Consider the following 57,671-nt stretch of genomic DNA (forward strand, 5'->3'; position numbering starts at 1 on the left):
CGTTTCCGATGTCGCCGGCAACCCGGCGACGCAGGCGACGCATTCGCTCGCCGTCGACGAGACCGCGCCGACCATCACGATCAGCCAGATCGCCGGCGACGATATCCTCAACGCGCTGGAAGCCCAGTCGCCGCTCGCGATCAGCGGCACCACCTCCGGCGTCGACGACGGCCAGCACGTCACCGTCAGCCTCAACGGCCACAGCTACGACGCCGTCGTCACCAGCAACGCCTGGACCGCGACCGTTCCGGCCGCCGCTCTCACCCACATCGCGCTGGCCGACGGCAGCTACCAGGTGACCGCCGACGTTTCCGATGTCGCCGGCAACCCGGCGACGCAGGCGACGCATTCGCTCGCCGTCGACGAGACCGCGCCGACCATCACCAGCGAAGCGATCACCAGCGCGACGGGGATCCAGAACAGCTATCTGAACGCCGGCGACGTGGTGAGCGTGACGGTGGCGCTCAGCGAGAGCGTGACGGTCACGGGTACGCCGCAGCTGGCGCTCAACATCGGTGGTACCACGGTGCAGGCCAACTACTCGTCGGGCAGCGGCAGCAGCTCGCTGGTGTTCACCTACACCACCCAGTCGGGCCAGACCGATACCAACGGCATCAGCATAGACGCCAACGCGCTCAGCCTGAACGGCGGCACGATCAAGGATGCGGCCGGCAACAGCGCGACCTTGACGGCCACCTCGGTGACCGACAACGCCAGCTACAAGGTGGATACAATTGCGCCGACGATTGCGATCACGAGCCCGATCGCGGGCGACAACACCGTCAATAAGACTGAGGCGGCGACGGGCTTGACGATCAACGGCACGGCCTCGGATGGCGGTTCCGGCGTGAACGGCCAGATTGCAACGATCACGATCGTCGACGGCTCGAACAACGTGAAGGACACCTATACGGCGACGGTGTCGAGCGGGGTCTGGTCGGTCAACGTCAGCGCGACCGATGCGCAGGCTTTGGCTGACGGCAGCTACACGGTCAAGGCCAATGTCGCGGACGCAGCAGGCAACGCCGCGACGACGGCGACCCAGGCGATCTCGGTCGATGAGACCGCGCCGACCGCGGCTGCGGCGGTGACGGCGCTGAGCGCCGACACCGGCAGCTCGGCGACCGACTTCATCACCAGCATGGCATCGCAGACGGTGAGCGGCACCTACTCCGGCACGCTCGGTGCGGGCGAGACGATCCAGGTCAGCGCCGACGGCGGTGCCACCTGGGTAACGGCGAGCGCCAGCGGCGGGGCCTTCTCGGCGTCCGGCGTGACGCTGTCGTCTGGTCCCAACATCTTGTCGGTGCGCACGATCGACCAGGCGGGCAACACGACCGCCGGCACCGGCCACGGCTACACGCTGGACCAGACCGCGCCGGGCGCGGCTGCGGCGGTGGCGGCGCTGAGCGCCGATACCGGCAGCTCGGGGACCGACTTCATCACCAGCACGGCATCGCAGACGGTGAGCGGCACCTACACCGGCACGCTCAGTGCGGGCGAGACGATCCAGGTCAGCGCCAACGGCGGCGCCACCTGGGTGACGGCGAGCGCCAGTGCCGGGACCTTCTCGGCGTCCGGCGTGACGCTGTCGTCTGGCACCAACACCCTGTCGGTGCGCACGATCGACCAGGCGGGCAACACGACCGCCGGCACCGGCCACGGCTATACGCTGGACCAGACGGCATCTGCGCCGTCTGCGCCCGACATGACGGCGGCAACGGACACCGGTTCGTCGAGCATTGACAACCTCACCAATGTGACCACGCCGACCCTCACCGGCATTGGGGCGGAGGTGGGTGCAACGGTGACGTTGTTCGATACCAACGGTACCACTGTCCTTGGTACGGGGACAGCGGACGCCAGCGGCAACTGGTCGATCACCAGCTCGATCTTGTCAAGTGGCAGTCACACGCTGACGGCCAAGCAGACCGATGTCGCCGGCAACACCAGCGTGGCTTCGGCCGGCCTGGCGGTCACGATCGATGCTACGCCACCTGCGACGCTTAGCTGGAGCTACAACAACGGGAAAAGCAAGCTCACTGCCACTACGGACAATGCTGACGTTTGGAAGGTTACGGTTCATGACAACGATACTAATACTGATTACAATGCATCGTTCCAAAGCGCCGGAACCTGGACACTATCGCAGGCGGGTTTAAATGGGCATAGCTTGGTCGTTACAGAGTACGACAATGCCGGGAATACGAGGGTAAGTACGAGTACTGCCCCCGCGGGAATATCGGGAACGTCTACGAATCTGGGCATGTTCTCTTTTGCTGGACAGTCAGGTTCTGCAACCGAAGTGACTGTGACGGGCCTTCCAACCAATTGGACCTTGAATGCTGGAGTCCAAAACGCTGATGGATCGTGGTCAATCGTAACCAACGACGTCGGATCATTGAGCGTCACGTCCGCTGCTGGGTACGTCGGCGCTGTTGTGCTCAAGGTGACAGAGACATGGGTTAATGCAGACGGGACCCAAACTTCGGCCAACGTTGCCGACAATTTTGAATCGTTTGCTCCTGGAGGCCCCATCTTCGCCTGGTCCGGTGACGACGTGCTGACCGGCTCGAACGGCAACGATCTTTTCGTCTTCTCGCAGCCGATCGGCAACGACATGGTGCATAGCTTCGACACCGCCGCGGACAAGATCGACCTGATCGGCTATTCCGGCTTCCAGAGCTTCGCCGACGTCCAGGCCCACATGGCCGACGACGGCAACGGCAATGCGGTGATCACGCTCGGCGACGGACAGTCGATCACGCTGGACGGCATCCACTCGAGTGCGCTCACGGACGGCAATTTCGTCTTCGACCAGACGCCGGTGGTCAATAACGCCGGCACCATGACGATCGGCGACGGCGCCATGCTGCCGCTGAGCGGCACGATCAACAACAGCGGGCTCATCTCGCTCGACTCTGCAGGCAGCGACACGCTGCTGCAGCTCATTCAGCACGGCATCACCCTGCAGGGCGGGGGCCAGATCGTCCTGTCCGACAGCGACTCGAACATTATCTCCGGCACTGGCGCGGACGTCACCCTGACCAATGTCGACAATACCATCTCCGGCGCGGGCCAACTGGGCGGCGGCCTGTTGTCCCTGAACAACCAGGGGACGATCATCGCCACCGGCACCCACGCGCTGGTCATCGACACGGGCGCCAACACCACCGTCAACTCGGGAACGCTGGAAGCGACGGGTTCCGGCGGCCTGACGATCACCGGCACGCTCGCCAATTCCGGGCTGCTCTGGGCCAATGGCGGCAACATCACGATCGAGGGCCAGGTCACGGGCACCGGCGAAGCCACGATTGGCAACCTGTCGAAGCTGGAATTCGGCGCAGCCTCATCGACGGATGTGACCTTCGCGCAGAATGCCGCTGGCACGCTGCAGCTCGATGATTCCTTCGACTTCAGCGGCAGGATTGGCGGCATCACCAACGACGACAAGATCGACCTCGGCGACATCCTGTTCGGCGCTGGAACGTCCGCGGCCTATCAGGCGGACTCGAACGGCAGTGGAGGGACGTTGACCGTGACTGACGGTGCTCACAATGCCACGCTTCACCTCCTCGGCATCTTCGATGCGCATAACTTCACGCTTGTCGACGACGGGGCCGGCAGGACGGTGGTTCAGTATGGCCTGACGGCGAGCGGTGTCGTAGCGTGAACCTGAAGGTGAGCCGCAAACACACGCGGCTCACCTCCGGTCGGAGGGTCGCAGATTCAGCTTACGAATTAAGGTTTACGGCAGGAAAAAGAACCGACTGGGTGGCCGTTTGAAGGATCTGGAGTAGCATCGGTTCTGCGCGTGCAATTGGACAGGGGGCGGTTCTCCGCTGGGTCATTGAGTCTGAACAGCAAAAGCAAGATCGTAAAGGACGCGCTGCTGGCGTGCCGCCACTATTTCCTGGTCGCGGCAGGGTTCAGCCTAGCGATCAACCTGCTCTACCTGGCCTCGCCGCTCTATATGCTGCAGGTCTATGATCGGGTGGTCACCAGCGGCAGCGAAACGACGCTGCTGATGCTCACGATCGTGCTGCTGGCGGCCTTCCTTGCGCTAGCCGGCCTCGATCTGGTGCGCGCCAGGATCCTGACCCGCGCCAGCGCACGCCTCGATCGGTTGCTTTCTGCGAAGGTCGTCGCCAACTCGCTCGAAGCCTCCTCGCCGGGCTCATCGCAGAGCCAGCCGATCCGCGACTTCGATACGTTCCGGCAGGTCATTACCGGCAGCGGTGTCCATGCGCTGCTCGACCTGCCCTGGTCGCCCATCTACATCGCCATCATCTTCTTGCTGCACCCCTGGCTGGGATTCTTCGCGCTCGGCTCATCGCTGCTGCTTGTTGCAATGGCGGTAAGCAACGAATATCTGGTGCGCGGGCCGCTGAAGCAGGCCAACGACCTGGCAACCGCCAACTACGCCTTCACCGAAATGAGCCTCAGGAACGCGGAAGTCGTCCGCGCCATGGGCATGCTCGACGGCCTCATCCGCCGCTGGGAACGCGATCGACACCTGGCGCTTCGGCGTCAGGCGGACGCTAGCGACCGCGCCGCCTTGATGTCCGGACTGATCAGGTTTCTTCGGCTGACCATGCAGTCGCTCATCCTCGGCCTTGGCGCCTATCTGGTCATCGAACGGCAAACCAGCGGCGGTTCCATTTTCGCGGCAAGCCTTCTTCTGGGCCGGGGTCTCCAGCCCGTCGAGCAGATCGTCGGCGTGTGGCGCAGCCTTGTCCTGGCGCGCGGTGCGCTGGCGAGGGTTCGCAAGCTGGTCGATAGCGATACGCGCAACGACCGTTCGTTCAATCTGCCGAAGCCAACAGGCAAGATCTCGGTTGAGCAGGTGAGCTACGCGCTGCCCAGCCTGCAGAAGATTCTGCTGCGGGACATCTCGTTCCGGCTCGAGGCCGGCGAGGCGCTCGGAATCATCGGCCCCTCGGGCGCGGGCAAATCCACCCTCGCACGACACCTGGCTGGCATCATGCAGCCCAGTCGTGGAACCGTCAGACTGGACGGCGCCGACATGACGCACTGGGGTCGCGACGCGCTCGGCGACCATATCGGCTACCTGCCGCAGGACATCGAGCTCTTCTCCGACACGGTCGCCGCCAATATCGGGCGCTTCAAGACCAATGTCGACCAGGAGGTGATCGAGGCCGCCCGCTTGGCCGGGGTGCATGACATGATCATCCGCCTCCCGCAGGGTTACGAGACGCAGATCGGCGAGGGCGGCGCCGTTCTGTCGGGCGGCTACCGGCAGCGTATTGCGCTTGCGCGGGCGGTGTTTGGAACGCCGAACCTGATCATTCTCGACGAGCCGAGCTCCAATCTCGACGCGGACGGCGACCGCGCGCTGAGCGAATGCGCGATTGAGCTCAAGCGCCGCGGCAGCACAGTGATCATCGTGTCGCACCGGCCCTCGACGATCGCGAATGTCGACAAAATCCTTCTGTTACGTGACGGCGCCGTCGAAGCCTTCGGCATGCGGAACGAGATCGTGGCGCTGCTCAACCAGCGCGCGGCTCCGATCGGAGTGGCAACGCAATGAGCCGGGTCAGGAGAGATCGTTGAGCGATGGCGCCTTCATATATCGCAGCCTGCCTGGCGAAACCGGCCCCACCGCCTCGGATTCGATTAAGGCGCCGACTCTCGTAGGCGTTTTGATCATAGTTGCCTTTTTCGGCATTTTCGGCGGCTGGGCCGCCATTGCGCCGCTGAACGGCGCGGTGCTCGCGGACGCGGTCGTCAAGGTGGAGGGGAACCGCAAGAGCGTCCAGCACTTCGATGGCGGCACGGTGAAGGAGATACACGTCAAGGACGGCGACATCGTCAAGACCGGCGACATATTGCTGGTGCTGGACGACACGAAGAACCGGTCCGAGTTCAACCTCTATTCCCAGCAATATGCTTTGTTGCGCGCGACGGATGCCCGCATCCGCGCGGAGCTGGACGGCAAGGAGGCGGTCGCTTTCCCGAAGGACGTCACGGTCGAGCATCAGGTGTTTCTGCAGGACGCGATGGCCAGCCAGATCGCCGATCTCGAAAACCAGCGCGCCTCGATGGCAGGCGCCCGACAGATTCTGCAGAAGCGGATCGCAGAACTCGATGAGCAGATCGACGGCAAGCAGGGGCGCGTCGAATCCTATCGCGCGCAGCTCAAATCAACCGCCGACGAGAAGGTGGACCTCAATAAGCTGCTGAAGGCCGGGCTGACGACGCGCACGCGCATCCTTGAGCTCGACCGCTCCGCGTCCGAACTGCAGGGCCTGATCGACCAGGCTCTCGGCGAGATCGCGGGGAATCGCCAGAACAAGGCCGAGCTCGAGAGCCAGATCGCACAGCTTACCAACGAACGGCGCGCCAAGCTCTCGGCAATGCTGATCGACACGCAATCGCAATTGACAGATCTTGTGCCCAAAATGTTTGCGAGTCATGCCGCCGTGGATCGCGCCGTGGTCCGCGCGCCCTATGACGGCCAGGTGATGAACCTCAGCGTCTTTTCAACTGGCGCAGTCGTTGCCCCCGGGCAGACGATCCTCGACATCGTGCCGACGCGGAACTCGCTGGTCGTCCAGGCGCAGGTTCGCGTCGAGGACATATCAAGCCTGCGATCCGACATGATGGCGGAAGTGCGATTTACATCTTACAAGCAGCGTTCCATACCGGTCATCCACGGACGCGTCACCCGTATTTCGGCGGATCGCGTCACCGACAGCAAAACCGGATTCCCCTACTACGTTGCCGATGTTGTGGTCGATCCGGCCGAACTGGCCGCAGCCCCGCAGATCGCGCTCTATCCGGGGATGCCGGCCTCAGTGATGATAGTTACCGAGGAGCGCACCGCTCTCGACTATATCCTGAGCCCGCTTCTTGCGTCGGTTCATTCCTCCTTCCGCCAGAAGTAAAGTGTGCTGCGCCAAGTCTTGTCGTGCGCTCTCACAATCCCAATCCCCGCTCCATCACGAGCGATCCCGGTTAAGTGCTGTCCAATGCGCCTGTCGAGGGTCGGCTGCCAAGGCACTAGCTGGAAGCCCACTCCGCCGTCGATCATGGCAAAGCGGCCGGAGGCGGGGTCGGCGCCGGCAAGCCGGCCGCCGACATATTCCCCGGGGCTTGGCTTGAATGAAGCTCAACCCGCGCTCGGCCGCCATCCTACGGCCGACGCGGGCGATCTCGGCCTGTTCAAGGCGTGAAGCAGGTCGCGCGGGGCGCGGACGCCGCCCTCGGCCGATCGGGTGACGTAGCCCATATCGATGAGGTTTTGCAGGCGTCCGTCGAGGCATGCGGCCACCTCCCGGCCGAAGCCTGCCTGTGCCAGCGAGGTCCGGTTTGGCGAGGCCAGTTCCGGGTCGAGCCAAGTCGCGCCGTCGCTTGTCACCTGGCTGTCGAGGTCGAGGAAGGAAAGCGTACGGACAATGAAGTCCTTGCCGTGGCTGCGGGTGTCGTAGGTAGCACCGCGATCGGCGATGTCATTCGGGATCTTCCAATGGTCGGCATCGAGGCGCTCGACAATGCTGGCGCGCCGCAACGCTTCGAGCCGCGCACGTGCGCGGATGGACCAATTCGCCTGTTGAGCAGAAACGAATGCACTTCTTATCATGCTCGATCGCCAGTACGCCAATCGCCGTGGCGGAGCAAACGCGGGTGAGAACAGGAGCGCGCAGCCGTTCCCGTCGCCGATGTCAGATTTTAGCGCGACGTGCATCTGTGATCGAGGAGGCGCTCGCCCGCCTTTTCCCAATTCGCCAAAATGTAGAAGCCCGGCCTCGCATCAGCGAGCGTTGCACCGGCGACGATGACATTTAAGTGAGACATGGCGCGTTGCCCGTGAGGCAATCCAGCAACAACAAGACCGATTACGTTGGCAGTTCGCAGATCAGGCTCGTCGAGCGCCATTATCCAATAGGGACGCCGCTTCAATATCACAGGAAACGGTTGCCAAGGCGCGCCTGTCTTCGGACCGTTCAGAGCGAGCGTCGTTTCTACCGATTTCGACAAGCAATCGACGTGGATGTGCAACTGGTCCTGAGACCGCTCGTTCCGAGAATTGACTGCCAGGCCTATGGCCGATCGTGGCAGGCGACGTCCAAGTTGCGCTTCAACTTTCCGTCGCGCCTCCCATGCCGCGCTCCAAAGCTGGGCGCCGGCAATGGATTGGGCAAGTGGGCTCTCCAAGCCCGCAACCGCCGAAATTGGGGTCAGCACAAACTCGGTTCGGTGCAGCGGTGATTTGATGAGGGCCGATCCAAACGTCCCATCCTTGGGCAGGGTCACCTCCTCGCAGGGAAAGGCTGTCCCGAGACGTACAGTTGTGAGGGCGCAGGTCTGCACCGTCTCCCACAATACCTTTCGTTTGAAGGAAGCGAAGGCGGCGGTAGCCGACACTGCGACCAGCAATGTCACCACTAGCCGAAGCCCCCTATTTCCGCCGAAGGCCGCCATTGCTTATCAAACCTGTGCCGATCAGGCGAGCATCTCTGAACCGTGGCCCAGGTCATCATACGATCGCAGGGCGCGTGGGGTGAATTTGATGCTGGCCCGGCTTTGCTGACTTGGCCGCACCAGGGGCACCTTGCGCACGATGAAGCGGTCTTGATCTCGCGCGGATCATTAGGGTCGTCGCGTGGCTCGATCGAAATGTGCGGCACTTCATGATCGAGATGGATGACGCCTAAGTGGAGGTTGGCGAGTTCGCTTGGCCTGGCACCCGTTTCCGCAAAGGCAAGCACGATACCTCGTGCCTCATCATTGAGCGTCGCCAGCGCGCCAGGTGCAAATATCTTGTCGCGAATCCAGTCGGTTGGAAATGGAGGCCGAGAGCGGTCAGGGTCTTGCTCTTCGCGGCGTCTTCCCATGTCTTGAACGTACCATTTGTAGCACAATAGGTAGCGGAAAAGTTCAAAATGGGGCAATGCCCTCGTCAAAATCGGAGGATTTATCCAACGAAATCAGTTACTTAGATGCGCCGATGGTACCGTTGGCTGGGATCGAACCAGCGACCTCCGGATCCACAATCCGGCGCTCTAACCAGCTGAGCTACAACGGCACACTTGCCTGAGCAAATCCCTGCAGGAATCCCGTCCCACTTGATCCGCTCTGTCGTTCGGCGATGCGTCCTTACGGGCTTATGGATTTTAATTCAAGGCTTTTGCAAAGCAAAGACCACTTCCCCACAGCGGCACTACGTGCACAAGGCAAAGAAAAAGGCCGGCGGGAGGAGGTGCCGGCCTTTTCCTGTTACGAGCCAGCGGGAGGAGGTGCTGGCTGGTCACCCGGAGGTGGAGGGAGGAGGTTCCACCCGCCGGGTATTCGTTGATGGCTGCCATCATACGCTTGATCATATCCGGGGAAATGCGTCCTTTCGTTGCATTTTCCGATCACGCGCAACTATCAGGCAGCCTTAATGTCCTTCACGGCCTTCTCGAAGGCGGTCTTGATCGGCTTGGAGACGTCCTCGGCCGCCTTGGAGGCGACGGCCTGGAAGTCCTTGGTCTGCTCGACGGTCATCTCGACGCGCTTGCGCAGGAAGGCGGTCTGCAGCTCGACGACTTCCGACAGCGACTTGGCGCCAATCAGGGCTTCGAGGTGCGAAAAGCCGGCTTCGGCGTTGGCGCGCAGCGCGGCGATTGTCTTGAGCGACAGGTCGCTCGAAACGGTCTTGGCGGTCTCGTAAGTCGACTCCAGGGCCTTCTGGGTCTCCTCGGCGCCGGTCTTAAGCTTGGCATAGGCCTCTTTCGACTGCTCAACGCCCTTTTCGGCGAAAGCGCGCATCTGGTCGGTGGCCTTGGAAGCATCGAAGCTCGGGAATTCAACGTTTTCGATCGTCTCGGCGGTCTTGGTCCTGGACATTTTCCATCCTTTTTCAGCGGCAGCGGCTTTGACAGAAAGCCGTCTCGTTCATCTATGGTGGCAATATAAAGGCATTTTTTGTGCGTTGCAATATCTTTGTTGCACTGCACAAAAAGATTCTTTCGGCCGTTAACCAAAAGCCCAAATTCCAGCCTTTGCACGTTCTGGCTTGTGGACCTTCGCGCCTGCGGCTTTTATTAACAAAGCGTTAACTGCAAATTCGCCGCTCCGTGAGGGTCCGCCAAGCGCATGCCGTCCGAATACTCCTTCCTCGACGTCGCCGTGCTCGACGCGGTCCGCGAGCGGTTTGCCGCCGGGGACGCGATCACTATTCTGTCGGTCGACCTGGAGCAGGTGATCTGGGCCAATGGCCCGGGCGCAGCCGTGTTCGGCTACCCCGAAATCGAGGCGATCATCGGCGCCTCGGCGCGGCTGCCGCTGATCGCCCGCCGCCAGGTGATGGCGACCAGCGGCTTTCCTGAGATCGGCAGCGATCGCGCCATCATTGTGCGGCTGGCAACCGGCATGACCAGCCGCGCCGTCGGCTTTCTTGCAAGTGCCGTGACGCTGCCCGATGACGAAAAGGCGATCATGCTGGTGGTGCCGGCGGGACAGACAGGCTCGCGAAGTGTTGCCGAGATCGCCAGCCGGGCGATCAGTGGCTTCACCGAAGACGGTCATTTCATCGCCTTCGTCGATGCCAAGGGCGATGTCGAGGCGGCCTCGGAAGGGTTTTCCGCGCTTGGCATCCAGCCCGCGACGCTGGCGGCCCTGGTGGCCGATGTGGCTGCCGAGGGCGACCGCATCGTCAAGCGCCTGGTTCCGGGCAGCAAGACCTCCTACCCGGCCGGCCTCGCCCGGCTGACGCCGGAGCGGCATCTGCTGGTAGTGATCGACGAGGATCGGCTCGAGGACGCCGACGTCGCAGACGGAACGCCGGCGCACGAGCCTTCCGACGCGGCGGGTGCCCCCGCCGTGCAACCCCGGCCAGATCCGGACAAGGAGCCCGCGGCGGATCCACAGGCAGAAACGGCCAGGCAGGAACCCACCTCTTCTGAAGCCGTCACCGAGAGCGCCCCGAAGCCGACCGACGTTGCGGGCCCAGCCGGACCGGTGGCGGCAAACGGCGACCAGCCGGCGACCGGCGGCACGTCTCCACAGCACGATCATTGGTACTTCCATGCGGGCGAGGACGATCATCGGCCCGAGTCCGCCACGCCGGCCCCGGAGACCGGGACCAGACAGGCCGTCGCCGGAGCTTCGGGGGAAAGGAACGGGCCGGACGGCATCCTGGCCACCTTCCCTTCCGCCTCGACCGCAACCCCGGCCGCCCGCACGATAGGCCGTTCGGCGGCGCCGATGCGCTTCGTCTGGCGCACCGACGCCGAGGGCAGGTTCAGCGCGCTGTCGCCGGAATTCGCAGACATTGTCGGCAAGCCCGCCGCCGATGTGATCGGCCGGCGCTTCAGGGATGTCGCGGCGGCCTTCGGCCTCGACGCGTCGGGCGAGATCGCCGGCCTCCTGGAGCGGCGCGATACGTGGTCGGGCCGTTCCGTGCTGTGGCCAGTCGTCGGCACCGACATGAAGATCCCCGTCGATCTGGCGGCTTTGCCGGTCTATGGCCGCAGCCGCGCCTTCGAAGGCTTCCGCGGCTTCGGCGTTGCCCGTAGTGGCGACGCGGTCGTCGATCCGGAAGCGATCGGCATGGCGCTGGTGCCCAATGGCGAGACGCAGGCTGCGCCAGAACCGCCAGCCGCCGAACCTGCCGCCGAGGAACCGAAGGCCGAGGAGCCCAACGCGGCGGATCCGTTCAAGGGCGAGCTGCCGGCGCTGACCATCGTGCCAAAACCGGAGCGGCGCTTCGCCGACAAGGTCATCCGGCTGGCCGAACACCGGCAGCCAGCCAACGACAAGGGATTGTCGACGCTGGAGCGAAGCGCCTTCCGCGAGATCGGCGAACGGCTGAGGAAGGACAGTTCGCCGGCCGAGCCTCCGCAAGCGGAAAAGCCCGGCACGGATGAAGCGGCGGCCAAGGCGCCCGCTGACCCCCCGGCCGAAATAGCTAAGGTCCCGAAGCCGGAGGCCGAAGCGCCGGCCATGGCGGCAGGCGAGGTTGCGTCGACCCCCGATACAGAACCGGCCGAGCCATCGGAGACCGATGCCGGGGATCAAGAGGACTTGACACGGCTTGACGGTGCGCGGCCAGACGAAGCGACGGATCGGAAGCCCGCCAGCAGCTTGCCCGATCAAGCAGGCTCGCTGCTTGACTATGCCGGCCGGGGTCACGAAGCCGGCCCTGTCGCGGACAATAACGACCAGCCGCGGGTTTCCGACCCAGCGGCGGAACCAAGGACCGCCGAGCTTCTCGCGACCGGCGGCGAACCGATCATTGCCAAAGCCGATGCTGTCGACGATGACAGCATGACGGCGGCCGATTTTCGCGATGCCGAAGACAATGAGGATTGGGCCGACGGCGAGGAAGCCGCCTCGGCCGATGAGCGGGCCGTTGCGCCCGCCGATGCAACCGAAGGCGCAAGCGGCGCCGCCGAGAGCCCGGCTGAACGGCCACGCCTGCAGGTGCCGCCGCTCAAAGCCAGTGGGTTCTTGCCGTCCGCCTTTTCCGTCGGAGACGAAAGCAAGGCTCCGGATACCTTGTTGCTCGGCAAGCTGCCGGTGCCCCTGCTCATCCATTCGGGCGACCAGTTGCACTATGCCAACGAGGAATTCCTGAACCTGACCGGTTACGCCGCGCTCGAGGACCTTGAGGGTGCCGGCGGGCTGGGCGCGCTGTTTGCCGATCCCTATGCGGATGACGGCGCCTCGGACGGCAGCGACCATGCGCTGCGGCTTAGGACGCGCGACGGACACGAATTCCCGATCGACGCCATCCTGCGCTCGGTTCCCTGGTGCGACGGCAAGGCACTGATGCTGGTCGTACGCCGTTCCGGCGAGGACGAGGCGCCGGCGGCCCTGCACGTGGTCGGCGAGCAACAGACGCAGCCCGACATTTCCGAGCTCAAGGCACGCATCGCCGAGATGCGCACCATCATCGACACCGCCACCGACGGCGTCGTGCTGATCGGCAGCGACGGCACCATCCGCTCGATCAGCCGCCCGGCCGAGGCGCTGTTCGGCTTCGATAGCGACGAGGTGACCGGCAAGCCGTTCGCCTCGCTGTTTGCCATCGAAAGCCAGCGCGCGGCGCGCGACTATCTCAGCGGACTGTCCGAGCCCGGCGTGGCGAGCGTCCTGAACGACGGCCGCGAGGTGATCGGACGCGAAGCGCAGGGCCGCTTCATCCCGCTGTTCATGACCATCGGCCGGCTGCCCAACGACAGCGGCTTCTGTGCCGTCGTGCGCGACATCACGCAGTGGAAGCGGGCCGAAGAGGATCTCACCCAAGCGCGTGCGGTGGCCGAGCGCGCCTCCTCGCAAAAGACCGACTTCCTCGCCCGCATCAGCCACGAGATTCGCACGCCGCTCAACGCCATCATCGGCTTTTCAGAACTGATGGTCGACGAGAAGTTCGGGCCGGTCGCCAATGACCGCTACCGCGACTATCTGCGCGACATCAACCGCTCGGGCAACCATGTGCTTGATCTGGTCAACGACCTCCTGGATATCTCCAAGATCGAGGCCGGCCAGCAGGAGATGGCTTACGAGGCCGTTTCGCTCAACGACACGCTGGCCGAGACGGTGGCTATGATGCAGCCGCAGGCCAACCGCGAACGCGTCATCATCCGCTCCAGCTTCGCCTCGCGGCTGCCGGAAGTGGTGGCGGACCTGCGCAGCGTGCGCCAGATCGCGCTCAACATCCTGTCGAACGCCATCCGCTACACTCAGGCTGGCGGCCAGGTGATCGTCTCGACCGCCTACGAGACCTCGGGCGACGTCGTGATGCGGGTGCGCGACACCGGCATCGGCATGAGCCCGGCCGAGATCGAGCAGGCGCTGAAACCGTTCAAGCAGATCAATGCCCTGAAGCGTGGCCGCGGCGACGGCACCGGCCTTGGCCTGCCGCTGACCAAGGCGATGGTGGAAGCGAACCGCGCCCGCTTCACCATCAATTCGACGCCTGGCGAAGGCACGCTGGTGGAGGTCGCTTTCCCGTCGACCCGGGTGCTCGCGGAATAGCAACTCCAAAAGAAAAGGCGCCCTGGAGGACGCCTTAAGGATTGGATTGCTGTCACAACGGGGGCTTGAGCGAATTCAGATCCTCTGGGGCCGAGGAACGGGATTTCTCCCTCAAGTTAGGTGCGACTATCGGCGTCGGGCCTTAACAAGTCCTTACCGGCGCCGCGGAAAATTTACGAATGTGTACCACTCGTGAAATCTAGGTAAATTCGCGCGCCATATTTCATTAACCATGCCGGTTGGGCTCATTCGGCAAGCTGTGGCAGGTTCCTGAACAGTTCCAGCGCTTCCGGGTTGGCGAGCGCTTCCTTGTTCTTGATGGCGCGGCCATGCACCACGTCGCGCACGGCAAGTTCGGTGATCTTGCCCGACTTGGTGCGCGGAATGTCTGTGACGGCGACAATCCTGGCCGGGACATGGCGAGGGCTCGCGCCGCCGCGGATCTTGGCGCGGATGCGTTTTTCCAGGTCCTCGTCCAGCTGGACGCCGGCGGCCAGCCGCACGAACAGCACGACGCGCACGTCATTGTCGAAATCCTGGCCGATGCACAGCGCTTCCAGGATCTCCGGCATCTGCTCGACCTGGTTGTAGATCTCGGCCGTGCCGATGCGCACGCCGCCCGGATTGAGCGTGGCGTCGGAGCGGCCATGGATGATCATGCCACCATGAACAGTCCATTCGGCGAAATCGCCATGGCACCAGACATTGTCGAAGCGCTCGAAATAGGCCGCCTGGTACTTCTTGCCGTCGGGATCGTTCCAGAAGCCGATCGGCATGGACGGGAACGCCTTGGTGCAGACCAGTTCGCCCTTCTCCTGCCTGACCGGCTTGCCATCATCATTCCAGACGTCGACGGCAAGGCCAAGGCCGGGGCCCTGGATCTCGCCGGTCCAGACCGGCTGGGTCGGCACGCCGAGCACGAAGCAGGAGACGATGTCGGTGCCGCCGGAAACCGAAGCCAGATGCACGTCCTTCTTGATGCCGTCGTAGACGAAGCGGAAATCCTCGGGCGACAGCGGCGAACCGGTGGAGGAGATGCTGCGCGCGCTCGACAGGTCGTGGCTGCGGATCGGCTTGAGGCCGGCCTTGCGCACGGAATCGATGAATTTGGCCGAGGTGCCGAAAAAGGTCATCTTCTCGGCATCGGCGAAGTCGAACAGAACGTTGCCGTCGGGATAGAAGGGCGAACCGTCGTAAAGCAGCAGTGCGGCACCGGAGGCCAGCCCCGACACCAGCCAGTTCCACATCATCCAGCCGCAGGTGGTGAAATAGAAGAAGCGGTCGCTATCCAAGAGACCGGCATGCAGGCGGTGTTCCTTGACATGCTGGATCAGCGTGCCGCCGGCCGAATGGACGATGCATTTGGGAATGCCGGTGGTTCCCGATGAAAACAGGATGTAGAGCGGATGCGCGAATGGCAGCCGCTCGAAGGTGACGGCATTCGCGGCGAAGGGCGACAGCGCCTCTTCCATCGCCACGGCCTTGTCGATTGTATCAGCCACATCGGCCGAGGTGCCGAGATAGTCGACGAGCAGAACCTTGCGGACACTGCCAAGCTTGGCCGCGACCGCCGCGACCTTGTCGGCAACCTCGATCGCCTTGCCATTGTACCAGTAGCCGTCGGGCGCGATGAAGATCACAGGTTCGATCTGGCCGAAGCGGTCGAGCACGCCCTGCTCGCCAAAATCGGGGGAGCAGGATGACCACACCGCGCCGATCGAGGCCGCGGCCAGCATGGCGGCGACAGTTTCAGGCATGTTGGGCATCATCGCGGCGATGCGGTCGCCCTTCTTGACCTTGAGCGAGACGAAAAGCTGCTGCAGGCGCGAGACCAGGCCATGCAGTTCGTTCCATGACAGCCGCCGCTCGACCTTGTCCTCGCCGCGAAAGACGATCGCCTCGGCCGCGCCGGTCTTCTTCAAAAGGTTCTCGGCGAAATTCAGCGACGCATCGGGGAAGAAGGCGGCGCCGGGCATCCTGTCGCCATCGACGAGCACGCGCTCGCCCCCACCGGCGCCCTTGTCGCCTGTGACGTCGCAGAAGTCCCAGACCAGGCTCCAGAATGCCTCGCGATGCTCGATCGACCAGGCATGAAGGTCGGCATAGGAGGCGAATGCAGTGCCGGCTTTCGCCTCCGCGGCCTTCATGAAAGCAGTCAACGGCGAAGCGTCAATCTGGTCTTGCGTCGGGGTCCAGAGTGGTACTTCGGCAGCCATGATCGATCCTCCCAGGGTCGTCATCGCTTATGCATATCGCAGCGCAGCAGAGCAAGATTTTGTTCGGCTGATACCGCCAGGGTGTGCGCAAATGCCATCGCCGGGCCATAAAGACTTGAAATGCGTCAGCCCTAAGTCGTAGTGACGACTGGAAGTCGTAGTGCCGACAGCGAGTCGTAGTGCCGACAGCGAGTCGTGGTAGCGACAGAGAGTCGTGGTAACGACAGCGGTTATACCCGTCGGATGATTTTATCGGAATGGAAGCATACGGGGCGATATGCCATCATCCTTGATCCGCCGCGGAGTATGGGCGATCGGCGCTGCCGTGATCGTCATCGCTCTGGTGGTCGCCGCCCTGCCCCTGATCGCCTCGACGCGCATCGTGCGCGACCGCATCGCCTGGGAGATGAGCGCCTGGAGTGGATTCCGGGTTGCCATTGACGGCTCACCACGCATCGAGGTCTGGCCGAAATTCCGCGCGATCCTGACCGATGTGACGCTGTCAAAGTGGACGGACACCGACGCGCCGCCGGTCGTCGAGGCCGAACGGGTCGAGGTCGACCTCTCGGCCATGGCGGCGTTGCAGGGCGATGTGGCGTTCTCCACGGCGCGGCTGGTGCGGCCGACGATCCGGGTCCAGCGCACGGAAAACGGCCTGTTCCTGCCCACAGCACCGACCGGCGGCCGCATCGCACGCTCCATCGACACCGCCCGCGGCGTCGTCAATGCCAACCCCGCCAAGCCTGACCTCGATAAGCTGCCGGCCGATGCCTTCGGCACGGTCGAGTTCAGGGATGGGCGTATGGTGGCTTCGGTCAACGGCAAGGACGTGGAAATCCTGAGCAGCCTTAATGGCCAGGCCAGTTGGGCGGCGATGAACAGCAATGCGACACTGTCGGCAACCGGGATCTGGCGCGGCGAAAGCGTGACCGTGGATGCCGCTTCCCCGAAGCCGCTGGTGCTGTTTGCCGGCGGCACGGCGCCGCTCACCTTGTCTTTCAAGGCCGCGCCCGCCACCTTCTCCTTCGACGGCATGGCCAGCATGTCAGAGAATGGCTATTTCGACGGCCAGGTGAAGTTCGCAGCACCCTCGCTCCGCCGCGTACTGGAATGGTCGCAGACCGGCATCGCGCCAAGCGCGGCGATCGGCTCCGTCAGCATTTCGAGCAAGGTCACGGCGTCGGCCGGACGCGTCAAATTCGAAAACACCGCGCTGGCGCTGGACAACAACCCCGGTATGGGCGCGCTGGACCTGTCACTTGGCGATGCACAGCCGGTGATCTCCGGCACGCTCGCCTTCGACACGCTCGATCTCAGATCATTCCTGTCCGCCTTCACGCCGCTGGGGCCGGCGAGCGGAGCTGGACCTAGTGATGCCGACACAAGTTTTGCCGACCGGGTCAACCTCGATCTCAGGCTGTCGGCGGCGCATGCCACGGCGGGCGGCATCCAGCTTGCCGATGTGGCCGCCACCGCCCAGGTCAAGGATGGTCTTTCCGTCTTCGACATCTCCGATGCCTCGGCCTTTGGCGGCAACATCCAGAGCAGCCTTCGTTTCGACCGCAAGCCCGAAGGCACCCAGGTCGAGATCCGGCTGCTTGCTTCCGATGTCGATGGCGGCGCGTTCGGCACGGCGGCCGGGATGACCCGGCTGGTGCCGGTCGGCACGGGCACCGTTTCGGTCATCCTCAAGGGACCGGGCAGGACCTGGGATTCCATCTTCGAAAACGCCGACGGCTCGGTGACGGCGACCTTCGGCCCCGGCGCGCTCAGCAAATTCAACCTACCGGCCTTTCTCAAGCATACCGAACAGGGCGGCTTCTTCGCGCTGGACGACGTCTCGGACGGAACGCTGCCGATCGACGGCGCCGAAGTGAAGGCAACCATTTCGAGAGGCGTGGCGAGGCTGGACAAGGCCGAGGCCAATTCGGCGAAATACAAGATCTGGCTTTCCGGAATCGCCTCCTATGCGGGACGCGGGCTGGCGCTGTCCGGCGGCGTCATCCAGCCTGACCAGGCAGCGCAGAAGAACGGCCAGCAGGGGCCGAACCAGTCGTCCTTCTTCGTCGGCGGAACGTGGAGCACGCCGTTCATTTCACCGATAAGCCGTGGCGTCTCTGGCGAATAGGGCAATTCCAGGAAAAGTGCGAAGCGGGTTTCCTGGAATTGCGTCAAAACAAAACAAAAAGTCGGAGCGGTTCGCTTGTTTCCATGAAACGGTGAACGGCTCCAGCCTCGGCTTCCGTCTCCCTCACCCGCGCTGCGCGGCCCGCTCGTCGAGCTGGCGCTGCACTTCACGCCGCTTGTTGGCGATCGAAGCGACGATGACGCCGACCGCGACAACCGCGATCAGGATGGTGCAGGCGGCATTGATCTCCGGCGTCACGCCGAGGCGGACCTGGCTGTAGATCTTCATCGGCAGCGTGGTGGCGCCCGGCCCGGAGGTGAAGCTGGCGATAACCAGATCGTCGAGCGACAGCGTGAAGGCCAGCATCCAGCCGGAGACGATCGCCGGCATGATGACCGGCAGCGTGATCTGGAAGAAGGTCTTCGCCGGCGTGGCGCCGAGATCCATCGCCGCCTCCTCCAGCGAACGGTCGAAAGAAACCAGGCGCGATTGCACAACGACCGCCACGAAGCACATTGTGAGCGTGATGTGAGCCAGCGTCACGGTGAAGAAGCCACGGTCGAGGCCGATAGCAACGAAGAGCAGCAGCAGAGACAGGCCGGTGATCACCTCCGGCATGACGAGCGGCGCAAAGACCATTCCGGAAAACAGCACCCTGCCCCTGAACCGCGTGTAGCGCGTCAGGGTAAGTGCCGCCAGCGTGCCGAGCACGGTCGCCACCGTCGCCGAAATGACACCGACGCGCGCCGTCACCCAAGTGGCGTCCATCAGGCCCTGATTGTGGAACAGCGACACGTACCATTTGGTCGAGAAGCCGCCCCAGACGGTGACGAGCTTGGATTCGTTGAAGGAGAAGACGATGAGCAGCACGATCGGCAGGTACAGGAAAGCAAAACCAAGCACGATCGAGCTGACGTTGAAGCGGCTCCAGGTGGCGTTCATTTATCCTGCTCCTGGGCACGCGCCTGCGCTCGTTGAAAAAGCATGATCGGCACGGTCAGCAGCAACAGCAGGATGACGGCCACGGCCGAAGATACCGGCCAGTCACGGTTGGCGAAGAACTCGCTCCACAAGGTCTTGCCGATCATCAGCGTTTGCGACCCGCCGAGCAGATCGGGGATGACGAACTCGCCGACGGCCGGGATAAAGACCAGCAGGCAGCCGGCAATGACGCCGGGAAGCGACAGCGGGAAGGTTATCTTCCAGAAGGCTGATGTCGGCGGGCAGCCGAGATCCTTGGCCGCCTCGATCAGCGAATAGTCCATCTTTTCCAGCGACGAATAGAGCGGCAGCACCATGAACGGCAGATAGGAATAGACGATGCCGATGAAGATCGCCGTATAGGTGTTGAGGATCACCAGCGGCTGGTTGATGATGTGCAGCGACAAGAGCAGCTGGTTGAGCAGGCCTTCGGGTTTCAGGATGCCGATCCAGGCATAAACGCGGATCAGGAACGACGTCCAGAACGGCAGGATGACCAGCATCAGCAATGTCGGGCGGATGGTAGCCGGCGCACGCGCCATGCCGTAGGCGATGGGGTAGCCGACCAGCAGTGTCAGCACGGTCGAAATGGCGGCGATGATCAGGCTGGTGACATAGGCCTTGAAATAGAGCGCGTCCTGCGTCAGCCAGACATAATTGTCGAAATTCAAGTCACGGAACCCGGCGAAGAAGCCGGAAACGCCGTCGCGGAAGTCGAGCACCGGCGTGTAGGGCGGCATGGCGATCGCGGTCTGCGACAGCGAAATCTTGAAAACGATGACGAAGGGGACGAGGAAGAAGAACAGCAGCCACAAATAGGGGACGATGATAACGAGCCGGTTGACGAAACCGGAGGCCAGCCGTGCCCCGAACGGCTGGCCGGCGGTTGATGGCGCTGCGGCATCGGTGACAGCGATGTTGGACATATCAGCCCCCTACCGTGCCAGGACGACGCCGGCGTCGGGCCGGAAGGACACCCAGGCGCGGTCGTTCCAGGTCAGCGGATCCTCGCTCACGCGCGCCGCGTTCAAGGCACTTGCCCGCACGAGCTGCCCGTCATCCAGCCTGACGTGATAGACGGTCATGTCGCCGAGATAGGCGATGTCGTAGACTTCGCCCTCCAGTGCGTTGACGGCATCGGCCGGCCTCTTCGAAGACACCCTGATCTTCTCCGGCCTGATGGCGAAGATGATGTCGGCGCCTGTCGCGGCGGCGGCGCCATTCTCGACGACGATCTGGGCTCCGGTCGCGCCGGTGATGCGTGTTGTCTTGTCGGTCCGCTCGGCAACCTTGCCTTCGAACATGTTCACGTTGCCAACGAAATGCGCCACGAAGCGCGATGTCGGGGCTTCGTAAACCTCGGCCGGCGTCGCGACCTGCATCACTTCGCCCTTGTCCATGATGGCGATGCGGTCGGCCATGGTCATCGCTTCTTCCTGGTCGTGGGTGACGACGACGAAGGTCAGGCCAAGCTCCTGCTGCAGGTCCATCAGTTCGAACTGGGTTTCCTCGCGCAGCTTCTTGTCGAGCGCGCCGAGCGGCTCGTCGAGCAGCAGCACCTTCGGCCGCTTGGCGACCGAGCGGGCAAGCGCGACGCGCTGGCGCTGGCCACCGGAGAGCTGGTGCGGCTTGCGCTTGGCGAATTGCTCGAGCTTGACCAGCTTCAGCATCTCGGCGACGCGCTTTTCGATATCGGGCTTCGGCATGCCCTCCTGCTTCAGGCCAAAGGCAATGTTGTTCTCCACTGTCATATGCGGGAACAGGGCATAGGACTGGAACATCATGTTGACCGGCCGGCGATAGGGCGGAATGCCGCGCAGATCCTGGCCATCGAGCAGGATGCGCCCGGCCGACGGTTCCTCGAAACCGGCAAGCATCCTGAGCAGCGTCGACTTTCCGCAACCCGACGCGCCGAGCAGTGCAAAGAATTCGCGCTCGAAAATGGTCAGCGACAAATTGTTGACGGCGGTGAAATCACCGAACTTCTTGGTGACGTTGTCGAACTGGATGTATGGCTTGGCGTTCGGGTCGTTCCATGGCGCGAAATCCCTGCGGATGCTGCCAAGCGATTTCATTTCCAACTCCGTGCTTCAAAATTCCCCAAGGAAAGGCGGCCCCAGCAGTTGGCTGCCGGGGCCGTATCCCATGACTTACTGGCCGGTGACGATCTTGGTCCAGGTGCGCGTGATGACGCGCTGGGTCTTGGGATCGTACGGTTTAACAGTGTAGAGCTTCTGCATGGTCGCGGCGTCCGGATAGATCGCAGGGTCGTCCAGGATCGCCTTGTCGATGAACTGCTGCGAAGCCTTGTTGCCGTTGGCATACAGCACAAAGTTCGACGACTTGGCGATGACTTCGGGCTTCATCATGTAGTTGATGAATTCATGCGCCTCGGCGACATGCGGCGCATCGGCCGGTATCGCCATCTGGTCGAACCAAATCTGGGCCCCCTCCTTCGGCACCGAATAGCCGATTTCGACGCCCTGCTTGGCTTCTTGCGCGCGGCTGCGGGCCTGGAACACGTCACCCGAGAAACCAATGGCCATGCAGATATCGCCATTGGCCAAGGCATTGATGTATTCGGAAGAATGGAACTTGCGGATATACGGCCGCACCTTCAGCAGCGCTTCTTCGGCCTTGGCGATGTCGTCGGGCGAAGTGCTGTTCGGATCGAGCCCGAGATATTCCAACGCCGCCGGTATCATGTCGGCTGGCGAGTCCAGCACATAGACGCCGCAATCCTTCAACTTGGCCAGACTCTCGGGGCTGAAGAACGTGTCCCAGCTCTCGATCTTGTCGGTGCCGAGCGCTGCCTGCACCTTCTTGACGTTGTAGCCGATGCCGACCGTGCCCCACATATAGTTGATAGAATACTCGTTGCCGGGATCGTACTTCGCAGTCCGCTCCGTGACGACGTCCCACATGTTGGATAGGTTCGGCAGCTTCGACTTGTCGAGCTTCTGGAAAACGCCCGCCTGGATCTGGCGCGCGAGGAAATTGCCGCTGGGAACGACGACGTCGTAGCCGCTGCCGCCGGCCAGCAGCTTGGTTTCCACGATCTCGTTGGAATCGAAGGTGTCGTAGACGACCTTGATGCCGGTCTGCTTGGTGAAGTCGTCGATGATCGAGCTGTCGATATAGTCCGACCAGTTGAAGACGTTGACGACGCGGTCCTCGGCATGGCTGCCGAGAGTGAAGAGCGTCAGAAATGCCGAGGTCGCCGAAAGCCAGAGCGCTTTGCGGATCATGCCATTCTCCTTTGGTGAGTGTTCCATCGCCGGCTCCTCGCAATATCCGCGCGGCCGGGCATTTGCTTCAGATTATTGAGCTTTCCAGGGGACAACAAGCGCCAATCGGCGCGCCCGACGCGGCCCGGCAATCGTCTCGGACTGGAGGGAATGACGGTGCCGTCAGAAGCTTTCGCCGCCGCGCGGACAGAAATACAGAAATGTGGTCCGGTCTCGATCGGGTTGCCGGGGAGACTTGGCAAGATAGGCCTGTCTTGTTGTTGCCGTGTTCACAGCCTGCCCGGGCGGCAGCAACGTTGTCAATGGCAAAGCATCGGTGGCGGCATCAATTAGGCGACGGCACCCCGGTAACCCCTGCCCGCCGCGGCCGTGCCTGGCGCTTGAATTCAAGCCCGATATGGACAAGCAGTGCCGTGACCACCACCGCGCCGCCAATGATGGTACGCCCGGACGGCACTTCGGAATGGATGAGCCAGACCCATATCGGCCCAAGAATAGGCTCGAATGTGCCGAGCAGCGCCGCGATTGCCGCCGGGATCAGGCGCGCGCCGGTGGCGAAGAAGGCGAGGCCGATGCCGAGATTGACCACGCCGAAAAGGAAGAGAAAACCCATATCGCCGGCCGAGACCGAGAAGGTCGAGGCCTGTGACGCGGCAAAGCCCGCGGCCAGGATCGTGCCGAGACAGGTCGCCGGCGTCATGCGCACGCTGGCGAAGCGCCGGGTGATCACGGTGGCGATCGAGAACATGAATGCGATCAGCAACGCCAGCCCGTCGCCTATGGGCGACACGGCGCCATCGAGCGATTCCGACACCATGATGGCGACGCCGGCGATGACGGCGGCGATCGCCACCCAGGTCACGACACCAACCCGTTCGCGAAACAAAGCCCAGGCAAACAGCGCCGCCAGAAGCGGCACGCCGGCCTGCATCAAAAGGATGTTGGCGACGGTGGTGTAGGCGAGAGCCACGACGAAGGCGGTCGACGCGATGGCGAAGCAGAACCCGACCGCAAGACCGGGCAGGCCCATGTCGCGGAATGATTTCAGCATGCCGCGCCGACCGTCACGCCAGACCATGAAGCAGAGCAGGAAGGCGGCGGCCCACATGGAGCGCCAGAACACCACCGTCCAGCTGTCGCCGGCAGTGATGAAGCGGGCGATTGTGCCGCCGAAACTCCACATCAGCGCCGACAGGAACACCAGCAGGAAGCCGATGCGCTCCTCCCGCTGCGAGGCGGTCGATGCAACAAGGCTCCGTGATGATGCTGCGTCTGTCATGGGCGCGACTGTCGAGCTTTTGTGGACGGGACGATGCGCAAGGGCCAACAAAATATACTCCGTTCGCGTAACGCAAACGCGTGGGCCGGGCGTGATCCAGAGCCCGGCGACGATTGTGGCACCTCACGACCGCTCTATCGGAATCCACCGCGTTACTGGAAGTCGAAGGCACTCAGGCCGGTCACCATCTCGTCGAGGCCGAGCGGACGTGTCACCGGCGGTTCGGCACGCGCCAGACAGCCGACGCGTTCGCAGAGCCGGCAGGCGGGCCCGACAGGCGTCGCCACGACAGTGCCTGGTCCCGACTTCCCGGCAGTCGCGCCGGGCAGTGCCGCGCCATAGACGATGTCGTCGCGAAAGCCGATGTCGCAACCGAGCAGCAGAGCGGTGCGGCGCGGACGCTCGGAGAACGCACCCTGCGGGCCTTCCAGCGTGCGGGCAATGCACAGAAACTCGGCGCCGTCGGGCATTTCCACCGCCTCGACAAAGACCTGGCCGGGTTGGGTGAAGGCGGCATGCACGGGCAGCTTGGGGCAGCCGCCGCCGAAGCGGCTGTGCGGAAAGCCCTGGCTGCCGGCTCTGCGAAAGCGGTTCCCGGCATTGTCGACCTCAAGCATGAAGAACGGCACGCCCGGCGCACCTGGCCGCTGCAGCATGGTGAGCCGGTTCGCCGCCTGCTCGAAGGAGACGCCAAAACGGGAGCGCAGGACGTCGATGTCATAGCGAGCGCGAATGGCGGCAGCGTGAAAGGCCTGATAGGGCATCATCAGTGCATGCGCGGCATAACGGCCGAGCTCGAAACGGGCGAGCCTGCGGGCTTCGTCCGTGCTCAGTTTGAGCGCCTGGATCTCGCCGGCGACCGCGACCGTCATGCGGATCAGGCAGGCCTCCATCGCCACTTCGCGCAACTGGTCGAACGGCGACAGCCGCTCGGACAGGAACAGGCGCTGCGAATGGCGATCATAGCGGCGGCGCCAATTGGGCATGGTGGCGACCGGCAGCACCTTGACCACGATGCCGTATTCGCGCTTCAGCCAGGCCTTGAGCGCACCGAACAGATCGTCACCGGGATCGAGCACCGCAGTGAACGCCTCGGCCTCCTCCTCGAGCGCGGCGAAATGGTTCGGCCGCCGCTCGAAGGTCTCGTGCACCTCGTCGATCGGCAGGCGAGCGCCGGAAAGCGCCGTCGCCCGCCCCTCCCGCGCCAGAAGCTCGTTGAGGTCGGAGAGCCGCTCGGCCTGCTCGCGATAGGCGCGGAACAGTTTTATGACCGCAGCCGAGGCATTGGGCGCCGCCTCCGCAAGCTCGATCAGCTCCTGGTCTCCAGGCAATTCGCCGACCAGCAGCGGATCGGTGAACACCTCCTTCAAGGCTGCGACCGACCCCCTAGCCTCGCCCTGCAGCTCATGCGGGTCGACCTTGTAGACGGATGCCAGCTTAAGGATAAGCTGCACCGTCAGCGGCCGCTGGTTGCGCTCGATCAGGTTGAGATAGGAGGGCGAGATGCCGAGCCCCTCGGCCATCGCCGTCTGGGTCAGGCTCTTGGCATTGCGGATGCGGCGGATGCGCGGTCCGGCGAAAATCTTCTGGTCAGCCATCATCCGTCCTTGACAGGATTTTACACGATACTCGCAACGATCTCACCTTCCTGTTTTTACAATATTGACAAATTTACAGTGCCTTTCTGTCAAACGCAATACAGATTTTCCCTTATGTTTGGCTGAACTTCCTGATTTTTCTGGCTCATTTTGCGCTGCAATGTAAATTCAGTCACATAGCAGCGCCCCAGAAAATGGCGTTCCGACATCGTGCAGCAATCCTCCGGAGTGATCCATGACTGATTTTTACAACCTCGTTCCATCGGCGCCGGAAGGTCGCTTCGACGGCATCGAACGTCCCTATTCGCCGGAGGACGTGAAGCGGCTGCGCGGTTCGGTGCAGATCCGCCAGAGCCTCGCCGAAATGGGGGCCAACCGGCTGTGGAAGCTCATCCACGAGGAAGACTTCGTCAACGCCCTCGGCGCCATGTCGGGCAACCAGGCCATGCAGCAGGTGCGCGCCGGGCTGAAGGCAATCTACCTGTCAGGTTGGCAGGTCGCGGCCGACGCCAACACCGCCTCGGCGATGTATCCCGACCAGTCGCTTTATCCGGCCAACGCCGCGCCGGAACTCGTCAAGCGCATCAACCGCACGCTGCAGCGCGCCGACCAGATCGAAACCTCCGAAGGCAATGGGCTTTCGGTCGAGACCTGGTTCGCGCCTATCGTCGCCGACGCGGAAGCCGGCTTCGGCGGGCCGCTCAACGCCTTCGAGATCATGAAGGCGTTCATCGAGGCGGGTGCCGCCGGCGTCCACTATGAGGACCAGCTGGCATCGGAAAAGAAGTGCGGCCATCTCGGCGGCAAGGTGCTGATCCCGACGGCAGCGCATATCCGCAACCTCAACGCCGCGCGGCTGGCAGCCGACGTGATGGGCACGCCGACGCTGGTCGTGGCGCGCACCGATGCGGAAGCCGCGAAGCTTCTGACTTCCGACATCGACGAGCGCGACCAGCCCTTCGTCGACTACGACGCCGGGCGCACCGTCGAAGGTTTCTACCAGGTCAGGAACGGCATCGAACCTTGTATCGCGCGGGCCGTCGCCTATGCGCCCCATGCGGACCTGATCTGGTGCGAGACCTCGAAGCCCGACCTGGCACAGGCCAAAAAGTTCGCCGAGGGCGTGCGCAAGCACCATCCGGGCAAGTTGCTGGCCTATAATTGCTCGCCATCGTTCAACTGGAAGAAGAATCTCGACGACACCACGATCGCCAAGTTCCAGAGGGAACTCGGCGCCATGGGCTACAAGTTCCAGTTCATCACGCTGGCCGGCTTCCACCAGCTCAACTACGGCATGTTCGAACTGGCGCGCGGCTACAAGGCGAGGCAGATGGCAGCCTATTCCGAGCTGCAGGAAGCCGAGTTCGCCGCGGAGGCCAATGGCTACACCGCGACCAAGCACCAGCGCGAGGTCGGCACCGGTTATTTCGATGCCGTGTCGATGGCGATCACCGGCGGCAAGTCGTCGACCACCGCCATGCATGAATCGACCGAGCACGCACAGTTCAAACCGGCCGCGGAATAGCGGATCAGAAAACACCGAGGAAACGCCCTACAGGGCTTCAAGGACAGGAGAAGACCAATGGCATCGATAAGCCGCGTCAAGGAACGGGCGGAAGAGCAATCGACGACGATGAGCGTCGACCAGCAGGCGACGATCCGCATGCTCGCCAACGATCTGCACAGGCTCAACCAGTCGGTGATGAAGGCGGTCGAGGCAGGCGTCTCGGTGGAGCTGGTGCGCTCGGCAAGGCACCATGGCGGCGACGGCAATTGGGGCGATCTGCTGATCCCGGTGATCGTCACACAGCAGAGCCATGACTGATCGGAAATCGTTCGAACCGACCCTTCACCTGCGCAAGGTGTGCGCAGGTGAATTTTTATTTTTACGCGATCAGAGTCTGGACAGTTCAGTACAGTACTGTTGCTTGAATCCATTGTTTTCAGGGGCAAACCAGAGGCCTTTTATTTCAACTTGACATGAGCCACGATCTCACGCCAATTGTCCTCAGATTTCAACTCTGCATTGAAATGGGGGCGAACTTGGCCGACTTGGGTGCCCAGTGAATCGTGAGGGCGAGACCACAAAACATCCGAATCAGATTAGCCGGCATTCCAGCGCCGAGACGATCCGCGATCGCTCGCAAGTGCTCGTCGTCGGGAAATCGCCTATCAACCGTGTGGTGGTATCGAAGATCGTCGAGCGTTCCGGGCTCAGACCAATCTCGGAATCACCCGATACGGCGGCGAGGATCTTGCGGTCGCTCGTACCCGGCGTGATTGTGCTGGACGGCGGCTCCGACAACAAGGACTGCGACAATCTGATGTCCGGCATCGAAACGTTGCGGCGGACTTCGGGGAACTCGCTTCCTCCCGTGATCCTGCTTTCAACCAAGAATGGCACGCCCGAGAGCCTGGGCCTGTCGAGCATCGTCGACGTCGTGGTCGCCAAGCCGATCACGCCTGAGCGGCTGCAGCCGGTGATCGATCGCCTGATCAGCCGGTAGAGCAATTCCAGGGAAAAGTGCAACGTTTTTCCGTACGGAATTGCGCAAAAACAAAGAGTTGAGGCGGCGATCAGCCCGATTTCCCGATGCTTTCGACCAGTGCGGGCAACAGCCCAAGATCGGCTATCTGACGGAACCGCGGCTCGGCGACCGGCGCCTCGACATGCTCGAGCACCCAGGTCAGTTCGTGCGGCACATGGACACCCCAGCCGCCGGCCTCGATCGCCGGCACCACGTCCGACTTCAGCGAATTGCCGACCATCATGCTCTTTGCGGGACCGTCACCGTGGCGGCTGAAGAGGCGCGCATAGGTCGCGGCACTCTTGTCGCTGACGATCTCGACCGCGTCGAACAGATCGCCAAGGCCGGACCCGGCCAGCTTGCGCTCCTGGTCGAAAAGGTCGCCCTTGGTGATCAGCACGAGGCGGAATGTGCCGGCAAGCTTCTCCACCGTCTCACGCGCGTGCGGCAAAGGCTCGATCGGATGGTTCAGCATCTCACGGCCGGCATCGAGAATTTCAGATATGACCGCAGCCGGCACGCGCCCATCGGTGACCTCGATCGCCGTCTCGATCATCGACAGAGTAAATCCCTTGATGCCGAAACCATAAACGACAAGGTTGCGCCGTTCGGCCTCGAGCAATCGGGCTGAAATCTGCTTCTCCTCGCCATGATCGGCAAGCATGGCCGCGAAGCGCTTTTCCGTCATGCGGAAGAATTGCTCGTTCTGCCAAAGCGTATCATCGGCATCGAAGCCTATCGTCGTCAAGGACTGCATGATCGTGACGGTTCCAGCGTGATGAAGGTGGCGATATGGACGTCGTTATCAGGCGCTGCTAGCAAGAGGAACATAAAGCGTGTGGCACATGCAGAAATTCAAGTCCTGGAAGGTTGACCTCGAGCGGCTTTTGCAGAGCTTGTGGGACCGCACGCCCACCGAAGTGATCAACAGCATTCGCGACCTCGGCGTCGCCATGGGCCCCGATGCGAGCGAGGCGCTGCTCGACAGCCATCCGGAATTCTTCGCCTACCGACCGGCCCTGACCCAGATTTTCGCCGACATGGTCCATGCGCAGGACGTCGCAGAAATCGCGCAGATGTTGCAGCAGGACCTGCAGAGCGGAGAGTCTTTCGGACAGATCGCGGCAGAGAAGACCGACATTGGCGTGCTGTCTTCGAAAGATGCCTACAAACGCCTCGATGAAGTGTTCGATCATGCCAATTTCGATGACTGCCATCGCGCTATCATGGTCGGCTGCGGCGGACGGCCATTTACCATGTTCCGCATTCACGACCAGACAACGGTTCCTGAAATTGTCGGTCTCGACATTGTCCCCGAGGCGGTGGAGACCGCGAACAGGCTCGCGGCGAAGCTGAACTATACGCGCTTGCGTGCGGAGCTTTGCAACGGTTGCCACTATGATTATGGCGCGGCTCAGATCGTCTATGTCGCCAGCATGGTTTCACCAAAGGCCGCCGTTGTGTCGCGCATTGCGGACACCGCGCCGGATGGTGTGCAAATCATTCTGTGGGAGCCCTGTTCCCTCGCTCGGCTCTGGTCGGAAAGCGCCGAACGAGAGCTCGACCCCCGCCTCGAAGTCATCGGTCGCACCAGTATCTCGCGCAACATGACCAGGGACGTGTTCGTGAGACGACGCGCAGCGGTCACGCACGAACCTCAGAGGTAAGCATGCCATCGTTGCGGATGAGCGACCGAGCGATATTGCACCTGGCGAGAGCATGGTGCTTTCTGCGCCATCCAGCGATCTGCATGCGCACATTCAACCATAGCGGCATGTTGCCCCATCCGGCGAGGCCGTCTACCTACGTCGACAAATTCCTGTGGCGCAAGATCTTCGACCACAATCCCTTCTTCGCCACGGCGTGCGACAAGCTCGCTTCGAAGGCATATGCCCTGTCCACATGCCCTGAACTTCGCAGCGCCAAGGTCCTGTGGTCCGGGCGCAATGCGAGAGAGATTCCGGCTGAGCTGCTGGCCGGTGACGTGGTCGTCAAGGCCAATCACGGCTGCCGCTGGAACATCATGATCCGCAACGGTCGCGTGGACAAAGCCAAGCTGACGCGAAGAACATCGCGCTGGATGCGCCGCCGCTATGGCAGGAAGTTCGGCGAGTGGGGCTACAAAGGCGCCGAGCGAAAAGTGTTCGTAGAGGAAATGCTGCTGGAGGACGGCCAGCCGATCCGTCTGGAATACAAATTCCATGTTTCGAACGGCACGACGGCATATGTCTATGCCGCGCGCCGGGATGAACATGGCAACGAACAGAAGTGTCATTTCGATCGTGATGGCATCTATGCTCCACCACCTGACGGCAGCGGCAAGCAGTGGGTGCTTATCGACCTGCCGGCCTCGTTTGTGCGCATGCGCGCGATCGCCGAAACGCTGACCGCGATATTCGATCATATGCGCTGTGATTTCTATGAGAAGAACGGCGACATCTTCTTTTCCGAATTCTCCGTCTATCCGCTGTCCGGCAAGGGCATCATCAATACCAGGCTCAGAGACTTATGCGGCGAAAACTGGGATCTGCGTCAATCCTGGTTTCTAACCACGCCGCAGCGCGGCTGGCGCAGGCTCTACGCAGCGGCCTTGCGCCGCTGGCTGGAGACCCTGCCCGGCAAGCCCGCATGACGGCGCCTTCCACACCCAGGTCCTTTCACCGGCTCCCCTTCCCTTCCGTCGTGCCGCACGGCTATACTCCAAAATCCGCAACTCAATCTGGTGAATGATGCCGCCTGCAAAAAAGGAAGTCCGTCCGTCGAGCCGCGGAGGACGTGTCCGCACGCCTGCCTTCGTGAAGAGCCAACGTGGCGTCAAGAACTGGAAGGAAGTCAGCGCCTGGCTTGAATGGCGCGGCATCGAGGACATCGAATGCATCACGCCTGACCAGGCTGGGGTCGCACGCGGCAAGATGATGCCGTCGAAGAAATTCACCTCCAACACCTCGCTGGCCCTGCCTTCTGCCGTTTTCATGACGACGATTTCCGGCGGTTATCCCGAGGACGGCAACGGCTTCCACTATCCCGAGGATGACGGCGACCTCAAACTGATGCCGGACCTGTCGACGCTGACGGTGGTGCCTTGGGAGGAGGATCCGACGGCCGCCGTCATCTGTGACCTCGTGCATCAGGATGGCCGCTCGGTGGAGTTCACGCCGCGCAACGTGCTGAAGCGTGTCATTGCCGCCTATGACAAGCTCGGGCTGAAGCCAGTGGTAGCGCCCGAGATCGAATTCTATCTCGTGCGCAAGAATCCGGATCCGGATTATCCGCTGACCCCGCCTGTCGGCCGTTCGGGGCGCGCGATCGGCGGCGGCGCCGGCTATTCGATCGCCGGCGTCAACGAATTCGACGAACTGATCGACGACATCTACCATTTCTCCGAAGGACAAGGCCTGGAGATCGATACGCTCATCCATGAAGAGGGTGCGGGCCAACTCGAGATCAACCTGCGCCACGGCGATCCCGTCGAGCTTGCCGACCAGGTGTTCATGTTCAAGCGCACCATTCGCGAGGCGGCGCTGAAACATGAGATCTATGCGACCTTCATGGCCAAGCCGATCCAGGGCCAGCCGGGCTCGGCCATGCATATCCACCAGTCGATCATCGACAAGAAGACGGGCCGGAACATCTTTTCGGCCGAGGACGGCTCGGAAACCGAGGACTTCTTCCATTTCATCGGCGGCATGCAGAAGCATGTGCCGAACGCGCTGGTGATGTTCGCGCCCTATGTCAATTCCTATCGCCGGCTGACACAGGCGGCCTCGGCTCCGGTCAACAACAAATGGGGCTATGACAACCGCACCACGGCGTTCCGCGTACCGCGTTCCGACCCGGCGGCGCGACGCGTCGAAAACCGCATCCCGTCCTCCGACGCCAACCCCTACCTGGCCCTGGCGGCTTCGCTTGCCTGCGGGCTGATCGGCATCACCAGGAAGATCAAGGCCGAACCGCCGGTGCTGACCACCGCCAATGCCGACGAGATCGACCTGCCGCGCAGCCTGCTCGAAGCCGTCGACCTGTTCGAAAGCGACGAAGAACTCGGCGCGATCCTGGGTAAGTCCTTCGCCGCTACCTACGCCGCGATCAAGCGGGCGGAATTCGAGACCTTCATGGAGGTGATCAGTCCGTGGGAGAGGGAATATCTGCTGCTGAATGTTTAGGGAAATAGGGAGTAAGGCAGTAGGGCAGTAGGGGAAGACTATGGCGAAGATCGAATCTTACAGAGATTTGGTCGTCTGGCAGCAAGCCATGGATCTTGTCGTCTCAATCTACGAAACGACAAAAGCCTGGCCGAAAGAAGAGCTCTATGGATTGACAGCTCAGCTGCGCAGGGCAGCCACTTCCGTGCCTGCCAATATCGCCGGGGGTTATGGGCGAGAAAGCCGAGCTTCCTATCAGCAATTTCTCAGGATTGCGCAGGGATCGCTCAAAGAATTGGAGACCCATTTGCTGATCGCACAGCGCGTCGGAATCACCTCCCATAAGGCAACCGAACCGTTGATGACTCGGAGTGAGAGCGTGGGAACGCTCTTGCGGCTTCTGATCCGCAAATTGTCGCCAGAATAGCTCTACCTACTGCCCTACTGCCCTACTGCCCTACTGACCTACCGTGAGCATCATGCCTTACCAATCCCCGATTTCTCCCGGCCGTTCCTGGTATGAGGATACGGCCGGGCCACGGCCTGAATATCCGGCGCTGGACGGTGACCGGAGCTGTGACGTCGTCATCATCGGCGGCGGTTTCACTGGTCTGTCGGCGGCGACGCATCTGGCCAAGGCAGGGACCAATGTCGTCCTGATCGAAGCGTACCGCTTCGGCGACGGCGCGTCCGGACGCAATGGCGGCCAGCTTGGCACCGGACAGCGCGCCTGGGCCGAGGATCTCGAGGCCGAATACGGCTTGTCCCGCGCCAAGGCGCTGTTCGATCTTGCCGAGGAGGCGAAGGCGCATCTGCTTGAATTCGCCGCCGCCAACCAGATCGAGATCGACTACGTGCCGGGCCAGCTTTCGGTGGCGCACAAGCCGCGCTATGTCGACGACTACAAGGCGCATGCCGAGATCATGGCCAAACGTTTCTCCTACCCGCACATCTCGTTCATGGATGCCAAGGAAACGGCGGAGCGGCTGGGCTCGACCGCCTATTTCGGCGGCACGCGCGATACCGGCACCGGCCATATCCATCCCATGAAGCTGGTGATCGGCACGGCCAGGGTGGCGGCAAAGGCCGGCGCGCGGCTCTTCGAAAGGACACCTTCGACCGGCATCATTTCCGCTGGTGGCAAGGTCAAGGTTTCGACGCCGAGAGGTACGGTGAGCGCTCAGAAATGCCTGATCGCCGTTAACGCCTATGGTGGTACGCTCGAGCCGGTAAGCGCCGCACACATCATGCCGATCGGGTCGTTCATCGGCGCGACCGTGCCCTTGGGAGCGGATTCAGAAGTTCTGCCGGGCGGCGAGTCGGTCGATGATTCGCGCTTCGTCGTGCGCTATTTCCGCAAGTCGGCGGACGGCCGGCTGCTGTTCGGCGGACGCGAGATTTATGGCGTCAACGACCCAAAGGATATCCACATCCATATCCGCCGTCAGATCGCCGAACTCTATCCGGCGCTGAGCGATGTCGAGATTACCCATGGCTGGGGCGGCTATGTCGGCATCACGATGCCGAGAAAACCATTCGTGCGCGAAGTGATGCCGAATGTGATCTCGGCTGGCGGCTATTCCGGCCATGGCGTCATGCTGTCGAACTTCTTCGGCAAGCTCTACGCCGAGACCGTCGCCGGCAATCGCGACCGGCTGAAACTGATCGAGGACCTGAAAATTCCGCCATTTCCCGGCGGCCGCCGTCTGCGCGCGCCGCTGCTTTTCCTGGCGCTCAACTGGTTTGCGCTGCGCGACAGGATCTGATGCAAATCGCCTGAACGCGGCCCGCTTTGGGAGGAACGACACTCACGAAAATAGGGGCCAAGGGGCGTCGACTGGACCCGTTTCGACGCTGTGCGCTTGGGATCGCCACGGCCCCATGCGATCACGATCCCGTATAATATTGTAATATCCATGTAATATTTGTTGCCCGGGCGGGACATTGCGGAATTCCCGGCAAAAGCGCAGAATCTCTCACAATGGCGCACTGATGCCACAATCGCGGGCGAAAGGTCCGCATCTGGGCGAATGTTCGGGGATTGTTGCGGGCCTTCCCGCGTTTTTGGGACCGATGCTGATCAAACGCATGATTTGCGGGATTTGATCGAAAGAACACCGGCCCGCTTATGGAGGTGGCAAGAGTGAAAGAGCCCTTCAGTTTCGGTGCTCCGGAACGTCGGCGCTTCGCCATGCAGTTCGGCTACGACATGCGTCCGTCCTTCTGGCAGGAAGTCCGTTCGAATTCGCATCTGGTGATTGCCGCGATCGGCACCGCCGCGCTGCTAGGCGTGGCTGCGGTCGCGCTCTGGCTGGCATTGCCGGCCAGCGAGCGGCAAGCGGTCGCTAGCACTGAACAGACGATTCCGGCCAACCCGGTGAAAATGACGAAGATCGCCCCGTCGGGAACGACGGTGGCCGCGGCAGCGGTGCCGCAGGTGACGCACAAGGCCGATCAGGTTTCGCGGGCCGTGGCTGTCGCCGAGGCCGCCATTCCCGCGCTCGCGGCCAATGACCCTCGCTGGACCGGCTCGCAGGCAAAAACCGTATCGGCTCCCGCCCCGGCTTCCACCGGTCCGACCGCAGGCAAGACCGAACAGCCGACGGACAAAACCGCCGCCGTGGCGGCGTTTGCTCAACCGTCGGCCGATAAGGATGCCGCCACCGAGCTGGCCAGGGTTGCCGCGCCGGCACCGGCAGCAGCCAGTAATCCCGATGGCGCACAGACTGCCGCCATTCCGGAGGTTCAGCCGCAAATACCGGAACAGCAGCCGGCGGCCGCCGAGGATAATGGCGGCAAGGACAAGGTCAAGCCGCACAAGGCAGCTGCGGCCGGCACCGGACGAATTCTCCGGCCGGTGACCATGCGCAGCAGTCCGAAGAAGAATGCAGCCGCTATCGTCACGGTGCCCGCCAAGACCTCGGTGCAGGTGATGAGCTGCAAGAAGTGGTGCCAGATCGTCTATGACGGCAAGACCGGCTGGGTCTACAAGAGCTATATCAAAACTGGCGCCTGACGTGCCTGAACGTCCGGTGAGCACGGCCGGCCCGCTACCGGGATAGGCCCTATCGTGCCCTGCCGCCGAACACGCGTCGCAAGCGCTGCCATCTTTTGGCGCGCCTGCGTTGCCTGACATAGTCGCCATGCTGCTCGAAAGGAACTTCGTACAGGCCGCAAGTGTCGCAGCTCTCCCGCTTGCCGCAGACGGGAATCCAGCATTTGACATCATGCGTCCAGGCGAGCGCCACGCGCTCCAGGTGAAGGTTTGAAGAGCTTTTGAGGAGTATAAGCTCACCCGGCACCGCCGTGCGCTTGATGTGGTCAGAGACTTCCTTCGCCGTGCGAAGCTCGACAAATCGGCCGCTGTCGCGGTCAGCCTGCCCCGCCCCGGAGCGATGGGCATTATCACCGCTATAGATCACCTGATCGGCGATTTCCCGCGCGGTTTGGTAGGCGTAGGCGTATTTCTTGGTCGAGCCGGAGTAATCCGAAATCTGGCCAAGCACGATGCGTTTTCGGCTAGCACTCGCCTTGGCCATCAAATCCAAGGCAAGATTGATCGAGTGCCAGGGTGCCTTGGCGGCATCGACAACGAATTGCGGACCGCCTTCGGTGACAAGCACGGCACAGCGATTTGCCAATGGCTGGAAAGTCGCCACCTGGGGGGCAACCTTGTCCGGCGGAACGCCGAGTTCGAGCGCCGTCGCCACGGCAGCAGCGGTCGGCAACCAGAAGTGTTCGGCTGGAAATGGCGTTTGAAGTTCAAGCATGCCTCCCCGCCAATGGATCGAAAGCGTCAGCCGATCCGGGTAGGCGGCGTGGATATCTGTCACACGATAATCGGCCAGTTGCGACGTGCCGAAGGTGACGACGCGGCATCTGGCGCCTTCAGCCATGCCGGCCACCAGGGGGTCGTCGGCATTGAGGACGGCAAGGCCGTCCGGCCGCAACGCCTCGACCAATGCACGTTTTTCGACGGCAATGTTTTCCACGGTCCTGAAACTGGCAAAATGCTCAAGGCGAACCATGGTGACGATAGCCACATGCGGCTGCAGCATTTCCGCCATTGGCCGGATCGTATCAATGCCAAAGGCCCCGGCTTCGAAAACGACATAGTCGACCTCGCCCGCTCGCTTCATGCGTTTGTAGAGCGTGCTGACCAGCGACTTGATGGTGTTGGCGAGAACTCGCGCATAGGTCGGTCCATGGGCGGCCAATATATGCCCAAGCAGCGCCGTGACGGTCGATTTTCCCGAACTGCCGGTGACGCCGATGAAGGTCGCCTTGCTTTTCGCGCGCGCGCGCCTTGCCCTGTAGGTCCTGACGCGCTGCCGCAGGTTTTCGCGAACTTTCCGCAATCTCGCGTTCATCGCATCGGCCCCTAGCCTCCGAAAGAACTCTAAGCGGTGGGAACCTCAAGTCAAATCGAAGCCGGTTGCGGTCGAATCGACGATGCCATTGCCTGGCTTGTCGAAGATGCGCTTCAGATGCAGCGGCCGCCATCGACCTCCAGCGCCACGCCGGTGATGAAAGCGGCTTCGTCCGATGCCAACCACAGTGCCGCATTGGCGATATCGAGCGGCGTCGACAGCCGGCCGAGCGGAATCGAGGCGCGGAATGTCTCGCGGATTTCGGGCGTATCGACGCCCATGAACTTCTCCAGCATGCCCGTCTCGCCGGCGACCGGGCAGAGGCAGTTGACGCGGATGTTCTTCGGCGCCAGTTCCACCGCCATAGACTTGGTGGCGGTGATCGCCCAGCCCTTCGAGGCATTGTACCAGGTGAGACCAGGCCGTGGCCGCAGCCCCGCGGTGGAGGCCGTGGTCAGGATGACGCCGCCACCTTGCCGTTCCATGATCGGCACGACCGCAAGGGCGGCATGGTAGATCGCCTTCATGTTGACGGCCGTGATCAGGTCGAAGGTTTCCTCGTCGACCTTGAGCATGTCGCCGTTGCGATGCGTGAATCCGGCATTGTTGACCATGATGTCGATGCGGCCGAAGGCGCTTCTGGCGGCATAGACCATCTCGTCGAATTCAGAGCGCAGCGAAACGTCGGTCTGCGTCCAGATCGCCGCCTCGCCGATCTCGCCGGCGACGCGCTCCGCGCCCTTGGCGTTGAGATCGGCGACAACGACCCTGGCGCCCTCCTCGGCAAAGCGCCTGGCCATGCCTTCGCCAAAGCCCGAGGCCGCGCCGGTGATGACGGCAACCTTGTTTTCCAGACGCATGCTTTTCCCGCTCATTGATGTCCTCGATATCATTCCCCAGCTTGCACAATAGGCTGACGGCCGATGCGGTCCACACCGCGAGATTTCTCCCTTAGCTTTCGTCACATTCACGTTCTATGCTGCAACTGCGAAAGCTTCTGGAGTCTTCGTTCACCGACAAGACTCCGGCTGTCGCCAGTGTCAAGCGCACATGTGGACCCACGCATTATCCTGCGATTGGTCCTGATGTGACACCATGGCACTGGAAAATTTAAATCGATTAGAATATACCAGCCGCGTACTCGCGAGCGGCGTCAAAGCGGACAGACCATGACCAGCCAGATCATCCCCGTCGATCCTTTCGACTTCATCATCTTCGGCGGTACCGGCGACCTGTCGGAGCGCAAGCTTCTGCCGTCGCTCTACTATCGCCAGCGCGACCATCAATTCTCGGAGCCGACGCGCATCATCGGCACGTCGCGCTCGAAGATGAGCGACGAGGAATTCCGGGCCTTTGCCAAGCAGGCGATCTCGGACCATGTGAAGCCAGCAGACATCGACCCGAAGGAACTGGCAACATTCCTGGCCAGGCTAACCTACGTCGCGGCGGACGCGACCAACGGCGCCGGCTTCGACAAGTTGAAAAAGGCGATCGGCGACAGCGATCGCATCCGGGCCTTCTATCTGGCGGTGGCGCCGGCGCTGTTCGGCGATATCTCGCACCAGCTCCAGGAGCACAAGCTGATCACGCCGAACTCGCGCATCGTGCTGGAGAAGCCGATCGGCCGCGACCTTGCCTCGGCGCGCGCGCTCAACGACGCCGTGGGCGACGATTTCCACGAAAGCCAGATCTTCCGCATCGATCACTATCTCGGCAAGGAGACGGTGCAGAACCTGATGGCGCTGCGCTTTGCCAATGCTCTGTACGAGCCTTTGTGGAATTCCGCTCAGATCGACCATGTGCAGATCACCGTCGCCGAGACCGTGGGACTGGAGGACCGCGTCACCTACTACGACAAGGCCGGCGCGCTGCGCGACATGGTGCAGAACCACATGCTGCAGCTCCTGTGCCTGGTTGCCATGGAAACGCCGTCCTCGATGGACGCGGACGCCGTGCGCGACGAGAAGCTGAAGGTGCTGAGGGCGCTCAAACGCATCAACGGCAACGAAGCGCCGAAGCACACGGTACGCGGCCAGTATCGCGCCGGTGCGTCCGCCGGCGGTCCGGTCAAGGGATATGTCGAGGAACTCGGCAAGGACAGCACCACAGAGACCTTCGTCGCCATCAGGGCCGAAATCGGCAACTGGCGATGGGCCGGCGTTCCCTTCTATCTCAGGACCGGCAAGCGGCTGGCGACCCGCGTCTCGGAAATCGTCATCGAATTCAAGCCGATCCCCTATTCGATCTTCGGCGACAGTGCCGGCCCCATCTTCGCCAACCAGCTGGTCATCCGGCTGCAGCCGGACGAAGGCGTCAAGCAGTTCATCATGATCAAGGATCCGGGTCCGGGCGGCATGCGGCTGCGCCAGATCTCGCTCGACATGAGCTTTGCGCAATCCTTCGACGGCCGCGCGCCCGACGCCTATGAGCGGCTGATCATGGATGTCATCCGTGGCAACCAGACGCTGTTCATGCGCCGCGACGAAGTGGAGGCCGCCTGGAAGTGGATCGACCCGATCCAGAATGCCTGGGAAAGCGCCAGGCAGGAGGCGCAAGGCTATACGGCAGGCACCTGGGGCCCGTCGGCCTCGATAGCGCTGATCGAACGTGACGGGCGGACATGGCACGAGAGCAATTGAACAGCACCAGCTACAACTGGAATGCCTTTCCCGATCGCCCGGCGCTGGCGGCGGCACTGGCTGGGCGCGTTGCCGACCGCCTGATCAAGGCGATCGCCGAGCGCGGCGCTGCGTTGCTGGCTGTCTCCGGCGGCACGACGCCGGCAAAATTCTTTGCCGCGCTCTCGGCGGCGCCGATCGCCTGGGACAAGGTGATCGTGACGCTGGTCGACGAGCGTTTCGTGCCGGCCTCCTCGCCCCGCTCCAATGCCGGGCTGGTGGCCGCCAATCTGTTGCAGAACGCGGCCAAAGCGGCGCGTTTCGTGCCGCTCTATCATGAGGCCGCCGGCATCGAGGCTGCGGCGGCATCCGACGATGCGGCATTGCGGTCCCTGCCCTGGCCGCTCGATGTCGTGGTGCTTGGCATGGGGCCGGACGGCCACACCGCCTCGTTCTTTCCCGATGCCGACGATCTGCCGAAGTTGCTCGACCCGGCTACCGACAGGATCATCCTGCCGGTTCACGCGGCAAGTGCCGGCGAGCCACGGCTGACGCTCTCGCTGGCACGCATCATCGATGCCGGCTTCATCGCGCTGCATATAGAGGGCGAGGACAAGCGCACCGCTTTCGACGACGCAGTCGCGACCGAGCCGCGCAAGCCGATACGCGCCGTACTCGATGCCGCTCCCAGACCCGTAGAGGTTTTCTGGACGCCCTGATTTCACGTTTGAAGTGGTCCCGGCAAACGGCGGGAGGATGTTTCCGGGACCTCGCCTGAAAGGACCTGATGCCATGACCGCAAGACGCGACATCGAAGCCATCACCGAGCGCATCCGCCAACGTTCGAAAGCAGGCCGCGAGGCCTATCTCGGCCGCATCGCCGGCGCATCGAACCAGACCGCCAACCGGTCGGTGCTATCCTGCGGCAATCTTGCCCATGGCTTTGCGGTCTGCAGCCCTTCGGAAAAGCTGGCGCTCGGCGCCGACAAGGTGCCTAATCTCGGTATCATTACCTCCTACAACGACATGCTGTCGGCGCATCAGCCGTTCGAGACCTACCCTGCCCTGATCAAGGAGGCCGCGCGCGAGGCCGGCGGCATCGCCCAAGTGGCCGGCGGCGTGCCGGCAATGTGCGATGGTGTCACACAAGGCCAGCCCGGCATGGAGTTGTCGCTGTTTTCGCGCGACGTGATTGCCATGGCCGCCGCGATCGGCCTGTCGCACAACATGTTCGATGCCGCCGTCTATCTCGGGGTCTGCGACAAGATCGTGCCGGGACTTGTTATCGCGGCACTGACCTTCGGCCATCTGCCGGCGGTTTTCATTCCGGCGGGGCCGATGACGACCGGGTTGCCCAATGACGAGAAAGCCAAGGTCCGCCAACTCTATGCCGAAGGCAAGGTCGGACGGCCCGAACTGCTTGAGGCGGAGTCCAAATCCTATCATGGGCCGGGCACCTGCACTTTCTATGGCACGGCGAATTCCAACCAGATGCTGATGGAGATCATGGGCCTGCACACGCCCGGCGCCTCCTTCGTCAATCCCGGCACGCCGCTGCGCGAGGCGTTGACCCGTGAGGCGACGAAGCGGGCGCTGGCGATCACCGCGCTCGGCAATGCCTATACGCCGGTCGGGCGCATGATCGACGAGCGTTCTGTCGTCAACGGCGTCGTCGGCCTGCACGCCACCGGCGGCTCGACCAATCACACGATCCACCTGATCGCGATGGCGGCTGCAGCCGGCATCGCGCTGACCTGGCAGGATATTTCAGACCTCTCGGAAGCAGTGCCGCTCCTGGCACGCGTCTATCCGAATGGCCTTGCCGACGTGAATCATTTCCAGGCCGCCGGCGGGCTCGGCTTCCTGATCCGCGAACTGCTCGACGAAGGCGTCCTGCATGAGGATGTGCAGACCGTGTGGGGCGAAGGCTTGCGGCCCTATGCGGTCGAGGCGAAGCTCGGCGCCGACGGCAGCGTTGTGCGTGAACCCGCGCCGCGCGCCAGCGGCGATGAAAAGGTGCTGGCGCCGTTCAAGAAGGCATTCCAGCCGACGGGCGGCCTGAAGGTGCTTTCGGGCAATCTCGGCCACGCCGTGATCAAGACCTCCGCGGTCAAGCCGGAACGGCGCATCATCGAGGCGCCGGCCAAGGTGTTCGACAGCCAGCAGGGCCTGAACGAAGCGTTCAAGGCGGGCACGCTGACCGGCGACTTTATTGCCGTCATCCGCTTCCAGGGGCCGAAGGCCAACGGCATGCCGGAACTGCACAAGCTGACCACCGTGCTCGGCATCCTGCAGGATCGCGGCCAGCGCGTCGCGCTGGTGACCGACGGGCGGATGTCAGGCGCTTCCGGCAAGGTGCCGGCGGCGATCCATGTGACGCCGGAAGCGGTCGAGGACGGGCCGATCGCCAGGATCCATGAGGGCGACATCATCCGCCTCGACGCCGATGCCGGAACGCTGGAGGTGCTGATACCGGGGACGGAATTCGCGCTGCGCCGCACCGCCGAAGCCGACCTCATCGGCAACGAGTTCGGCTTCGGGCGCGAGCTTTTCGCCGGCTTGCGGCAGCTGGTGGGCCGCGCCGATCACGGCGCCAGCGCGTTCGGGACCGCCTGAGTTCTCTCCAAGCCATACGCAAAAGGGCGGCTTCAAGCCGCCCCTCTTACGACCAGCGGAAAACGGCATCACGGCTGGACCGTGATCTCGGCGCGTTCGCCGGCTTTCACTGCCACCGGCATTTCCTTGTCGTGGCCTTCGTCAGACAGGTGACGGACAACCACATAGTCGCCGGCCGGCATGGTCTGCTGCCAGGTGTCGCCATAACTCAGGCCGAGTGACTTGCGCTTGCCCTCGATATCCTTTTTCGACGACAGCACCTCGATCGAATAGGCACCGGGGGCGGACATGGCCAGAACGCCCGCATCGAGCGTCACCTTCACGTCCTGATTGTCGCCGGCCTTAATGCTGAAGGGCTGCTCGACGACGGTAAGATCAAGCGTGGCGACCGCCACATAGTCATCGGGCGGCAGCCAGAACTTGCTGTCGGGGCCATAGGAATGTTCGACGCTGTCTCGGCTGCCATCGATCTTCTTCTTCGCCTTGACGATCTCGAAGCCGACGCCTGAATTGTCGGCCTTGTCACCGCCTGAGGTGTAGTAGGCATTGAGGAGGGCATGGCCGACGCCGACCACGACATCCTTTTCAATTGTCTGTCCGGCGGTCAACTGAATGGTGTCCGTAACCGAGCCGCTGCCGATCTGAACCGTGAGCTTCTGTTCACCCGCCGGGACAACGACCTTTGAGTCGCCATAGTGGGTGGTGCTGCCGCCCGGATAGGCAAAATCCAGACGGGCTTCGCTGCTGATATCGGCGCCTTGATAGGCCTTGGGATGAATGAGCACGGTGCCCGCGTTCAAGGTGAAGAGCGGCTTGTAGACCTGGCCGGCCTCGATCTTGATCTTCTGCTCCACCTTGGCTTCGTCATCACGCGCCACGACAACATAGTCACCGGGGTCGAGATTGCCGTTGTAGGCGCCATATTCGGTGGTGACGGAATCGCCGCGTGAACCGTCCGACTTCGCCTTGTAGATCTCCCAGGCATTGCCGTCGGTGATCGGCTCGCCACCTTCGGCCATCACCACGCTCGGCTGAAAATTGAACTCGGATTTCGCGGATGCCGGCGCGGGTGCCGGGGCGGGAGCTGGCTCAGGCGCGGGTGCGGCGACGGTTTGGACCAAGGCCTCCTGCAGCGCTTTCTCGTCGGAGGCCTGGATGTACTTGCCGCCGGTATTGTCGGCGAGGCAAGCGATCTGCTTGCCTTCGTCGACGGTCAGGCCGAAGCCGACGACGTCGGCGGTGAAATCGACACCGGATGCCTTCAGCTCCTTGCCGAGCGCGCAGGGATCGCCGCCGCAAGTCTCGAGCCCATCGGTGATGAGGACGACGGTCGCCTTGTCCTCGGTGTATTTCAGCGCTTCGGCCGCCTGCTTGACGGCTGCCGTCAACGGCGTCTTGCCGAGAAATTTCAGACTGTCGGCAGCGTCGGTGATGGCGCTTGCCGAGCCTGCCTGAGGCGGCACGATCAGCTGGATGTCCTCGCAGCTGCCCTTCTCGCGATGGCCATAGGCCATGAAGCCGATTTCTTCGTCGGCGGGAACCGATTGAAGCACGGTCCTCAGCGATTCACGAGCGATTTCGAGCTTGGGCTTGCCGCCGATCTGCGCCCACATCGAGCCGGAAGCATCGAGGATGATGATGACGCGGTTGGCGGTGAAGCCGGCCGCCGTCATGACAAACAGGAGGATCGCCGCAGCGACGCCTCGCGCAAATACCGCCATCGAAATCTCCTGCGTTAGCCCCCTCGTCCGCACCGGGAAGCTATTGGACGCCGCGTCCGGACACAAGCCCGGCATGCGCCAAGTCGCTCATGCGCCCGGCGCCGGATGGGGCATCGCCCCGAAGCGGCTCAGTAGGTGGTGCGGCGCTCTTCGGAAGGCGGCCGGCCAAACTGCAGCCGGTAGCTCTGGGCAAAATAGGAATGCGAGGTGAAGCCGGTCGCGATCGCCACATCAAGGATCGGCATGTTGGTCTGGCGCAGCAATTCGCGTGCCCGCTCCAGCCGCAACCGCATGTAGTAGCGGCCGGGGGTGACGTTGAGGTGACGCAGGAACAGGCGCTCCACCTGGCGCACCGAAAGGCCGGCCGACTTGGCGAGTTGCACCGCCGAGAGCGGCTCGTCGAGGTGATCGGCCATCAGTTCGACGATGCGCCGCAGCTTCTCGGACTTGCCGGTCAGATCGCGCTCGGGTCCCACGCGCTGACGGTCGCCGGCCGAGCGGATGCGCTCATGCTGGAATTGGTTGGCGACGCCATTGGCGAGGTTCGAGCCGAAATCGCCGCGCACGATCTCGAGCATCAGGTCGATCGAGGTGGTGCCGCCGGCGCAGGTGTAGCGCTTGCGGTCGATCTCGAAGACGTTGCCGGTGCAGTTGATATCGGGAAAGCGCTCCATGAAGCCGGCGCGGTTTTCCCAATGGATGGTGCAGCGGTAACCGTCGAGCTGGCCGGCCTCGGCCAGCAGGTAGGATCCGACCGACAGCGCGCCAAGCGCATTGCCGCGCCGGCCCCAACTGCGCAACGCCGCCAGAACCTTGCTCTTGCCGGGGAATTCCGTCGTCAGGCCGACCGAGACGAAGAGGATGTCGACGGGCGGCAGGTCGGCGACGCTGTAGTCGATCTTCAGCGGCAGGCCGTTGGACGCCATCACCGGATCGCCGTCGGCCGACACCGTGGTCCAGCCATAGAAATCGCGACCAAGCAGACGGTTCGCCGAGCGGAACGTGTCGATCGCGGCCGCCAGCGAGAACATGGAAAACTTGTCGACCAGCAGGAAGGCGAACTGCCGGCCGCCCTGAACGGGATCAGTCGTGACCGGCCGTTCCGGGGAAATGGTGGGGTTAGGCAAAGCTGCGGCTTTCAGGGTCAACCCGGCTCAGAAGGAGGGCCGTTTCAACCCGGCCGCAAGGTAGGCCGAAGCTAACGTATTGGCCATCAGCATGGCAATGGTCATCGGCCCGACTCCACCTGGCACCGGCGTGATGGCGCCTGCCATCTTGGCCGCTTCGGCATAGGCGACATCGCCGACGAGGCGCGACTTGCCCTCGCCCTTTTCCGGCGCGGGAATGCGGTTGATGCCGACATCGATGACGGTGGCGCCGGGCTTGACCCAATCGCCCCTGATCATCTCGGGGCGACCGACGGCGGCGACAAGGATGTCGGCCGTGCGGGCAAGCGCCGGCAGGTCCTTGGTGCGGCTGTGGGCGATGGTGACGGTGCAGTTGGCGGCAAGCAGCAGATTGGCCATCGGCTTGCCGACGATGTTGGAACGGCCGACGACGACGGCGTTGAGGCCGGACAAATCCTTGCCGCGCACGCGCTCGATCAGGAGCATCGAGCCGGCGGGCGTGCAGGGAACAAAAGCCGTGTCGAGTTCGCCGGTGCCGAGCTTGCCGACATTGATGAAATGGAAGCCGTCGACATCCTTTTCCGGCGCGATGGCCTGGATGATCTTGCCGGCGTCGATATGGGCAGGCAGTGGAAGCTGCACCAGGATGCCGTTGATCTCAGGATCGGCGTTGAGCTCCCCGACGATCTCAAGCAGCGCTTGCTCGGAGGTCTCGGCCGGCAGCGTGTGTTGCAGCGAATGAAAGCCGCATTCCTTGGCGGTGCGGGATTTTGAGGCGACATAGACCTGGCTCGCCGGATCCTCGCCGACGATGACCACGGCGAGACCTGGCTTGGCGTTGCCTTTGGCGACCAGCTCGGCGGCCAGGGTCTTCACCGTCCGCACCACGTCTTCGGCAACGCTTTTTCCGTCGATCACTTCAGCCATGAACCACCCTCAACACCGTTTTACCCAACGCGCGTTCACAAAACACAATGCGCGCCGGCACCATGCAGCGCGGCATTGTCACGAAAATTCCGGCCCGCAATCCCGTCAAAGCGCCGTCCCATGCCGTTTACGCGAAACCGGGATGGTTTTGTTCGGCCTCGGCAACCTATCTTGTGGCTCAGAAGTAGCGGCGGCGGGCGCGGCTCTCGGCGAGTTCGCGGACCGCTTCGCGGAACTCCCGCAGGCTGGCGCGAATTTCGTCGATCGGCGCCTGTTCGGCACCTTCCTCGACTTGCGAGGGTTCTACCGGTGGCTGCACGGGGTAGGCCGACGGTTGCGGCGATGCGGGGGGCTGCGGTGGATACGGTATGTGCCCAGCATAGAGTGCCGCCATGGCCTGAGTGTAGGGGTAGCCTACCGACGATCGCGCCTGCCACGGCCGCATCCGCGGATACCTCGCCTGCTGTGCATGGGGATAGGGCGGCGGAGCCGGATAGACCGATTGCAGCGGCAGCAGGGGTGACCGCGACGGCGGCCCCATCGGCCTGGAATAAGTCGTATCGAAGCCTGGGGGAAACGGCCGCGGATAGTCCGACACCACTGGCCGAGGCATGAAGACTGAATCCGGATTCGGGTGGCCGGAGGGCATGGCGGCATCCGCCCCCCGCGCGTTTTCACCAAAGGCGGCTAACGCGCTGGAAATGCCGTCGTCAGCCTCGTCGGATGGCTTGCGGGACAGGGCATTGCGCAGCCTCGCCATCAACGCACGGCCGACACCGGAGGCAAAACCCAGGAGCCGGCCGGCATGCGCCATCCCGGCCCGTAACGGGCCTTTCGCCTCGAGCGGCGCGAAACCCTTGGAGATCACATTCATGTTGGCGTTGTTGATGTCCTTCTGTTCGCCGGTTTCCTCGGCGCGCAGCAGGAACTGTTCATAGACGGAGCGCTTGGCGGCGGCCTCACGCTCCAGTTGGCGCATCGACACGAGATCGTCGTGTTGTGCAGTCGCTCCCGGCTGTCCGTCCGGCCGGAGCCGCTCTGTTTCGACGGCCGGCAGTGTCGGGTCCGTCCGCGCCTCCCGCCGTGAACGGGCCAGGCGATGGCGCGTGGCGGCGTCTTCGCGCCATGCCGGATCCGCTCGGTCCCCTATCGAGACCAGGGACGCGTCCTTGCCGTCCTCACCGCGTATGGCCTGGCCGAGCGCCAGCAATGAAAGCTCGCGCCTCCAGTCTTCACGGTTTTCCCTGTCGACCATTATCTTGGAGCTTCACTCTTTGGCCGCCTGGCGGCGGCGGTCGGCCATTCGTTAAGCCACGCTAAACAAGCATAGGAAACAAAAGGTTAACTTTGGCAGGCCAGTGCATAAGCTTTTCATAACCTCAAGCACTGGAATTGCAGTGCATTCGGGCCTCGGAATGGCACGCTAAGCTTTCCCGCCTATCGCTCCCAGCACACGAACGATCGCGATGCGCGATCATCGCGTCCGTGCTGACAGGGCTTTCCCGCTGAGGCGCGAACGTCTATGCAGAGCCTTCCTTGGGAGGGTTCCATGACGATCAGGCTCGTTCTCGCCGGCTGCGGCAATATGGGTTACGCGATGCTCTCGGGCTGGCTGAAATCCGGCAAGCTTTCGCCGTCGACGGTTTTCGTGGTCGAGCCCAATGCCGATTTGCGCAACCGCGCCGCCGCACTCGGCTGCGGCACGGCAGCGGATGCCGGCGGCATTCCAGCCGACGCCGTGCCTGATCTCGTCGTCGTCGCGGTGAAGCCGCAGGTGATCCGCGACGTCACCGCCGCCTACAAGCGTTTCGGCGACGGCCGCACGACTTTCGTCAGCATCGCCGCCGGCACGCCGGTCGCCACCTTCGAGGAGATCCTGGGCAGCCGCGCGCCGATCGTGCGCTGCATGCCCAACACGCCGGCGGCGATCGGCAAGGGCATGATGGTGGTGTTTTCCAACCCCCTGGTATCCGACGATGCCAAGCGTTTCGTCGTCGACCTGCTGTCGGCCAGCGGCGAAGTGGCCACCATCGATGATGAAGGCCTGATGGACGCAGTGACCGCCGTCTCCGGATCGGGCCCGGCCTATATCTTCCATTTCATCGAGGCGCTGACCGTGGCCGCCGAGAAGGCCGGCTTGCCCCCGGCAACCGCCAGATTGCTGGCCATGCAGACCGTCCATGGCGCCGCCTCGCTCGCCGCCGAAAGCAACGAGGAACCGGGCGTGCTGCGCCAGCAGGTGACCAGCCCGAACGGGACGACAGCGGCAGCGCTGGCCGTGCTGATGGGCGAAGACCGGCTGACCAACCTGCTGATAGAGGCCGTCGAGGCGGCGCGGCTGCGGTCGATCGAACTGGGGAAGTAACCCTCAACCCGCGCCGTAAAGCATCTCATCCTGCAGCCGGCGCAAGGCGAACAGCCTCGTCGTCTGGTCGGGGGCCGCATTGTCGGTGGTCAGCAGTTCGCCTTTGCCAACCGGCTTCAACACCTTGCCGCCCTCGAGCAGGCCGACCGGCACGGCGCACCGGGCGCGGGCTTCGCCGACGGTCGTGGTCCAGGACCGGTAGCAGGTCTCGCCGATCGCATCGAAGGTCTCGCCGGGGGTCAGGTCCCGCTTGGCGACGGCACAGACTTCGGCGACCGGCCTTGGCAGCGGCACCATGTCTGGCTTGCCGGAAAGCACGATGCGGGCGGCGGTCAGCGGCACTTCCAGCGACGTCAGATGATAGGGCCGGAACAGGCTGTAGTAGGGGCCATGGCCGATATGCAAATCGTCCATGCGCTCGATGATGCGCGGATGCGTCGCCTCGACAATGACGAAGACACCGGGCGCCACGCCCTTGCCGATGGTGTAGTCGACGACGCCCTTTTTGGTGAGGAGCCCGCCATCCTCGCGCGGGATCAGGACTTTGGCTAGGTCGTCGCGGTCGGCCTTGGGGCCATGCATGCCGGGCACGTCGGGCACCAAGCCGGTGGCGTTGGCGATGGCGCACATCTCGACCATGGTCTTGGAGCCGTCGACGAACTCGACCAGCATGCGCGGGTTCATGTTGCGGCGGATCGCTTCCTCGCGATAGTCATCGGGCACGGCGTCGCGGTTGAGCGGGTTGTTCTTGCCCTTGCCGGCCGAGACGATCGTCAGGCCAAGGGCCGAAGCGAACTCGATCAGTTCCATGCAGCTCGACGGCTCGTCGCCGGCGCCGACCGAATAGACGACGCCAAGCCGGTCGGCCTGCTGCTTGAGATAGCAGCCGATGGTGACATCGGCCTCGACATTCATCATCACCAGATGCTTGCCGTGCTCCATCGCCATGAGGTCGAAATCAGCGGCGACGCCGGGCTTTCCCGTGGCGTCGATGACGACGTCGATCAATGGATTGGTGACCAGCGTCTCGTTGGAGGTGATGGCGATCCTGCCGCTCTCGATGGCGCCGGTGACTTTCGATGCGGTGTCGGCTTCCACCGCAATCGCCTCGTCGCCATAGGCGATGCGGATGGCCTCACGCGCGGTGTGCGGACGCCGGGTGGACACGGCGCAAACCGAAATGCCCGGCATCAGCATGCCCTGCGTGACCAGATCAGTGCCCATTTCGCCCGAGCCGATGACGCCGATGCGCACCGGACGGCCCTCGGCGGCACGGCTGGCAAGATCACGGGCAAGCCCGGTAAGGGCGACATTGGTCATGCGGGATGTCCACAGCTTCTTGATTTACGGCCGGATTAGCAGGGAACGGGCTCCGTTTGCCAACAAAACCAGTCTCGGCGGTCAATTCCGCCGAAATTGACCGGGGAAAGCGCATTTACCCCTGGTCGATTGGCCCAAAGGGCCTCACCTTCAACGCCCAGCAGGCAAAGGCGACCGAAGTACCGGGGCTGGCGGACGGCGTCGACTTCATCGTCGCCACCACGCCGATCTCGGCTTCGGTGACCAAGCCGGTCATCAAGGGCCTCGCCTTCCTCACCGGCATCGGCAAGGACAAGGTGCTCGACGAGATCGAAGCGGAGCTGCGCAAGTAAGTCGCCGATGACGCGGTCCTGGCGACGGGCTTGGCTTCAAACCACCCTGACGTAGCTCGTCATGCCCGATTTCTGGTGCTCGATGATGTGGCAGTGCAGCAGCCAGTCGCCCGGATTGTCGGCGACGAAGCCCAGGCTCACCTTCTCGTTGGGCTGGATGAGGTAGGTGTCCGAAATCAGCGGCTGAACCGGTCGTGTCGACGACGACAGCACCTTGAAGCTCATGCCGTGCAGATGCATCGGATGCGATTGCGGCGTCAGGTTCTCCATGTCGATGACATAGCTTTTGCCGAGCTTCAGTTCGGCCAGCGGCGCGGTCGGGTCCGGCGTGTCGCCTGGCCACGGCACCTTGTTGATCGCCCAGAAACCGTAACCGAGCGAACCGCAGATACCGTTGCTCGGAATGTTTTCGGCCGTGGCGCTGAGCGCCAGGGAAATATGCTGCGCGCTGGTCAGATCGACATCCGCCACCGGATTGACCTCCAGCGGCGCAACATCGCGGATGTCTCGCCTGAGCGAGCTGCCCATCGCGCGCAGGGTCGTCAGGATTTTGGGCTTGGTGCCCCTGACATCCCGCAGGCTGACGATCGCGCCCTCCTCGTCCGGCATGCGGATGGCGAGTTCCATGCGCTGTCCCGGGCCAAGCAGCAGGGCATCGGGCAAAAAAGCTCAGGCACCGGGTTGCCGTCGAGTGCCATGACGTCAGCCTCCGCTCCATCGACTCGGAAGGCGTAGATGCGGGTGACATCGGTGATGGCGACGCGCAGCCGCACCAGCCCGCCGGCCGGCGCGTCATATTGCGGCTGGTCGTGCCAGTTGGCGGTGCGCACCGTGCCGTAGGTGCCGGTTCTGGCGGCATCGCGCGGCCGGAACTGGTCGATGAACTGGCCATCGTCGCCGAGCCGCCAGTCGCGCAGGTTGAGGACAAATTCGGCGTCGAATTTCGGATCGTTCGGGTTCTCGACCACGATCACGCCGGTCAGGCCCTGGCCCATCTGCTCCAGCGTGTTGCAATGCGGGTGGTACCAGAAGGTGCCGGCATCGGGAGGCGTGAAGGCGTAGTCGAAATGATCGCCGGTGTAGACGTAGGGCTGGACCAGGAACGGCACGCCATCCATCTTGTTCGGCAGGCGGATGCCGTGCCAGTGGATGGTTGTCGGATCGTCGATGGCGTTGACCAGGCGCGCGGCGAAGGGCTCGCCCTTTTTCATCCTGAGCACCGGCGGCATGCCGGCGCTGCCATAGGTCAGCACATTCCTCGTCGGGCCAATGCCCATCAGCTGCGCCTGGATTTTCGCCGTCTGCAGCACCACCGGTTCAGGCGCCGCGGCGGCCCAGCCGTCGAGCCTGCCGATGGCGGCAAGCCCGACACCGCTCGCACCGGCAACCGCGGCCGTTTTGAGAAGCCCGCGACGTGTGAGTAGAGTCATTCAGCGCTCCAACCACAGGGGTGAACCCGCATCCAGTGCCGCCTTGGATCACAGGCGAGCCACCGGCGCAAATGCCGACACATTGCACATGGCGATTGCCTGAGCCATCGTTTCGAAGCAGGCGAAGATCGGATCGAAGCGGTCCGGTATCGCGCACATACCTATACATGCCACGTCCAACGCGTGCGTTCGTCGACCTATTTGAAGCTGGCGATGGGCAGGAACTTCACCGCGGAGCCGGTGAAGCGGCGGTGGTCGGACGTCTTTCCTCGCGGCTGGAACCCGTCGAGATAGACGTGCTCGGGCGCCGTACGGATGAAATTGGAGGCAATGACAGGCGCCGCTGCCGAACCCACCTTGCCGGCGATCTCGCGACCCGCCCCGAACGGCCGGCCGGCCGACGCAGCGGGCACAATGACAGGCGGGGCTTTGGCGTCACCGCGTGGCTGGACACGGTCGGCCTTGGGGCTCGCCCCGACGCGATCTTCGGGTTTCGACGCGGAGACCGGTAGCCGCCGGCCGGCCAGTCCATCGGGGCCGGCATGATGCCTTGCCAGCAAGGCAGCGATGACATCGCCGGATCCGGCCTCCGGCCGAGGCCCGGCGCTTGTCCGCGGCCGCCATGTCGGCAAGGGGATATTGAGCGACACCACGTCCGGCGCGGCGGTTGCGGCAGCGGCATTCGTGTTGCCCAAGGGAATTTCGGCATTGGCTGCCGCCGGCTTGGCAGCCGACAGTTCGGCCCGAGCCGCGGAGGCGCTGGCTGTCGCGAAAGGCACGGTTTCTCGGGTCGGCGTTGCGGCGATCGGAACACTCACCGTGGCCTCGGCGCGCGGTGCGAAGGCCGGCAGAGGCACCGCGCCTGGCTTCATCGCCATGACGATCGCTTCAGGCGTCTTCGCCTGCTGCTCGACTGGCGCTTCTTCGGCCGGAGCGGCGGAAGCCCGCTGGATATCCGCCCGCTGGGCTGCCTCCGGCAGCACGATGGCGATGCCCTGTCCGGCCGGCCTGGGTTCAACGGACTTCGGTTCAACGGATTTGGTTTCAACGGATTTGGCCGGCTTGCGTGGCGCTGGCACCGCTTCCTCGACGTCATCCGCTTCGTCCGAGCTGCGACTGCCCAGAAGCGTCGCCAGCAGGCCACGTGCCGGCCTGCGCTGGCCGCCGTCGGCGCTTGCCAGTTCGATGTTGGGCGTGCCGGCTGCCTTGCGCGATTTGTAGGCGGCAAACGCCTGCTCGTAGCCGGGCAGCGGCTTGCCGTCGCTCGGCACATGCAGCGTGTTGCCGTTCGGGAAGACCCTGGCGAGTTCCTGGCGGCTGATGCCCGGCCAATGCCGCACATTGCCGACATCCATATGGATGAAAGGCGAACCGGAGGTCGGATAATAACCGACGCCGCCGCCCTGCATCTTGAGGCCGATGTCGCGCAGCTTCTTCAGCGGCACATCCGGCAGGAAGAAGTCCATCGCGCGGCCAACCATGTGTTGGCTTTCCCGGGCCACGCCCTTCGAGCGGCCGCGCAGCATGGCGTTGGTCGCCGGCGAACGATAGGCGCTGACCACATGGATATAGGCTGTCGAGCCGCTGGCCCGATAGGCCTGCCAGACAAGGTCGAGCAGGCGCGGATCCATCCTGGTCGGCTCGTTGCGGCGCCAGTCGCGCAGCATGAAATTGATCTTCTTCAATCCCGCCTGATCGTAGCGCCCGTTGCGCTTGAAGACGATCTCGGCCTTCTCGCCCGTATGGAGATGTTGGATCTTCAGGGCGCGCGTCTCCGCGAATGCAGTGGTGACGCACATGCAAAGGAACGCGACTGCAATGGCCGGCAGCCATGTCCAACGATGGGAGGCGCCATTTTGTTCGCTTTCAATCACGTTCATGCCTTGCACATTGTTCTTGTTTCGGGCGATTTAACGTCTTCGCCTGATGCGGAGCCTTCTTTTCAAGCTCTACCTGACAAGCAGGCTTGACCACGCAGACGGGCCATCCGTTCTACAACACGCCGATGAACAGCGTCTTGGTTAACGAATCGTGTTCGTGCCCAGAACCGCTGTCCCGCAATGGCGGTTGCCCGCAATGGGATCTGCTTCAGCGAAACAGATATTTCGAGACTTCCGGATTGCCGCGCCGCCACATCACATTGTCCAGGAAGTAGTGGTGCACGTTGATGAATATCCAGGCGATGAAGAGGAAAAACGATGAGCCGAGCACTGCCTTGTCGTAAGGAATGAGGTCGGCCAGCGCCATCGGCACCAGCCAGAAACCGAGCGCTCCCAGAATTGCGCCCACGATGATGAACGCCAGCACGCGCAGCCTGTACAGCGGTCCAAGAATGGACAGGAGCTTCAATGCCGGCTTCTCGACGGCATCGGCACGGTCGCGCTCGAGATTGGTCTGATAGCGCCAGACCACCGCCAGATATTGCAAGGAATGCATCGCCGGCACGACGAGCAGCCAGAGCGGGTTCAATGTCACGAACAGGATCCAGGCATAGAGGGACACGACATAGGCGACAACGCCATTATAGGGCAGCGCGCCACCGTGCTTGCGCCAGCGATTGATGAACATCACGGCGGTTGCCGCCGAGGAGGCGGCGGCGATCGACATGGCGATGGTGATGAGCCACGGCGGGACCGCGAAGGTGTAGTAGTCCAAACCCCAGAACTGCCTCTGGGTGATGACCACGTTTGTCTGAAGCCATGCGAACAGCCACACGGCATAGCCGTTGACCAGCAACACCTTCTTGTCCTGATCGCCGAAGAATTTGCGCTTCAGCACGGCATCCACCATCAGCATGCCGTAGCCCTGCTTGACGTAGTGCCAGCCCACGAAAAAGCCCATCGCGTTGGTCGCATAGCCGAGCAGCCGGGTGTTCCCCGTCAATGAGCCATAGGCAAAGAAGGCAATCATCGCCAGCGGGACGACGATGCCCGCCAAAATATAGCGGATCTGCAGATTGCGGCTGTAGCCGTCGCCGCACACCTTGCGCGCGAAATTGCGATAGAAGATCTGGTATGAATGACCAAAGTGCGGCTGGTTTATGAGATGGGAAAGCAAGAACATCGTCAGCGTCACGGCAGCTTCGTATCTGAGCGGCACAAAATACAGGACCGGCAGGATCAGAAGCGCGCTTCCGCCAAGCATGAAAAAGTCGATGAACGGGCCAAAGAGATATTTTTGCGGCGCGGCTGCGACTAAAGCCGGGGCATCCGCCGAAAGGTGAAGTGCCATGCTCCCTTCCCCTGTGAGCGTTTATTTAGCCATCGACGGGCGCGCGCGACAAGCCGTTGGCGCGTGAAAGATCGGTTTGCTGGCGCGAGGAAGGCAGACGGGCAGGATCGCGGGCGCCAAACAGCGCTGGTGCGACGCACGCCGGCGTCAAAGCGGGTAAATTCGGGATTCGGAGATAGACTGGTGCTGCGAGAGAGGATTGAACTCTCGACCTCTCCCTTACCAAGGGAGTGCTCTACCACTGAGCTACCGCAGCCGCCGATGGCGGGGCTTCTGCCATATCGAACCGACAAGCGCAAGGCCAAGAACAACGCTTCTGTGAAAGCCTTTGCCGGATAGCTTTCAATGACATGGCGGCGCCACAATCTTGGCTATCCCTGAATATCGGTTTGGCCGGTCGCCGGCCGGGACGGGACGATGAGCGGCAAGACAATTCCACCGAAAAACAGCGGCACGGACCGCAAAACCAGGCTTGCCGAGCAGTTGCGCGCCAATCTGCAGAAGCGCAAAGCGCAGTCGCGCTCGCGCCGCACCGGCGAGGCCGACCAGCGGCCGGACGGGCTCACCGCTTCCAAGGAAATGCAAAAAGATTAACTCAAATCGGCCATTCTTGGGGCGCAGCGGGCGAAATCCTATTTCTTGAACCAGACCGGCCGATGGTCTAGACGGGCCGACACTCAAACGATTGAAGCGGCCTTTTTGGCCGAGAGGGACGTTCTCCAATGGATCGCATCAGAATTGTCGGCGGCAACGAGCTTGCCGGAAGCATTCCGATATCGGGCGCGAAAAACGCAGCCCTGCCGCTGATGATCGCCTCGCTTTTGACCGACGACACGCTGACCTTGGAAAACGTGCCGCATCTGGCCGATGTCGAGCAGCTGATCCGCATCCTCGGCAATCACGGCGTCGACTATTCCGTCAATGGCCGCCGCGAGAAGCAGAATGAGGGCTATTCGCGCACCATCAACTTCTCGGCCCGCAACATCGTCGACACCACGGCGCCTTACGAGCTGGTGTCGAAGATGCGGGCGTCGTTCTGGGTGATCGGGCCGCTGCTGGCCCGCATGGGCGAGGCCAAGGTGTCGCTGCCGGGCGGCTGCGCCATCGGCACGCGCCCGGTCGACCTGTTCCTCGAAGGCCTGCAGGCGCTGGGCGCGGACATCGACGTCGACACCGGCTATGTCATCGCCAAGACCCGCAATGGCCGCCTTGTCGGCAACCGCTATGTGTTCCCGAAGGTGTCGGTCGGCGCCACCCATGTGCTGATGATGGCGGCATCGCTGGCCATGGGCGAAACGGTGCTTGAAAACGCCGCCTGCGAACCCGAGATCGTCAACCTCGCCGAATGCCTCAACGCCATGGGCGCGAAAATTTCCGGCGCCGGCACGCCTGTTATCACCATCGATGGCGTCGAAGCGTTGTCGGGCGCCCGCGTGCGCGTCATTCCCGACCGCATCGAGACCGGCACCTATGCCATGGCGGTCGCCATGACCGGCGGCGACGTCGTGCTCGAAGGCGCGCGCCCCGAGCTTTTGCAGACCGCGCTGGACGTGATTTCGCAGACCGGCGCCGAGATCACGCAGACCAATTCCGGCATCCGCGTTAAGCGCAATGGCGCCGGCATTTCGCCTGTCGACGTGACGACGGCGCCCTTCCCGGCCTTCCCGACCGACCTGCAGGCGCAGTTCATGGGCCTGATGACCATGGCCAAAGGCAAGTCGCGCATCACCGAGACCATCTTCGAGAACCGCTTCATGCATGTCCAGGAACTGGCCCGGCTCGGCGCCCACATCACGCTTTCCGGCCAGACGGCGATCGTCGACGGCGTGGCCAAGCTGAAAGGCGCACCGGTGATGGCGACCGATCTTCGCGCCTCGGTGTCGCTGGTCATCGCCGGCCTGGCGGCCGAAGGCGAGACCACGGTCAACCGGGTCTACCATCTCGACCGCGGCTTCGAGCGGCTGGAGGAAAAGCTGTCCAATTGCGGCGCGGTGATCGAGCGGATTTCCGCTTAGGGAGCCCAAGGCAGCCGCTTCAAGGCGGCGTCTAATGGGCAATTGTCGCGTCGGCGCCGCCCTCATTTGCCTGTCGGCATCCGCGATCGAGATGCGTCCTTCTCCCCGTCTCTATACGGGGGAGAAGTGCCCGGCAGGACGATGAGGGGCAATGCAAAGCTGAGGCGATTGTCCTGGCGCAGAACCCCTATCGCGGTTGCGTGCTTCGAAAAGACCGCCTAGAGCCTGTTTTGTCTGAGCATGATCTTTGCCAAAAACCGATTTCCACTTTTTGGGATCATGCTCTAACAGAAGGCTGAACAGTCAACTTTCAGGTGCGAAATCCGCATGAATGCCCTCAAGCTTATCGCGCTCGACGACCAGGACCTGGGCATCGTCTCGGCCCATGTCCAGGATGCCGTGATGAAAGTTTCCGACCTCCAATATCTGCCGTCGGCCAAGCGTTTCGTGCTGACCATGAACCGCTTCGTCTGGGAGGCGAAGTCAGGCCTGTTTCGCCAGCATAACGAGCGGCGCCAGGCGGTGCTGCATTTCGACCGGGTGCTGGGCGCCAAGACCAACGGCATTGCCCGCGACAAGCCGGCCGAGGTGCTGTCCCTGCTGGCCATCAGCTTCATCGAGATCAGCAAGCCCGCGGGCATCGTCGAGCTGATCTTTTCAGGCGGCGGCACCATCATGCTCGATGTCGAGTGCATCGAGGCCCGCCTTGCCGACATCGGCGGCGCGTGGGAAGCCACGTCACGTCCCGTGCACAGGGCTTGAGCGTCTCATGGCCATCACGCTTCGCCACTCCGACGCCGATTTCGAGCAGCGTTTCGCCGCCTTCCTCACCACCAAGCGGGAAGTGTCCGCCGACGTCGAGGCCGCGGTGCGCGAGATCATCGCGCGGGTACGCGCCGAGGGCGACGCGGCTCTGATCGACTATTCCAGCCGATTCGACCGCGCCGACCTCAAAAGCATCGGCATTGCCGTAACCAAGGACGAAATCGCCAGCGCCTATGATGGCGCCGATGCGCGGACGATCAAGGCGCTCGAATTCGCGCGTGACCGGATACGCGCCTATCATGAGCAGCAGCTTCCGAAGGACAATCGCTACACGGATGGCGCGGGCGTCGAGCTCGGCTGGCGCTGGACGGCGATCGAAGCCGTCGGCCTCTATGTGCCGGGCGGCACCGCAAGCTATCCAAGCTCGGTGCTGATGAACGCCATACCGGCCAAGGTTGCCGGCGTCGAACGCATCGCCATCTGCGTGCCTGCCTCCGGCGGCGCCATACCGCCACTAGTGCTGGTGGCGGCCGACATATCAGGCGTTTCCGAAATCTACCGGGTCGGCGGAGCGCAGGCGATCGCGGCCCTTGCCTATGGCACCGACACGATCCGTCCGGTGGCCAAGGTCGTCGGCCCCGGCAATGCCTATGTGGCGGCGGCCAAGCGGCAGGTGTTCGGCACGGTCGGCATCGACATGATCGCCGGCCCCTCGGAAGTGCTCGTGG

The 57,671-nt window shown here is 63.0% G+C and carries 42 protein-coding genes, 2 tRNA genes and 3 pseudogenes (1 of these 47 running past the window's edge); 23 read left to right on the forward strand and 24 right to left on the reverse strand.

The features are described 5' to 3' along the window. From FJ938_RS19975 to FJ938_RS19985, 3 genes are all read left to right on the forward strand, one after another. The coding region (locus tag FJ938_RS19975) for an Ig-like domain-containing protein (protein ID WP_140696615.1) at positions 1-3,673 on the forward strand (3,673 nt) is incomplete at its 5' end. A 183-nt stretch (positions 3,674-3,856) separates the two neighbouring features. Continuing rightward, entirely contained in the window at positions 3,857-5,551 is a 1,695-nt protein-coding gene (locus FJ938_RS19980; RefSeq protein ID WP_140696765.1) for a type I secretion system permease/ATPase, read from the forward strand. Between the two features lie 19 nt (positions 5,552-5,570). Continuing rightward, positions 5,571-6,908, forward strand: a complete 1,338-nt coding sequence (locus FJ938_RS19985; RefSeq protein ID WP_140696618.1) for an HlyD family type I secretion periplasmic adaptor subunit — start codon at positions 5,571-5,573, stop codon at positions 6,906-6,908. Here the strand turns inward: FJ938_RS19985 and FJ938_RS19990 are convergent. The 5 genes and pseudogenes from FJ938_RS19990 to FJ938_RS20010 all read right to left on the reverse strand — a co-directional run bounded on the left by FJ938_RS19990 (position 6,884) and on the right by FJ938_RS20010 (position 9,852). Next, a pseudogene (locus FJ938_RS19990) lies at positions 6,884-7,708 on the reverse strand (DUF3363 domain-containing protein). The gene FJ938_RS19985 and the pseudogene FJ938_RS19990 overlap by 25 nt on opposite strands. Further along, positions 7,693-8,406, reverse strand: coding sequence for a CDP-diacylglycerol diphosphatase (locus tag FJ938_RS19995; RefSeq protein WP_181169146.1), 714 nt, complete (start codon positions 8,404-8,406; stop codon positions 7,693-7,695). The pseudogene FJ938_RS19990 and the gene FJ938_RS19995 overlap by 16 nt, the downstream one beginning before the upstream one ends. Before the next feature lie 176 nt (positions 8,407-8,582). Next, positions 8,583-8,825, reverse strand: a pseudogene (locus FJ938_RS30030) (integrase); the annotation flags it as partial. 147 nt (positions 8,826-8,972) lie between these two features. Further along, a tRNA-His gene (locus FJ938_RS20005) sits at positions 8,973-9,049 on the reverse strand. A 344-nt stretch (positions 9,050-9,393) separates the two neighbouring features. Continuing rightward, on the reverse strand, positions 9,394-9,852 hold the full coding sequence (locus tag FJ938_RS20010; protein ID WP_140696623.1) for a phasin: 459 nt from the start codon (positions 9,850-9,852) through the stop codon (positions 9,394-9,396). Between the two features lie 249 nt (positions 9,853-10,101). Here FJ938_RS20010 and FJ938_RS20015 point away from each other — a divergent pair, with 249 nt between their 5' ends. After that, positions 10,102-13,986 carry a PAS domain S-box protein gene (locus FJ938_RS20015; protein ID WP_140696626.1) on the forward strand — a complete coding sequence of 1,295 codons (3,885 nt, stop codon included), beginning with the start codon at positions 10,102-10,104 and terminating at the stop codon, positions 13,984-13,986. A 245-nt stretch (positions 13,987-14,231) separates the two neighbouring features. Here the strand turns inward: FJ938_RS20015 and FJ938_RS20020 are convergent, their stop codons facing one another. Continuing rightward, positions 14,232-16,202 carry an acetoacetate--CoA ligase gene (locus tag FJ938_RS20020; protein ID WP_140696631.1) on the reverse strand — a complete coding sequence of 657 codons (1,971 nt, stop codon included), beginning with the start codon at positions 16,200-16,202 and terminating at the stop codon, positions 14,232-14,234. Between the two features lie 277 nt (positions 16,203-16,479). On the opposite strand from FJ938_RS20020, the gene FJ938_RS20025 reads away from it, so the two are divergent. Continuing rightward, positions 16,480-18,330, forward strand: a complete 1,851-nt coding sequence (locus FJ938_RS20025) for an AsmA family protein (protein WP_140696634.1) — start codon at positions 16,480-16,482, stop codon at positions 18,328-18,330. A gap of 123 nt (positions 18,331-18,453) precedes the next feature. Here the strand turns inward: FJ938_RS20025 and FJ938_RS20030 are convergent, their stop codons facing one another. The 6 genes from FJ938_RS20030 to FJ938_RS20055 form a co-directional block, all read right to left on the reverse strand. Continuing rightward, positions 18,454-19,272, reverse strand: a complete 819-nt coding sequence (locus tag FJ938_RS20030; protein WP_140696637.1) for an ABC transporter permease subunit — start codon at positions 19,270-19,272, stop codon at positions 18,454-18,456. After that, a complete protein-coding gene (locus FJ938_RS20035) occupies positions 19,269-20,237 on the reverse strand; it encodes an ABC transporter permease subunit (RefSeq protein ID WP_140696640.1) in 969 nt (322 codons plus the stop codon). Before FJ938_RS20035 ends, FJ938_RS20030 begins: the two co-directional genes overlap by 4 nt. A 9-nt stretch (positions 20,238-20,246) precedes the next feature. Beyond that, positions 20,247-21,386 (reverse strand): ABC transporter ATP-binding protein, encoded by a 1,140-nt coding sequence (locus tag FJ938_RS20040; protein ID WP_140696643.1) that lies wholly within the window; start codon positions 21,384-21,386, stop codon positions 20,247-20,249. 75 nt (positions 21,387-21,461) lie between these two features. After that, positions 21,462-22,559 (reverse strand): polyamine ABC transporter substrate-binding protein, encoded by a 1,098-nt coding sequence (locus tag FJ938_RS20045; protein ID WP_140696768.1) that lies wholly within the window; start codon positions 22,557-22,559, stop codon positions 21,462-21,464. Positions 22,560-22,884: 325 nt separating this feature from the next. Next, positions 22,885-23,838 (reverse strand): DMT family transporter, encoded by a 954-nt coding sequence (locus FJ938_RS20050; protein WP_140696646.1) that lies wholly within the window; start codon positions 23,836-23,838, stop codon positions 22,885-22,887. Positions 23,839-23,990: 152 nt separating this feature from the next. Then, positions 23,991-25,436, reverse strand: a complete 1,446-nt coding sequence (locus tag FJ938_RS20055) for an XRE family transcriptional regulator (RefSeq protein ID WP_140696649.1) — start codon at positions 25,434-25,436, stop codon at positions 23,991-23,993. Between the two features lie 235 nt (positions 25,437-25,671). On the opposite strand from FJ938_RS20055, the gene aceA reads away from it, so the two are divergent. From aceA to FJ938_RS20070, 3 genes are all read left to right on the forward strand, one after another. Then, positions 25,672-26,961, forward strand: a complete 1,290-nt coding sequence (gene aceA, locus FJ938_RS20060; protein WP_140696652.1) for an isocitrate lyase — start codon at positions 25,672-25,674, stop codon at positions 26,959-26,961. Positions 26,962-27,018: 57 nt separating this feature from the next. After that, entirely contained in the window at positions 27,019-27,261 is a 243-nt protein-coding gene (locus FJ938_RS20065) for a hypothetical protein (protein WP_140696655.1), read from the forward strand. Between the two features lie 277 nt (positions 27,262-27,538). Further along, entirely contained in the window at positions 27,539-27,943 is a 405-nt protein-coding gene (locus tag FJ938_RS20070; RefSeq protein WP_226890701.1) for a response regulator, read from the forward strand. Between the two features lie 70 nt (positions 27,944-28,013). Here the strand turns inward: FJ938_RS20070 and FJ938_RS20075 are convergent, their stop codons facing one another. Then, positions 28,014-28,721 carry an HAD family hydrolase gene (locus tag FJ938_RS20075; RefSeq protein ID WP_140696659.1) on the reverse strand — a complete coding sequence of 236 codons (708 nt, stop codon included), beginning with the start codon at positions 28,719-28,721 and terminating at the stop codon, positions 28,014-28,016. 88 nt (positions 28,722-28,809) lie between these two features. Between FJ938_RS20075 and FJ938_RS20080 the strand changes: the two genes are divergently transcribed. The 6 genes from FJ938_RS20080 to FJ938_RS20105 all read left to right on the forward strand — a co-directional run bounded on the left by FJ938_RS20080 (position 28,810) and on the right by FJ938_RS20105 (position 35,122). Then, positions 28,810-29,631 (forward strand): hypothetical protein, encoded by an 822-nt coding sequence (locus FJ938_RS20080; protein ID WP_140696662.1) that lies wholly within the window; start codon positions 28,810-28,812, stop codon positions 29,629-29,631. A gap of 83 nt (positions 29,632-29,714) precedes the next feature. Further along, positions 29,715-30,596, forward strand: a complete 882-nt coding sequence (locus tag FJ938_RS20085) for an ATP-grasp fold amidoligase family protein (RefSeq protein WP_181169147.1) — start codon at positions 29,715-29,717, stop codon at positions 30,594-30,596. A gap of 94 nt (positions 30,597-30,690) precedes the next feature. After that, a complete protein-coding gene (locus tag FJ938_RS20090; RefSeq protein ID WP_181165623.1) occupies positions 30,691-32,127 on the forward strand; it encodes a glutamine synthetase family protein in 1,437 nt (478 codons plus the stop codon). Between the two features lie 40 nt (positions 32,128-32,167). Then, complete coding sequence (locus FJ938_RS20095) at positions 32,168-32,533, forward strand: four helix bundle protein (protein WP_140610303.1); 366 nt, start codon at positions 32,168-32,170, stop codon at positions 32,531-32,533. A 52-nt stretch (positions 32,534-32,585) separates the two neighbouring features. After that, positions 32,586-33,872, forward strand: coding sequence for an FAD-binding oxidoreductase (locus FJ938_RS20100; protein ID WP_140696668.1), 1,287 nt, complete (start codon positions 32,586-32,588; stop codon positions 33,870-33,872). A 377-nt stretch (positions 33,873-34,249) separates the two neighbouring features. Then, positions 34,250-35,122 (forward strand): SH3 domain-containing protein, encoded by an 873-nt coding sequence (locus FJ938_RS20105; protein ID WP_181169148.1) that lies wholly within the window; start codon positions 34,250-34,252, stop codon positions 35,120-35,122. A 49-nt stretch (positions 35,123-35,171) separates the two neighbouring features. Here the strand turns inward: FJ938_RS20105 and FJ938_RS20110 are convergent, their stop codons facing one another. Both FJ938_RS20110 and FJ938_RS20115 read right to left on the reverse strand, forming a co-directional pair. Then, a complete protein-coding gene (locus FJ938_RS20110) occupies positions 35,172-36,476 on the reverse strand; it encodes a Mur ligase family protein (protein WP_140696674.1) in 1,305 nt (434 codons plus the stop codon). Between the two features lie 113 nt (positions 36,477-36,589). After that, positions 36,590-37,336, reverse strand: coding sequence for an SDR family oxidoreductase (locus FJ938_RS20115; protein WP_140610355.1), 747 nt, complete (start codon positions 37,334-37,336; stop codon positions 36,590-36,592). 309 nt (positions 37,337-37,645) lie between these two features. Here FJ938_RS20115 and zwf point away from each other — a divergent pair, with 309 nt between their 5' ends. From zwf to edd, 3 genes are all read left to right on the forward strand, one after another. Further along, complete coding sequence (gene zwf, locus FJ938_RS20120) at positions 37,646-39,115, forward strand: glucose-6-phosphate dehydrogenase (protein WP_140696677.1); 1,470 nt, start codon at positions 37,646-37,648, stop codon at positions 39,113-39,115. Then, positions 39,097-39,813 (forward strand): 6-phosphogluconolactonase, encoded by a 717-nt coding sequence (gene pgl, locus FJ938_RS20125; RefSeq protein WP_140696680.1) that lies wholly within the window; start codon positions 39,097-39,099, stop codon positions 39,811-39,813. The genes zwf and pgl overlap by 19 nt, the downstream gene beginning before the upstream one ends. Before the next feature lie 73 nt (positions 39,814-39,886). Next, on the forward strand, positions 39,887-41,710 hold the full coding sequence (gene edd, locus FJ938_RS20130; protein ID WP_140696683.1) for a phosphogluconate dehydratase: 1,824 nt from the start codon (positions 39,887-39,889) through the stop codon (positions 41,708-41,710). Between the two features lie 68 nt (positions 41,711-41,778). On the opposite strand, the gene FJ938_RS20135 is transcribed toward edd, so the two are convergent. From FJ938_RS20135 to FJ938_RS20150, 4 genes are all read right to left on the reverse strand, one after another. After that, a complete protein-coding gene (locus tag FJ938_RS20135; protein WP_140696686.1) occupies positions 41,779-43,431 on the reverse strand; it encodes a VWA domain-containing protein in 1,653 nt (550 codons plus the stop codon). 128 nt (positions 43,432-43,559) lie between these two features. Next, a complete protein-coding gene (locus FJ938_RS20140) occupies positions 43,560-44,558 on the reverse strand; it encodes a GlxA family transcriptional regulator (RefSeq protein WP_115144991.1) in 999 nt (332 codons plus the stop codon). Positions 44,559-44,585: 27 nt separating this feature from the next. Next, positions 44,586-45,485 carry a bifunctional methylenetetrahydrofolate dehydrogenase/methenyltetrahydrofolate cyclohydrolase FolD gene (gene folD, locus FJ938_RS20145; RefSeq protein WP_140696689.1) on the reverse strand — a complete coding sequence of 300 codons (900 nt, stop codon included), beginning with the start codon at positions 45,483-45,485 and terminating at the stop codon, positions 44,586-44,588. 178 nt (positions 45,486-45,663) lie between these two features. Continuing rightward, on the reverse strand, positions 45,664-46,740 hold the full coding sequence (locus FJ938_RS20150; protein WP_246673432.1) for a hypothetical protein: 1,077 nt from the start codon (positions 46,738-46,740) through the stop codon (positions 45,664-45,666). 294 nt (positions 46,741-47,034) lie between these two features. Between FJ938_RS20150 and proC the strand changes: the two genes are divergently transcribed. Continuing rightward, the gene (gene proC, locus FJ938_RS20155; RefSeq protein WP_140696691.1) at positions 47,035-47,850 is read left to right on the forward strand and encodes a pyrroline-5-carboxylate reductase; all 816 of its coding nucleotides are present in this window, start codon (positions 47,035-47,037) and stop codon (positions 47,848-47,850) included. A 3-nt stretch (positions 47,851-47,853) separates the two neighbouring features. Here the strand turns inward: proC and FJ938_RS20160 are convergent, their stop codons facing one another. Further along, positions 47,854-49,170 carry an NAD(P)H-dependent oxidoreductase gene (locus FJ938_RS20160; protein ID WP_140696694.1) on the reverse strand — a complete coding sequence of 439 codons (1,317 nt, stop codon included), beginning with the start codon at positions 49,168-49,170 and terminating at the stop codon, positions 47,854-47,856. Between the two features lie 95 nt (positions 49,171-49,265). On the opposite strand from FJ938_RS20160, the gene FJ938_RS20165 reads away from it, so the two are divergent. Continuing rightward, on the forward strand, positions 49,266-49,502 hold the full coding sequence (locus FJ938_RS20165) for a hypothetical protein (protein WP_246673440.1): 237 nt from the start codon (positions 49,266-49,268) through the stop codon (positions 49,500-49,502). A gap of 36 nt (positions 49,503-49,538) precedes the next feature. On the opposite strand, the pseudogene FJ938_RS20170 reads toward FJ938_RS20165, so the two are convergent. The 4 genes and pseudogenes from FJ938_RS20170 to FJ938_RS20185 form a co-directional block, all read right to left on the reverse strand. Continuing rightward, positions 49,539-50,932: pseudogene (locus FJ938_RS20170) on the reverse strand (multicopper oxidase family protein). 197 nt (positions 50,933-51,129) lie between these two features. Beyond that, a complete protein-coding gene (locus FJ938_RS20175) occupies positions 51,130-52,812 on the reverse strand; it encodes a DUF882 domain-containing protein (protein WP_140696699.1) in 1,683 nt (560 codons plus the stop codon). A 208-nt stretch (positions 52,813-53,020) separates the two neighbouring features. Next, positions 53,021-54,163 (reverse strand): hypothetical protein, encoded by a 1,143-nt coding sequence (locus FJ938_RS20180; RefSeq protein WP_140696702.1) that lies wholly within the window; start codon positions 54,161-54,163, stop codon positions 53,021-53,023. Positions 54,164-54,344: 181 nt separating this feature from the next. Then, positions 54,345-54,419, reverse strand: a tRNA-Thr gene (locus tag FJ938_RS20185). A 161-nt stretch (positions 54,420-54,580) separates the two neighbouring features. Between FJ938_RS20185 and FJ938_RS20190 the strand changes: the two genes are divergently transcribed. From FJ938_RS20190 to hisD, 4 genes are all read left to right on the forward strand, one after another. After that, entirely contained in the window at positions 54,581-54,757 is a 177-nt protein-coding gene (locus FJ938_RS20190; RefSeq protein WP_140610318.1) for a hypothetical protein, read from the forward strand. 128 nt (positions 54,758-54,885) lie between these two features. Continuing rightward, entirely contained in the window at positions 54,886-56,178 is a 1,293-nt protein-coding gene (gene murA, locus FJ938_RS20195) for a UDP-N-acetylglucosamine 1-carboxyvinyltransferase (RefSeq protein WP_140610319.1), read from the forward strand. A gap of 327 nt (positions 56,179-56,505) precedes the next feature. Next, positions 56,506-56,940: a DUF2948 family protein gene (locus FJ938_RS20200; protein ID WP_140610320.1), complete on the forward strand. Its 435-nt coding sequence runs from the start codon at positions 56,506-56,508 to the stop codon at positions 56,938-56,940. A gap of 7 nt (positions 56,941-56,947) precedes the next feature. Further along, on the forward strand, positions 56,948-57,671 hold the 5' portion of the coding sequence (gene hisD, locus FJ938_RS20205) for a histidinol dehydrogenase (protein ID WP_140696704.1). 569 nt of this gene lie beyond the right edge of the window; only the first 724 of its 1,293 coding nucleotides appear in the window; the start codon lies at positions 56,948-56,950; its stop codon lies off the right edge, out of view.

This window comes from Mesorhizobium sp. B2-4-14, assembly GCF_006442155.1.
Lineage (GTDB): Bacteria > Pseudomonadota > Alphaproteobacteria > Rhizobiales > Rhizobiaceae > Mesorhizobium.

Excerpts from the sequence above, each read along its gene's own strand:
- FJ938_RS20115 (WP_140610355.1), bottom strand. The coding sequence starts at position 37,336 with ATGCGTCTGGAAAACAAGGTTGCCGTCATCACCGGCGCGGCCTCGGGC.
- FJ938_RS20150 (WP_246673432.1), bottom strand. The coding sequence starts at position 46,740 with ATGGTCGACAGGGAAAACCGTGAAGACTGGAGGCGCGAGCTTTCATTG.
- murA (WP_140610319.1), top strand. The coding sequence starts at position 54,886 with ATGGATCGCATCAGAATTGTCGGCGGCAACGAGCTTGCCGGAAGCATT.
- pgl (WP_140696680.1), top strand. The coding sequence starts at position 39,097 with ATGGCACGAGAGCAATTGAACAGCACCAGCTACAACTGGAATGCCTTT.
- FJ938_RS20045 (WP_140696768.1), bottom strand. The coding sequence starts at position 22,559 with ATGATCCGCAAAGCGCTCTGGCTTTCGGCGACCTCGGCATTTCTGACG.
- FJ938_RS20015 (WP_140696626.1), top strand. The coding sequence starts at position 10,102 with ATGCCGTCCGAATACTCCTTCCTCGACGTCGCCGTGCTCGACGCGGTC.
- FJ938_RS20040 (WP_140696643.1), bottom strand. The coding sequence starts at position 21,386 with ATGAAATCGCTTGGCAGCATCCGCAGGGATTTCGCGCCATGGAACGAC.
- FJ938_RS20085 (WP_181169147.1), top strand. The coding sequence starts at position 29,715 with ATGCGCACATTCAACCATAGCGGCATGTTGCCCCATCCGGCGAGGCCG.
- FJ938_RS20030 (WP_140696637.1), bottom strand. The coding sequence starts at position 19,272 with ATGAACGCCACCTGGAGCCGCTTCAACGTCAGCTCGATCGTGCTTGGT.
- FJ938_RS20100 (WP_140696668.1), top strand. The coding sequence starts at position 32,586 with ATGCCTTACCAATCCCCGATTTCTCCCGGCCGTTCCTGGTATGAGGAT.
- FJ938_RS20025 (WP_140696634.1), top strand. The coding sequence starts at position 16,480 with ATGCCATCATCCTTGATCCGCCGCGGAGTATGGGCGATCGGCGCTGCC.
- FJ938_RS20035 (WP_140696640.1), bottom strand. The coding sequence starts at position 20,237 with ATGTCCAACATCGCTGTCACCGATGCCGCAGCGCCATCAACCGCCGGC.
- FJ938_RS20200 (WP_140610320.1), top strand. The coding sequence starts at position 56,506 with ATGAATGCCCTCAAGCTTATCGCGCTCGACGACCAGGACCTGGGCATC.
- FJ938_RS20160 (WP_140696694.1), bottom strand. The coding sequence starts at position 49,170 with ATGACCAATGTCGCCCTTACCGGGCTTGCCCGTGATCTTGCCAGCCGT.
- folD (WP_140696689.1), bottom strand. The coding sequence starts at position 45,485 with ATGGCTGAAGTGATCGACGGAAAAAGCGTTGCCGAAGACGTGGTGCGG.
- proC (WP_140696691.1), top strand. The coding sequence starts at position 47,035 with ATGACGATCAGGCTCGTTCTCGCCGGCTGCGGCAATATGGGTTACGCG.
- aceA (WP_140696652.1), top strand. The coding sequence starts at position 25,672 with ATGACTGATTTTTACAACCTCGTTCCATCGGCGCCGGAAGGTCGCTTC.
- FJ938_RS20175 (WP_140696699.1), bottom strand. The coding sequence starts at position 52,812 with ATGAACGTGATTGAAAGCGAACAAAATGGCGCCTCCCATCGTTGGACA.
- FJ938_RS20095 (WP_140610303.1), top strand. The coding sequence starts at position 32,168 with ATGGCGAAGATCGAATCTTACAGAGATTTGGTCGTCTGGCAGCAAGCC.
- FJ938_RS20080 (WP_140696662.1), top strand. The coding sequence starts at position 28,810 with ATGCAGAAATTCAAGTCCTGGAAGGTTGACCTCGAGCGGCTTTTGCAG.
- FJ938_RS20050 (WP_140696646.1), bottom strand. The coding sequence starts at position 23,838 with ATGACAGACGCAGCATCATCACGGAGCCTTGTTGCATCGACCGCCTCG.
- edd (WP_140696683.1), top strand. The coding sequence starts at position 39,887 with ATGACCGCAAGACGCGACATCGAAGCCATCACCGAGCGCATCCGCCAA.
- FJ938_RS20055 (WP_140696649.1), bottom strand. The coding sequence starts at position 25,436 with ATGGCTGACCAGAAGATTTTCGCCGGACCGCGCATCCGCCGCATCCGC.
- FJ938_RS20065 (WP_140696655.1), top strand. The coding sequence starts at position 27,019 with ATGGCATCGATAAGCCGCGTCAAGGAACGGGCGGAAGAGCAATCGACG.
- FJ938_RS20180 (WP_140696702.1), bottom strand. The coding sequence starts at position 54,163 with ATGGCACTTCACCTTTCGGCGGATGCCCCGGCTTTAGTCGCAGCCGCG.
- FJ938_RS20020 (WP_140696631.1), bottom strand. The coding sequence starts at position 16,202 with ATGGCTGCCGAAGTACCACTCTGGACCCCGACGCAAGACCAGATTGAC.
- FJ938_RS20110 (WP_140696674.1), bottom strand. The coding sequence starts at position 36,476 with ATGAACGCGAGATTGCGGAAAGTTCGCGAAAACCTGCGGCAGCGCGTC.
- FJ938_RS20075 (WP_140696659.1), bottom strand. The coding sequence starts at position 28,721 with ATGCAGTCCTTGACGACGATAGGCTTCGATGCCGATGATACGCTTTGG.
- FJ938_RS20135 (WP_140696686.1), bottom strand. The coding sequence starts at position 43,431 with ATGGCGGTATTTGCGCGAGGCGTCGCTGCGGCGATCCTCCTGTTTGTC.
- zwf (WP_140696677.1), top strand. The coding sequence starts at position 37,646 with ATGACCAGCCAGATCATCCCCGTCGATCCTTTCGACTTCATCATCTTC.
- FJ938_RS20090 (WP_181165623.1), top strand. The coding sequence starts at position 30,691 with ATGATGCCGCCTGCAAAAAAGGAAGTCCGTCCGTCGAGCCGCGGAGGA.
- FJ938_RS20010 (WP_140696623.1), bottom strand. The coding sequence starts at position 9,852 with ATGTCCAGGACCAAGACCGCCGAGACGATCGAAAACGTTGAATTCCCG.
- FJ938_RS20190 (WP_140610318.1), top strand. The coding sequence starts at position 54,581 with ATGAGCGGCAAGACAATTCCACCGAAAAACAGCGGCACGGACCGCAAA.